We start from the raw sequence: 48,523 nt of genomic DNA on the forward strand, positions 1-48,523 counted from the left end.
GTCCATGTGGGTGGGGATTGCTGCATCCCATGATGGTCCCCTTGTTCTCAAAGATCTGTACGTGGCCTATATCCGTGCGCGCGCCCAGTTCCGTGTATTCCTTCTGCCACAGGGAGACCACTTTTTCTATGGCCGTAACTTCCATCAGCGGAAGGGTCAGCGAGTGATCCGGCGAGAAACAGACCACCTTGCATATGCCGGTCTCGCTCTTTCCCAATAAAAGCCCTTGGTTATATACCTCCTTGGGCGTATCTGGCAGCAATGCCGAAAAATCATTGGCAAAACTGAACACGTCCTTATAATCGGGATTGGTCTGCCCACTGGCCCTATGGTTTCCCGGGCACAGATAACATTCTTTGTCGTACGATGGTTTGTCCAAGGCAGGCAACTTCTCCTGTTTGCCCTGCCAGGGCCGTTTGGTACGGTGGGGCGACACCAGTACCCACTCCCCGGTAAGGATGTTGTATCTACGGTGCGGTACTTGGTTCAATCGGTCTTCAGCCATGTCCATTGATTATTGCGGTCCCTTCACTGGGAACGGTCTGGAACGGGGACAGTCCAATGGAAAACTTCTTTTTGTAGGCCTCGCTTGCCGCATCCACAAAACTGTCGACGGCATCCCTGTGGACGATGTTCAGTGTGCACCCCCCGAAACCGCCACCGACCATCCGGGCGCCGAGCACTTCTTCCCAATCCCTTGAGAAATCCACCAAAAAATCAAGCTCGGGACAACTGATCTCGTACTTTTCCCTCTGTCCCCGGTGCGACTCGTACAAAAGCTTCCCCAAACTGGTCAGATCATTGTTCTTCAGGCACTCCACCGCCTCCAGGACCCTTTGGTTCTCCTCAAGCACATAACTGCACCTCCTGTAGCGCAGCTCGCCAAGATCTTCCCTGCACCCGTTGACCATGTCCAAGGTTATCTCCCTGAACGAATTGGGGACGCCATGGCGCTCGGCCACGATCTTGAGGCCCGAAGAGCTCTCCTGCTTCCTGTCATTGTAAGCGCTGGTGGAAAGATTGTGTTTTACGTTGGTGTTGAGCATCAAGATCACATAGGGGGCCATATGGGTGGGAATGTACTCGAAATCGAGCGATCGGCAATCCAGTAACATGGAATGGTCCTTTCGTCCCATAACGGAGGAAAACTGGTCCATGATCCCACATTGGGTGCCCACAAAGTTATGTTCCGCCCTTTGCCCCAGTTTGATCATCTGCCAGCGGTCCAGTCCCAGACCGAAAAGCTCGTTCAGGCCAAAGGCCAGACCACATTCCAGGGCCGCTGAGGAGCTTACCCCGGATCCCACGGGTATGTCCGTCTCCATCTCACAGTCAAACCCCCTTAGGCCCGCTGTGAGCAACTGAATCTCATCCAGAACGCCCAGTACATAATTGTGCCAACCCTCGGTGCCCCTGTCCATTTTTGAAAGGTCCACCACCAGGACACTGTCAAAGCCCTTGCTCTTAACGGTGCACCTGGTCCTGCTGCCATTGGCCCTAAATCTCATGAAAATACGTTTGTCAATGGCCGCCGGTAGAACGAAACCGTCATTGTAGTCCGTGTGCTCCCCGATCAAATTCACCCTCCCGGGGGAGGAAACCTCCAGGTCATATGTGACTTCTGCCTTTTTCAAGCTCTCTTTTATTCTATCTTCCATTAAGTTGGTATTCTTTATCATTTAAATCAAAATCTTAACCATCATCCAATACTACATTAATGAAATATTGCTAAAATCCCTACCATCCTTAAACATAAGCTGTGCAGTATCTTCTTTTCATTTTTTTATTTGATTATAACTTGTTAACAATGGGCTTGTTCCAACCTGTAAGGAAAAGCATAGCTTTTTACTCCTTCGATGGCACCTCCCGTGTTCTTTATGGATAAAAAACCAACTGTATATCCATTACAAGTAAAATTAGCGTCGTGGTCAGTTATACCAAGTGACAAGCTACACAGGTACGCATTCACATACTTTTGCATATGTCGATTTACTTAATATCCCAACCAATTCTTTTTATTCAAATTAACATCAAAATCAGTTTTTTTCTCCAAACAGAAATTTCTTTTACAAAGATGGTTCACGTCTGGAAGGTGTTCTTCCAAATATTCAGCTAAATATGATACTTTTTTGACATTTTTCACTTTATTATTTATTAATCAGTTAATATTGTTCATATTTCTTGAGTTTTTAGTAGAATCACAGCCTTAGAAATGAAACTTCATTACTTAGACAGGAGCAATACCTCAGATAATTCGTTCAGTGTTAAGCACCATGTTTTCCCTTATTTTTTGAGGATATGGCATTATCACCCTGAATTGGAGCTATCCTTAATTGTAAAGAGCAAAGGGACTCGATTTGTTGGTGATAGCATTGAACGATTTCAAGAAGGGGATGTTATACTCATCGGGGAGAAACTTCCACATATGTGGTTAAACGACGACAAGTATTTTTCAAATTCCAAGAATCTTCAGGCTGAGGCCATAGCGATTCATTTTAGAAAGGACTTCATGGGCAAGGATTTTTGTGATTCTAAAGAACTTAGACACATTAAGGCACTTATTGAAAAATCCAGATATGGTTTGAAATTCAATGCTCCTGAAAAGGAGTTGATCGCAAAAATTGAATCGCTTGTTGCCTTAAATGGCTTTGAAAAACTAATGTCGTTCCTGAATATCCTAAATGATTTGACCAACCACAAGGACATCACTCAACTGTCAAGCAAAGGGTATCTCAACATATTTAGGGAAGGGAACAATAAAAAAATGAGCAAAACCCATGAATATATCTTTAAAAACTTTAATAAAGGTAACATTAGTTTGGAAGAAGTTGCATCCATTGCACATATGAGTGCATCTGCCTTTAGCCGTTCGTTTAAAAGGGTCAATGGAAAAACTTTTAACGAATATGTCAATGAGGTGAGAATCGGATATGCATGTAAATTGTTGAACGAATATAATTACAATATATCGAGGGTCTCCTATGAATCTGGATATAACAATATCTCCAATTTCAACAGACAATTTAAAAAAATTACCGGAAGGACTCCTTCAGATTATATAAAACAATACAAAAAATTAATCCTGAACGAAGCAGAATAGGAAAATGTTATGTACCCAACTTCAAATTGGAGTGCTCCGGAATTAACAAACCTTGTTGACAATATGCAAAAGAAATAGATGCTGCACAAGGAATAGTAATACAAACAGTATGTTTTATTTGAGTTAGTTTAGTTTAGTTTTTTTTGATTGGTGCCGGAACGAATATCCTTTGTTCCGGCGCCTAAAAAAGAAAAGTGAACCACATTGCTAATGAATTGAAGGGCTTTCAAATATTCGAATGGGGGGTACTCGAATATTATGATGTATGTCCTGAGCAGACCCTAAAGAATACTAAGGTCAGGCTAGATATATCGCTTATATGCAAAAAGAGAATCTAACAACAATCGATAATGACCAAACCCAATGATAGAATTTGAAAATGTTGACTTTTAAGAGATGATTTGGAGGAACAAACAGATGCAAACACTTATTAAGCAAGGGATATGAAATACATTATTTGTGAGAAGCCCGGAAAGTTAAAGCTTTTGGAAAAAAAGGAACCGTTGAGGAAAAAAGGTGAGGTTCTGCTAAAAATAAAAAAAGTAGGGGTTTGCGGAACAGATTTGCACGCATATTCTGGGAATCAGGCTTTTTTTACATACCCCAGAATCTTGGGGCATGAACTGGCCGGTGAAGTGGAACAAATTGATGACCATAGCGACATCAAAGTGGGTGATTCTGTAGTGGTAATGCCCTATGTTAGCTGCGGAAAATGTATCGCCTGTAGAAAAGGAAAAACAAATTGCTGTTCCAGAATCAAAGTTTTGGGAGTTCACACGGATGGGGGCATGCAAGAAAAGATAACGGTGCCCGAAGAACTTCTCTTACCAGCCAACGGACTTAGCATTGAAGAAATGTCCATAGTAGAGCCCTTGGCCATAGGAGCACATGCCATCAGACGGGCAGGGCTTGGTCAAAACGATGTGGTGGTGGTCATGGGATGCGGTCCCATTGGGATAGCAATCGTTAAAATGGCACAAATAAGAGGTGCCAAGGTAATCTCAATGGATGTTGACAAGCGTAGACTTGACTATGCCAAAAATAAGTTAGGGGTTGACTTTACCATTCTAGCCACCGAAGATGTACAGGAAAAAGTTGCAAAAACCACCCATGGGGATATGGCCAGCGTCGTCTTTGATGCCACGGGAAACAAAACGGCCATTGAAGCAGGGGTCAATTACATGGCCCATGGCGGAAAATACATCCTTGTGGGATTATCAAAGGGTGAACTTGTATTTTCACACCCAAAAATACATGCAAAGGAAACAACATTGATGTGTAGCAGGAATGCAACTTTGGAGGACTTTGAGTATGTTTTGGGGATCCTGAAACAGAAGAAGTTTCCCACCGATTCATTCATTACCCACAATGTCGGTTTTAAAGAAATGATAGCGCATTTTGACAAGTGGTTGGATTCAGATTATGGCGTTATGAAAGCAACCATTGATTTTTAAAAAATGAGTTCCGGCTTCGTGCAAAATTGTTTTGTGGTGCAAGGCTAAAATAGATGGATTAATATAATATATATGCCACGGTACATTAAAGTAGACCAAAAAGATAACATTGTTGTTGCCCTAACGGATTTGGAAGAGGGGCTGTCCATTGAAATGGACAGTACCAATATCCACATACAGGAACATATTAAGGCAAAGCACAAGTTTGCCCTGAAGGATTTTGATTCGGGAGATGAGATCATTATGTATGGGGTTTTGGTAGGAAACGCCACTGGACCCATAAAAAAAGGCTGTGGAATTACCGTGGATAACGTAAAACATGCTTCGGCCGCCTATGGGAGTTCAAAGGAAAAATACCACTGGACGCCCCCTGATATCTCAAAATACAAAGACAAAACCTTTATGGGGTACCATCGTAAAGATGGTAGTGTTGGCACTTCAAACAATTGGTTGGTTATCCCCTTGGTATTTTGCGAAAACAGAAACATTGACATTCTTGAAGGACTACTGGTCAAGAGCTTGGGTTACGGTGCCAAGAAAGACTTTGCGGTTGATGTGAACTCTTTGATCAACAAATATAGATCAGGTGCCTCAGATGAGGAAATATACGACACCCCCATTATTTCTTCCTATGAAGAAATGACTGAAAATAGGGTTTTCCAAAATATTGATGGCATCAAATTCCTAAGACACGATGGGGGGTGCGGAGGTACTCGCCAAGATTCCGAAATGCTCTGCAGATTATTGGCTGGCTATATTGTACATGCCAATGTCGCTGGGGCCACTATACTGAGTTTGGGCTGTCAACATGCTCAAATAAGTATATTAAAAGAGGCCATACAAGAAAAGGATCCCAAATTTTCAAAGCCATTGTATTTTATTGAGCAACAGAAAAGTGGAAGCCAACAAAAGTTGATTGAAGAAGCGATAAAACACACTTTCGTAGGTTTGGCCCAAGCCAACCAAGCCACAAGAAAACCAGCTCCCTTAAACAAATTGGTCCTAGGGCTTGAATGTGGCGGATCCGATGGATTTTCGGGCATTTCAGCAAATCCTTCCTTAGGATACGCTTCCGACCTTTTAGTGGCTTTGGGGGGCACCACGGTGCTTGCGGAATTTCCCGAATTGAATGGAGTTGAACAAGAACTCATCAATAGAAGTAAAACAGGTGCATTAGGCAGAAAATTTTCCCAATTGATGGATGCTTATTCCCAAAAAGCCACAGCGGTTGGATCGGGTTTTGAGAGCAACCCCTCCCCGGGAAATATTAAGGACGGCCTTATAACAGATGCCATAAAATCTGCTGGTGCGGCAAAAAAAGGAGGCAGTTCTCCCATAACGGATGTCTTGGATTATGGTGAAAAGGTCACCCGTCCCGGGCTGAATTTGTTATGTACCCCGGGCAATGATGTGGAAAGCACAACTGGGTTGGCAGGCTCCGGTTGCAATGTCATTGTATTTACGACCGGTTTGGGAACTCCGACCGGAAATCCTGTTGCACCGGTCATCAAAGTTTCCAGCAACACAACTCTTTTTGAAAGGATGAACGATATCATCGATGTCAATGCAGGAACCGTTATCAATGGTGGGGACAGTATTGAAAGTATGGGTGAAAAACTATTGGATCATATTATTGAAGTGGCCAGTGGTACAATTACCGTAAAGGCAGAATTAAAGGGACAACATGATTTTATTCCCTGGAAAAGAGGGGTTTCATTATGATCGACACATTATCCATGGAGCGCTTGAACAGAACAACAGCAAATAGTCCCGTGCACCACCCCGAACGGGTGCTACAATTTGGTGCAGGCAATTTTTTGCGCGCCTTCTCCAACTGGATGATCGATATTTTGAACAGGAAAACGGATTTTGATGGCAATGTCATCGTTGTAAAGCCCACACAAGGTGGGGACTACACTGCATTAAGGATCCAAGATGGCTTGTTCCATGCCGTCATCGATGGCATTGAGGATGGACATATGGTTTCAGAGATCTCATTGATTACATGTATAAGTAAAATAATACACGCTTATGATCAATGGGAAACTTTTTTGGCCACTGCAGAACAACCCGAAATCCGTTTCATCATCTCCAATACCACAGAGGCGGGAATTGCATATTCCGATAAGGACAGTTTTTTGGACAATCCACCCAGTGAATTTCCAGCTAAATTGACCCGGTGGCTCTACCACCGTTTTCTACATTTTGAAGGAGATGGCGACAAGGGCTGTATCCTATTGCCCTGTGAACTAATTGAAAATAATGGAAACGTATTGCTCCAGAATATTTTAAAATATGTCACCCTTTGGAATCTTGGTGCTGATTTTCAAACTTGGTTGGACACAAACAATTTCTTTTGCAACACCTTGGTAGACCGCATCGTATCAGGATACCCCCAGGACAGGGCACAAGATATCCTGACAAGAACGGGATTTCAAGATTCATTACTGGTGGCAGGTGAATTATACCATAGTTGGATAATCGAAGCCCCTCCCATTGTAAAAAAAGAACTGCCCATTTCTAAAACAGACCTTAACGTCCAATTCGTTGAGAATCTTACTCCTTTTAGAAAATTAAAGGTGCACATACTAAACGGTGCACATACGGCAATGGTTCCTGTAGGTTATATAGCAGGACTGTACACGGTAAAGGATTGTATGGACGATAAAATGGTGTTCAATTTTATACGTGGTCTCCTATTGGAAGAAATTGGACCCACATTGGAGGATTTTTCAAAAGATCAAGTGGAAAACTATATCGACACTGTTTTGGATCGGTTCAAAAATCCGACATTGAAACATTTTCTTTTGAGCATTTCGTTGAACAGTATTTCCAAATTCAAAACAAGGTTGTTGCCCGTGTTTGAAGCATATTGCACCCAACAAGGAACTTTTCCGAAACATATTGCATTTTCCTTGGCTTGCCTGATCCGGTTTTATAAGGGTGAATTTGGTGGGAAAGAAATTGCACTGAATGATGATAAGGATACCCTCTTATTTTTCAAGAATGAATGGAATACCGTGACCTATGGAAATGGCACACTCCCTGAAATGGTGCATACCATACTCTCAAATCGAAATATTTTCAATAAAGATTTGACCCGATACAATGGCTTGGCCGATTATGTGGCCCATGTGATTTTTAATATTGAGCAAAACGGGGTGAAAAACAGTCTTCAAAAGCTATAATATATGACCATCGACTCACATCAACACTTTTGGTACTATGATTCCACTAAACATGACTGGATTGATGACAATATGGCCATGATCCGTCGTGATTTTCTACCGGATGATTTAAAAAAAGTGTACCAAGAAAATGGTATTCATGGTTGCTTGGCCATCCAAGCTGACCAAACCCTGTCCGAAACCAATTTCTTATTGGATTTGGCCAAAGCGCATGATTTCATCAAAGGTGTTGTGGGTTGGGTTGACCTCAGAGGCCCATCGGTGGAAAAAGAATTGGAAAAATACCACGAAGACCCCTATTTAAAAGGATGGCGGCACGTGGTCCAAGGGGAAGCCGATCACAATTTCTTGCTTCGTCCCAATTTTGGGAGGGGCATCTCGTTTTTGGAAAAATATGGATACACCTATGACATCCTAGTGTTTCCTTACCAACTGGGAGCCGTACTGGAATTTGTAAAAAAATTCCCAAACCAAAAATTTGTGATTGACCACTTGGCCAAACCCTACATAAAGGATGGCCACTTCGAGGGATGGTCGGTTTTGATGCGGGAAATAGCAAAGCATGAAAACGTGTATTGCAAAATGTCCGGTATGGTTACGGAAGCCGATTATGTGAAGTGGACCGCTGAACAAATCAATCCCTATTTGGAGCATGTGCTGGAAGCATTTGGAAGCAATAGGATCATGTACGGCTCCGACTGGCCTGTATGTTTGGTGGCGGGAACATACCAACAAGTCAAGCAATTGGTGACGGATGCCATTGCGGATTTGACTACATCAGAACAAGAAAATATTATGGGCAACAATGCCCTTGCATTTTATAATTTATAGATCATGGATTTAAATCTAAAGGACAAAATTGTAGTGGTTACAGGTGCGGCGGGAATCCGGGGCAGCATTGGACAAACCATTGTGGACACCTTGGCCAATGAAGGGGCCGTACCTGTTATTGTTTGCCGCAACGCCCGCGGCTATGAATATGAAAAAGAACTTCAGGACAAGGGGATTGACTCCCTTTTTATTAAGACCGATCTCACAGAAATGTCCCAGATTGAGACAGCAGTAAAAAAAATAGGGGATAAATATGGACGTATCGATGCATTGATCAACAATGTGGGGGTAAATGATGGAGTAGGATTGGATGCACCAATCGAAGACTTCATGCACTCATTGAAGTTAAACCTGGTCAGCTTTTATGCCATGACCAAATACAGCTTGCCCTACATCAAAAAAGCAAAGGGAAATATTTTGAACATTGGGTCAAAAGTGGCGCTGACCGGACAAGGGAAAACCTCAGGATATGCCGCTGCCAAGGGAGGTGTTCTAGGCTTGACCAGGGAATGGGCCGTGGACCTGATCATGGAAGGCATACGGTGCAACGCCATCATTATTGCTGAAAGTTGGACCCCGGCGTATGACAATTGGATAAAAGCATTGGACAATGGGGAGGAAAAATTAAAATCCATTGTAAAAAAAATTCCCTTGGAAAACAGGATGACGACCCCCCACGAAATAGCGGATACCTGCCTCTTTGTCATTTCTGAAAAATCTTCACACACTACAGGACAGTTTATTACTGTAGATGGTGGCTACATACACTTGGATCGTGCACTTCTCACTGAAATTTAACCTTATTAGACCTATGACATGAATTCCAAAAGCACACCAATAGTAGCAAAAGCAATTGTGGTACCCTTTATTCTCATTACCTCACTTTTTGCGTTATGGGGATTTGCCAATGATATTACCAACCCCATGGTATCTGCCTTCAAAAAGGTGCTGGAACTGGATAATTTTCAAGCATCACTGGTACAGTTGGCTTTTTATGGCGGTTATTTCACCATGGCCTTGCCAGCGGCCATTTTTATAAACCGGTACTCCTACAAAAAAGGAATTCTATTGGGGCTCGCTTTATATGCAACGGGGGCCCTACTCTTTTATCCGGCCGCGGCCTTCGAAGCTTTTGGGTTCTTTTTGGCCGCCCTTTACATTTTGACCTTCGGACTCGCATTTTTGGAGACCACGGCAAATCCCTACATCCTTTCCATGGGAGGCGAAAAGACGGCCACGCAACGTCTAAATCTGGCACAGGCCTTTAACCCAATTGGGGCATTGGGAGGGTTAATCGTTGCACAGAATTTTATTTTGGGAACCTTGCAATCCGATGATTTGGACGAATCGGGAGCTTCCATATACGAAACACTGAATGAAGGCGCCAAGGCTGTAATAAGAACTGCGGACCTTCAAGTCATTAGAAACCCGTACGTACTGCTTGGTTTGGTGGTCATTGTCTTCTTTATTCTGATTTTTAGCCTTAAAATGCCTCAAAACAAAACAGAAGGCAGAGTATCGATCAATGGCTCCATAAAAAGGCTCTTTCGTTCCAAAAAATTTATAGGAGGGGTCATTGCCCAGGCATTTTATGTGGGCGCCCAAATTATGTGTTGGACCTACTTGTACCAATATGCGGAGTCCATTGGTATAGATAACCAATCCGCGGTCAACTATGGAATTGGTGCCTTGGTGGTCTTTCTCATAGGCCGCTGGATAGGTACCGTACTGCTCAAATATATAAACAGTGGAAAGTTAATGCTTTACTTTTCAATGGGTGCCCTGCTATGCACATTGACCACCATCTTTGTTCCCGGCCATGTAGGGCTGTTCGCGTTGGTGGGCATCTCTTTCTTTATGTCGATAATGTTTCCTACAATATATGGAATGGCACTTGAAGGCCAAGGTGAGGACGCAAAATTTGGATCGGCATTTTTAGTCATGGCCATTGTTGGTGGCGCTTTGATGCCAACACTGCAAGGTTTGATATTGGACATGGGTGGCAAAGGCTATACGGACATAAAGATTTTTGGAGTGCCTGAGGTAAATTTCTCATTTATGCTCCCAGCTCTATGCTTTATGGTAACAGGTTACTATGGTATACGATTCTATAAAGACGGTCCAAAATAAAGATAGGGATTCTGATCCTTTATGTGCTGTCATATACCAGGATTGAAACGTTCATAAGCCAAGTCTTGCACTGATGCCAAGGCATACCCCTATATACAGTTTAATGGGTTAATTATCAAACTGATATTGTTCATAATGGCTCTCAGTTTAATAAGGTTTTTTTTAAAATTAGGAACCCCGTATTAGCTAATTTAAGGTATATTAAGATTTTCTTTCCATACTTTGCCCTTCTATGTATGTTGTCAAAATCTTAACGTTTCGCCAATCGTTTATTTAGAGAGATGGCCTTTTGCCTGAAATTTGGCTGAGTAAACCTCTTTTCCATCCACATTGTAATGGGTAAATTCAATTTCGGGCCGACTGGACTGTCTGGTTATTTTCACTCCTAAGAAACCACCATTCACCCTCAAAAAACGGTGCTGTGGTCTCACATCATCCTGATCCCAGCCTTGAGAATGTGAGTTACTTACCGGACCAGAGCCAAATTCATTGACCTGTGTTGCAGAATCAACTGAATGATACTGCCAGTGACGATCTCCATTGATGATATAGACATTGTCTATTTGTGAGAGCATTCCCCGCATCCAATCCCCTTCGGTTTTAAAACTCTTATTGGCATGGTTGTCCTTTTTCCTATCGCTATCTGGTCCAACGATGGGTGTAGCAGAAAATAAGATTTTAAATGTAGCATCCGACTCCTTTAGCGTCTGCTCTAACCACAATCTCTGTGGTGTACCCAGAATCGTTTTTTCCGGGCCATCGTCCATGTTGTTCTCACATCTGAATTCCCGTCCCTCCACCAACCAGATTTGCAGGTCTTTTCCCCATTGAAATGTTCGGTAAGGTTCACCTCTCAACGGGGCATTTTCCTTCCATATTTTTAAACCATCACTCCAACTTAATTTACCATAAGCTTTATTCTTATCGCTGATATCGTCTTGCAAAAGATCATGGTCATCCTTAATCATGTACATGGGTGCTTTAAGATGAAAATCAACCAATGAGGGCCATGAGTCCATGGCATGCCACTTGTGACGAGCTTTTGGAATATCCTTTGCCATGGGCCCCTTTCGATCGTAGTACACATAATCTCCTGTCTGAACAAAAAAATCGGGATTCATTCTATTCATGGCATCATAAACTTTGAATCCACGCAGACTATCATCATAGCTCCAGAAAAATTGACAGGTAGAAGTAGTGAAGTGAATAGATTTTTCAGCTGTTTTTATGGGAGCCGTTCTGAAATACCCATCGACTTTGTGTCCAGACCCTTTTGATTCAACGGTTACCTCATATTGGGTATCTGGTTTTAATGAACTGAATTCATGGCTTGCCGTAAAATCATCCTCCTCTGTTACTTTTATCCATGGTGATACCTTGCTTTCGTATCCATTGGTTAAAGTGAATCTAACTTCTCCTTCTGCGCCAAAAACCCCTCCATCTACCGAATCAAGAGCCATTTCTTCATTAAAATCAATCGGGTAACTCGGATGGGTATCGGTCTTTTTATGTATAATGGGATTAGGTGTAGCTTGACCATATAGTCTGGTCCAGATAAGTGCAGTAGAATCTGATACTTCCATCGCCTTGAACCCAGAGGTGAAGAATTCCTTTTTATTAGGCATTTTTGGTCCACACGCAACCAAGAAAACTATGGCAAGAAAACTTATAAACTTCATATTTTAATTTCTCAAAGGTTAATGGTATTAATTCTTAATTCTCTTCCACCCAGTCATCTGTTCTAAAAGAGGGTGCCGGTATACCATAGCAATTATATAGGTCGCCAACCACAAAATCTTTAAAGCCATACCTAACCGCTACAGGATTTTTCACCACTGGACTAAAAACAATCAATGCCTTTTGTCCCGGGTTATATTTGACTGTTGCCGGGTAGAACTTTTTATCGGCCCCTGCTATTTCAAATAGATTATAACCCTTCCCATAATTAGTAAGCCCACCATTATCATTGATGAAGGTCAGCTTGACTTTAGACCCCTCAATCGTCATCTCCTCAGGTTCTGGTCCACGACTGACAATACCTTCGACCCCATATGTTTCCTTCAATGCAAAATAGGCCAGTCTACTTCCAGCCTGAACCTTGTTCAATGGATGAATATCATTTTCCTCCCCGGTATCCAATAGTGATACCATTCCTGAATTTGGGATTCTTTTTGAGGCCTTGTACTGCGCTTCTCTTATATAGGCTGAGTTGAGGTCAGGCTCTATTTCATCATGATAATTATAAGGTGCCAACTGGCAATAGTAAAAAGGAAACTCCCCTATTCCCCATAACGCTCTCCACCTTTCCAACATGAGCACCATCAGATCATCATAGATTTCCGGCTCCCTACGATTGCGTTCGCCCTGGTACCATATAACACCCTGGATTCCATAATTCAACATAGGGTTAATCATTGCATTAAATAGGCAGGATGTAGTGTTGTTGTAGAACCCGTCTTGCTTATCCTTCTTATCATCCAACATGGTCGGATCAAAAGACTCTAACCCTTCTTCATCAATCCATGCTTGGATGCGGGTACCACCCCAATTGGAGGAAATAAGCCCAATGGGAACCCCAAGAGTTTCGTACAAAAGTTTGCCGAAATAGTATCCGGTCGCACTGAAGTTGGAAACAGAAACGGCATTCGCCACTTCCCATTTGCCATCTAAATCATATTTGGGACTCAGGCTCTTCCCTTGTTTTACATGGAACAAGCGAATGGATGGATTATTTGATTTTAGCAAAATATCATTTAATCCTTGAGGGAGCCTATTACCCATTTTTTTGATTGTCCATTCCATATTTGACTGGCCCGAGCAGACCCATACTTCTCCTATTAAAACGTTGTCCAATGTCAACTCCTGTCCATCTGAAATTTTGACCGTATAAGGCCCACCAGCATCGGGCGTTGCCACTTTGATTTTCCAGTTTCCTGTTTTGTCAGATTTCGTTTTATAGGATTGACTATTCCATGAAGTAATTACGATTATCTCGCTTTTTGCTTCCGTTTTGCCCCAAATAGCCACATCGCTATTGCGTTGCAAGACCATATTGCAACCAAAAATCGCAGGGAGTGTTACCTCAGCGCGTAAGGGAACGAGCATTGCTAAGCCCAGGCTCGTAAGCATAAATTTCTTCCAATCTACCATATGTTTGCTATTTATTTTGTCTCTTTATTAGATGTATAGGTTTATTCATATCAGATTATTAATTAGCCTGTTCCAGTATAAGACTTGTCTTCGCCTGTAGACCGGTTGAACTAGAACCAACCAATACTTCAAACTCTCCTGGTTCTATCGCCCAATTCATGTTTTTATCCAAAAGCTTCATATCTTCCGGTTTTAGGTTAAACCGGATTGTTTTAATCTCTCCCCCGATCCAGCGTAATGCATTCAAAGCGACTTAGCTGTAATTGGTAAACATTAACACTACTGACTAAATCATTAAAGTAGAGTTGTACAACTGCATCTCTTTTCACCTTGCCAGCGTTTATCGCTTCTATTGACACTTGGACCTGTTGCTGTGTTCTACCGGTTTCAGGAAAAATATTGAGATTCTGGTATTCGAATTGTGTATAACTAAGTCCGTAACCAAATGGATAAAGTTCTCCTACAACAGAGGTCTTTCCTGTTCCATTCGGTTCGGAAGATGGTTGACCTAACTGTGAACTTGGTTTGTACGAGAAATTCAATTCCAACAGACCCACTGAGCGAGGAAAAGTGATGGGTAGTTTGCCTCCTGGGTTGTAATCTCCAAGGATTGTTTTTGAAATGGCATTTGACCCTTCTACATTTGGAGACCATGCTTCCAGAATTGCCTGTATGTATTGGTTCTCCCAATTGATAATGGTCTTTTGTTGATTGGAATTAGAATGATTGGTTTGCCTATCCCTTTTTAAAACTTGAAGTAATTGAAACTGACTGCCCAGAAGTCCCAAATTTGTTCTGGACCGGCTTTCTCCGCAGTGTTGCCCATCTTCTCCCATCACAGTGCTGATCAGCTCGGATTTTTTGGCTTTGGTACAAGCTACATCAATCCCGTTCTTTTCATCCCTGGTCAGTGGAAACAGGATAATTTTACCTTCAGGCCAGACTTCATCGACCACTTCACAACCGAATGAGAAGTCAACCTTTGCAGGAATACTAACATAGTTCTGGATTCCTTCCAACACACTTCGAATCCTCGTATTCTGAGGGTCATAGTGACTGCTGTATACTGCCTTATCCACCGCAAGAGGTCCTGTTACAAGAATATTTTTCAGTTTATTTTCAAAAAACATTTCATCTATCAGAAATCCTTGGATGTGGTTCCAGTTTAAAAGCCGGATTATCGGTACGAGCTGACTCTATCAACTTCATAAGCTGTCTGGCTTTTTTAGGGTTTGATTCAGCAATATTGTTCTTCTCCCCAATATCCTTATTTAGGTTGTACAGCTCAATTGGCTTATCATAGAACTTCACAGCCTTCCATTGACCTTTTCTCACTGCCTGAATGGGCCCCTCATGCACATTAATTTCCCAATACAAGTAGTCGTGCTTTGGCTGCTTCCCACCAAGCAATGTTGGTAAATAAGAGATTCCATCGGTCTGTATCGAAGGTTCTACTCCCGCTAGCTCACAGGCCGTGGGAAAAAAGTCCCAAAAGGCCGAAATATGGTCGCTGGTGGATCCGGATTTGATATGTTTTGGCCAATAGGCAATGAAAGGAATCCGAACACCCCCCTCATACAGGTCCCTTTTTTTACCCCTTAGGGGTCCGTTGCTATCAAAAAAACCTTTATCAAATTCTGGTCCGTTATCGCTAGTGAAAATAACAAGCGTATTGTCAGCTATCCCAAGTTTATTCAACCTATCAAGCAATCTACCAATATCTCGATCCATACGGCTGATCATCCCTGCATAGGTTACATTGCTAGACCCATCATCTCCACCAGACTCTCCATTCAGCCAGCCGAGGTTCTTATAGGGCACTTTCGAATCTTCGGGCACGGACAGCTCGAGGTGGGGAATGGTGTACGCCAGGTAAAGAAAAAAGGGCGTTTCTGCATTTTGCTGAATGAATTGCAGTGCTTTTGATGTAAAACTGTCATGAGAAAACTGGCCTTCGGTATTGTACCCGTCATTGCCTTTGGGGTGAAAAGGATCATTATTTTCCCAAAGGATATCCGGGTAATAGTGATGGGCCTCTTTATGTTTTCTATAGCCATAGAAATAATCAAAACCCTGATTGAGCGGCATACTTTCCAGGTCTGCCTCGGCCATTCCCCATTTCCCTATGATGCCTGTGGTATATCCCGCCCGTTTGAGTTCTTTAGCTACCGTAACCTGACTTCTGGGCATATCCACTGGGTTCCCTGTAAATGTCCAAAGAGGGTTTCCTCGTACTGGCGAATGACCAGTGTGCAAACCTGTAAGCAAACTGGCCCTGCTGGGCCCACAAACCGTGGAGCCGGCATAATGTTGGGTAAACTTCATCCCCTCAGATGCCATTTTATCAATCTCAGGAGTGAGAATTTTTTGCTGACCGTAGCAACCTAGATCACCATACCCCAGATCATCTACCAGGATGTAGATGATGTTGGTTTTTTGCTGTGCCTGAATAGAAAATAGCTGGCAAAAAAGAAGCGTTAAAGTACATATTCTTAATTTCATTGTTCTTGTTTATTGATTAAAGTCAATGTTTGTTTTAAGTCTTATTTTGAATTACTATAATCCGGGTTTAGTTTGACAGGAACTGGTGCATTTGTTTCGCTTCTCCAATTCTCTAATATCTTTAAAAGTTCATCTACTTTGGAAGGTTCAACATCTGCCAAATTGGTTTTCTCCCCAATGTCATTCTTCAGATTGTATAGCTCAATGTCATTGTTTTCAAAATACTGGATCAATTTCCAGTCTCCCAACCGGATTGCAGACCCTGGCCTTGTCCTGAATATTGAATCCTGTGTCTCTTTGTTACCATCTTGCAGATAAATGGGAAAGTGCCAAAAAAGTGGTCTCTCGGGCATATCATTGCCAGCTGATAAGATGGAAGCAAAACTATTCCCGTCCAGAATTTTGTTCGCAGGTTTTTTAATCCCGGTCACTTCAAGTATGGTTGGATAAAAATCAAGGTTTGTGACAGGAACATCTATTTTAATCCCATCATCAATTTTGCCCTTCCAGTAGGCAAACATGGGTTCCCTGATACCCCCTTCGTAATAAGATCCTTTGCCTGCCCGCAACGGCCATTGCTTTGTAATGCTGTAAACGCCTCCATTATCCGATGTAAAGACGATGAACGTGTTTTCCAACTTACCGGTTGCTTCCAATAAGTCCACAAGCCTTCCCACTTGCTTGTCCAAATTTTCGATCATAGTGGCATATTTGATATTATCCTGACCATTCCACGATGCCTTTCTTTCGTATTTCGGAAGTAGTTCTTTTACAGGTTGGATGGGGCCATGTACAGCATAAGGTGAATAATACAGGAAAAAGGATTGGTCCGTAGTCTCCACAAACTCCAGTGCTTTATCCATCACCAATCTGGTAAGATTATAATCCTCTGATGGGGGATTGAGCTCTACATTCTTGTATGGAGGAAAGTAATTACCTGGTTTCCCCGCATGGGAACCCCCTATGTTCAAATCAAACCCTTGGGTGGTGGGGTCATTACCGAGATGCCATTTCCCGGCATGGCAGGTTGCATAGCCTCCATCTCTTAAAACCTCGGCAAGGGTGTACTGTTCTTTTGCTAATGTGATGTTGGTCTCCGTGGGGATAAGCTTGCGGTCTTTACTTCTTCCCCTGAATGAACTCCTGACTGTATATATGCCGTGCCTTGGGGACCACTGTCCGCTCATTAGGCATGCCCTGCTTGGAGCACAATTGGAAGCAGCGGCATAGGCATTTGTGAAAATAGCTCCTTCACTTGCCAGTCTGTCTAAATTGGGCGTTTCATAGAATTCCGACCCCATGAAACCGACATCTCTCCAACCCATATCGTCAATGTTTATAATGATGATGTTGGGCTTCTGATCAAATCTTGAAGACTGACAGGATTGAAAGGACAGAAGCAATGCAAAAATCCCGGCTATGGAACGCCTTTTTTTTATTTTATATATTTTGATCATTGTTCGTAAAAACATCATATGTTTGGTTATCGATTTTTGGTTCCGTATATTGAAAATTTGATTCATAAAACAAATCATTCGAATGATCGTGTATCAAAGTCACTTTTATTTACCCATTTAGCTTCCATGCATTCTCCACCCATGTATCTATTGTAGAAATCAACATGGGAACGGCTAGTATAACTATAGTTGTCAAATATTTCGCCATTACCAAGTATTCTAGGATCTTGCTGTAGTTTGAGTTGCTCGATCATGGTGGACTTCATTGACGCCAAAGTCTCACTAAGCTCCGGGTTGTCAATCAGATTATCCGTGCACTCCGCATCTTCCTTAATGTTGTACAGTTCCTCCTTGAACCTTTTGCCAAAAGACATCTTCCAAAATTCCTTCTCTTCTGGCCAGCTATTCAAAATTACGGTCTTGGTCGGGCTGCCATCACAATTGAGGTATCCGGTGAACGGGTCTCCCGAAGGCCATCTATCATTCTTATAATTCATCAGGTAGAGATAATCCCCTTTTACAATCCCCCGGATTGGGTAACCTACGTCATCGGGTCGTCCAACGTCATGACGCTCTTTGCCAATCAACATATGCGCTCTTTTTTGTCTTGCTTCCTTATCTTCAAAAACATTTACAAGCGACGCTCCCTCCATCTCGCTCATTCCACTCTTATCAAAATCAACTCCCGAAACATCCATAAATGTGGGAGCAAAGTCTGTAAAACTTACATATTCATCAATAACACGTCCTGGATTCACTATTCCTTTTCCCCACATGATGGCCAAAGGCAAATGGTTGGAGAGTTCATATGCTTGTCCCTTGATTCTTGGAAATGCCATGCCATTGTCTGCCGTGACAATGACTATCGTATTATCTAGTTCGCCTCTATCTTCAAGGTCTTCCAACATCCGCCCCAGATGCATATCGAAATATTCTATTTCATAAGCATAATCCAGAATATCATGCCTAATAGAATCATTTTCCGGGTAAAAAGAAAACAACTTTTCAATCTCGTCAATTTCTTTTTTTCCTTTTTTAGCTCCAGACATAAACTCGAATCTTCGATGCGGCTCTCTGGAACCATACCAAAAGATGAATGGATTATCTTTTGGTTTGTCATCGAGAAATTGACTGAAATTTGCTGCATAATCTGCCGTTGATATACCAGTTGTTGGTGGAGTTAGTTTAATGTCACTATATTTTTTGCCGGTTAAAGATCTCCGATTTCCCTCTTCATCCAAGGCTATTCCAGGTGCCCACCCTTTTTCAGTATATCCAGCATGGTAACCATTTTCACCCAGTGTTTCAATAATTGATTTGAATTTTAAAGGGAAATAGCACGCGTGGTTGGCTGCCTCCTCAAGTTGCCAGCTATTTCTTCCTGTAAGAATACATGCCCTTGATGGGGCGCACTTGGCATTTGGCGTATAAGCATTGTTAAATAACAGTCCATTCGTTGCTACTGAATCAAAAGCCGGCGTTTTGATCCAAGAAGTCCCATAGGCACCCATATGTGGAAATGAAGCATCGTCTGCTATACAGAAAAGTATATTCGGCCGAATCTTTTTGGTTTCACCTTTTGGTGACTGACAGGAACAAAGCACTATCAAAAGCAGAAGGCATGATAGAGCATTATAGATATTCTTAATTAATCTCACTTGGATAAAATTTTAAAATTCGGCATATGTGTTATAGATATTTATTAAATCTATGGGGCTCTTTTCTTTACTAAAAATGCCCATCCGATCGATTTGTTTTTCTCATTTAATAGCAACTTCTCATTCCTTAATTCTCCTCCTCCCAATTATCTGTTCTAAATGAGGGTGCCGGTATGCCATAGCTATTGAAAAGATCACCAACCACAAAATCTTTAAAACCGTACCGAACAGCTACAGGTTTGTCTACTTTTGGACTAGAAAGAATTAATACTCTTTGTTTGGAGATATATTCAGCAGTGGCTGGGTAAAACTTTTTATCAGCTCCTGCTATTTCAAATAGTTTATAGCCTTTACCATAATTGGTAAGTCCTCCATCATCGTTTATGAATGTCAGCTTAACCTCAGACCCATTTATGGTCATATCTTCAGGTTCGGGGCCCCGACAGACAATTCCCTCTACTCCATAGGTCTCCTTCAGGGCAAAATATGCTAGTCTTTTACCAGCTTCAATTTTATTTAAAGGGTGAATGTCATTTTCCTCGCCAGTATCCAAAAGCGAGACCATTCCTGAATTTGGGATTTTTTTGGATGCCAGATATTGCCCTTCTCTTATAAAAGCTGAATTGAGATCAGGCTCTAATTTATCGTGATAATCATAGGGCGCCAACTGGCAATAATAAAAAGGAAACTCCCCTATTCCCCAAAGTGTTCTCCACCTTTCAAGCATGAGCACCATCAGGTCATCATAGATTTCGGGCTCCCTTCTATTACTTTCGCCCTGATACCATATGACACCATGAATTTCATATCCCAACATGGGATTAATCATTGCATTGAACAGAGAGGTTGATGTATTGTGCTTTAGCTCCTTTTTCTTATCCTCAAGAATCGTCGGGTCAAAAGACTTTAACCCCTCTTCATCGATCCATGCCTGGATACGGGTACCGCCCCAATTGGAGGAGATAAGTCCAATGGGAACTCCAAGGGTTTCATACAGTAGATTGCCGAAATAGTATCCGGTCGCACTGAAGTTCGAAACAGAAACAGCATTCGCTTCTTCCCATTTGCCGTCAAAATCTTGCTTAGGGGTCAAGCCCCTCTCATTTTTTATGTTGAAGAGACGAATGGATGTGTTTTTTGATTTAAGCAAAATATCATTTAATCCTTGAGGAAGTTTACTGCCCAACTGCTGAATTCTCCACTCCATGTTGGACTGACCCGAACACACCCAAACTTCTCCAATTAGGACATTCTCCAAAACCAAATCTTGTCCATCCGAGATCTTAATACTGTAAGGGCCACCAGCATCAGGGGTAGCTACCTTTATCTTCCAGTTGCCTTCTTTATCCGATTTGGTTTCATAGAATTGATCATTCCATGAAGTGGTAACGGTAACCGTAATTTTTGTATCGGTTTTGCCCCAAATAGCCACTTCACGATTGCGCTGTAACACCATATTGCTGTTAAAAATGGCAGGGAGTGTCACTTGTGCATGCGCGTGAAGCAATGCCAGTAAGAATAGATTTAGTAGTATAATTATTTTCTTCAAGTTTTTCATTCTATACTGTTTTGTCTATAATTAATTATTCTAAAATAAAACTCCCCTGTGCTCTAATGTCTTGAGAACTTGAACCGATAAGGACCTCAAACTTGCCTGGCTCCACCTTCCAGTTCATGTTTTTATCTAGCAGTTGTAGGTCTTCAGGTTTAAGCTTGAAGTTAACCTTCTTAGTTTCTCCAGGTTCAAGCGTTATTCGCTCAAAACCTCTTAGTTGCATTTCATACACTATCACACTGCTCACCAGATCTTTGAAGTAGAGTTGTACAACTTCGTCACCTTTCACTTTGCCGATATTCGTCACCTCAACTGACACCTGGATTTGGTGCTGAGTCTTGCCTTTTTCAGGGGTGATCTTTAGATTTTTGTATTCGAATTGTGTATAGCTAAGTCCGTATCCAAATGGGTAAAGCTCTCCTACTACAGAGGTCTTGCCCGTTCCATTCGGCCCGGATGATGGCTGACCAACTTGTGAACTGGGTTTGTACGGAAAATTCAACTCTAGTTGACCAACCGCTCGAGGAAATGTAATGGGCAGTTTCCCCCCAGGATTGTAATCCCCAAAGATAGTCTCCGCAATGGCATTTGGTCCTTCTACGTTTGGGAACCATGCTTCCAGTATTGCAGGGATATACTGGTTTTCCCAATTGATGGTTAGTGGTCTGCCGTTGATTAGAATTAAGATGATTGGTTTGCCTGTTTCTTTCAAAGCTTGAAGCAATTGAAATTGTCTACCCGGAAGTCCCAAATCTGTTCTTGACCGGCTTTCTCCACAACGCTTCTCATCTTCTCCCATCACTGCGATAATCACATCTGATTTTCTAGCTTTGGTAAGTGCCTCATCGATCATCTGCTGCTCCTGATCTGAGAGGGAGATTGGGATAATCTCACTCTCCGGCCAAGCTTCATCTACAACTTCACAGCCTAGTGAGAATTCCACTTTTGCTTTGCTTCCAACATAGTTTTGTATGCCCTCCAGCACACTTTTCACCTCCATGTTTTGAGGACCATATCTGCTTATATAGACTGATTTGTCAACCGCCAATGGCCCGGTCACAAGGATCTTGTCGAGTTTTTCAAGGTTTAGTGGCAATGTGTTTTCTTCATTTTTCAGTAACACCAATGATTCCCTGGCCATTTCCAATACGAAGTCTTTGGTGTCCTTCGCCACAATCTTGTCCGCCGCTTTGGTATCCTTTACATAGGGTTGGTCAAATAGGCCCAATTCGAATTTTACCCGCAGAACGTCTTTAACATTCCGATCAAGTGTAGCCATGGAGAGTTCTCCATCGTTGACCAGTTCCCTTAATGGAATAATGTAATCTTGAGGAGGAGTGAAATGGGTCCTCACGTTCAAACCTGCTTCAGCAACCTGCCGGACCCCTTCCTTATAATCACTTGCTACATGGTGCTTTCTGTGTATAAACTCTACGGCTTCACTGTCTGAAACCACATAACCTCTAAATCCATACTGTTGACGGAGAAGCTCGGTGAGGAAGTAGTAACTTCCGCTCACCGGAATCCCATCGTAGTCATTGTAACTGCTCATGACTCCTTTTGGATGTGCTTCGCCAATTACGCGTTTGTAAGGATATAAATGCATCTGATGTAGTTCTCTAGGAGCCACATGAGGGTCGGTCCGTACCCGGCCATCCCTCCCTCCTTTCGGCACACTATAAACCGCATAGTGCTTCAAGGTAGACGCAACGCCTTGCGATTGGATTCCTTTTACCATTTGGATGCCCAGCTCCGAAACATGATAGGGGTCTTCCCCATAGCACTCCACCACCCTGCCCCAGCGCGGGTCGCGGGCCAGATCAAGGATGGGCGCATAAATGTTAGTGTAGCCGAGCGCTTTTCCCTCTTTGCCCACAATTTCCCCCGCTTGTCTTATCAGGTTCTTGTTCCAGGTACTTCCAATAGCAATTGGGGAAGGAAGTGGGGTCGCTCTCTCATGGTTGAGCCCGTGGATCCCTTCGTTGGTAAAGTCCACCGGAATACCCAATCTCGTCTCTTCCACAAACCACTTTTGGATAGTGTTGATGGCATCCGCATGCTTGCTGTACGGATAGGAATACTGTGTGGGTTTCAATCCATTGAGCTGCTCATCGATATTGGCGATACCATCTTTCCAAACCTCATTTTTCCAGTCAGGCGTTGGAAGTTCATCCTTCAACACCCGCTTGTACCCATAAAGTGTAGCACACTGAGCAGTCTTCTCATCCACAGTCATTTGGCTAAGTAAATCCTCAATTCTGTCATCAATTACTGCTTCCGGGTCTTCAAAGATGTCTTTTACCCCATTTTTGTTAAAATCTATCCATCCCTTTTGGTAGATGGATTTTTTTTGTGCCAAGGCCATGTCGGCTAGTCCTACTATAGTCAAAAAGCAAAATGAATATTTCCATACTTTTTGAAAGGGTGATATATTCTTAATTAACATTGAATCCTGATTTCGTGCGTTTTAAATTCTTATTCTAATTCCTTCAATAAATAATCGGAGATTTGATTCGCCATAAGTCGATATCCTTCCTCATTCCAATGAAATCTATCCAAGCGAGCCAGAATGAGCCGGTTCACTAGCATTGTGTAGAGGTCATTTATAACAACTTCATTTCTTTTCATCACCTCGGCTGCAAGGGCATTTCGTGCAATGATAGTTGGATTGATCTCATCATTCAGCACTGGACTGCCATGCTCGGTAACTGGAGTGGTATTGGCCCATATTAATTTGGCTTGTGGCGCATATTCTTTGAGTGTCTGAACGTACTTTTCAAGTAATGGTACGTACTGCCCCTCTGGGATTCTACCCACCTGCCACCCATGCAAACCGATATTAAAGTGTATGACGTCGTATTTCCTTTTAGACACGTATTCCCGTAATTCCTCAAGCAGGCCATCACTGTTCAAGTGTTTCCCCGTTATCCAAAAATCCACTTTGGCTTTATTCTTAAGATTATCTGTTACAAGTCTTCCGTATCCTTTTAAAATAGAATCTCCTATGAGTAAAATGTTCATAGAGTCGTTTTCATTTACATCCGTCGCGGGTTTGAAGCCCCACGATCCGCCATCTGCGTGAAGGCCTTCCTTTTTATCTTTATCTGCATCAGATTGTTTTTTTTTCAGCTGTGCATTTACGCACACTATTGAAAGGATGAAAGTCAAGAGAATGAATATCTTTTTCATAGTTTTTGTTTGTTTATAAGCTTCTTAAGTAAATCGCATTGCCCCCACCTGGAGCCAACCTCACGTCCAGAATATCTTTCGGTTCGACCTCCATTTCTTCAATTTTGTAGGATTCTTTGTTGTTCAAAAAATGTGCGTCCATTCCATCACTGTAAATTGTGGCTTTGTACGTTTTGCCTTCCGGTAAGAAGTCCAAATTAATTTTTAAATTTCGCCCTTCCCTGTTGGTAAGCGAGCCTACAAACCAATCCTCTCCAGCACGCCTAGTAACCGTGATATACGAATCAATACCTCCCTGAAGAACCTTGAAACTATCAAATTGTGAGGGCATCTTTCGTATGCAATCAAACAGATCATCCTTCTTCAAATATTCCTCAGGGGCATCAGGCAGTACCATCCAGCCAGTATTAGCTACAATCAATTTGGCTACTTCAGCAGTGACTGTTCCAGGTATTTCTTCGAAAACGCGCTCTCGTGAGTGCGCATGATTGAGGTCAAACCAGCCGTTGGTGTAGTCCAGGGGACCTGCTATCATATTGATAAAGGCTGATGATACCGCTGTTTCCGGGAAATAGGAGCGCTTTGCATCAGCCTGGGCATGACAAAACTCCCTGGTGACCAAATTGGGGTAGGTTCGCTCATCTCCACTCGGAGGAACGGGGTTGTCATGAAAATCAACCATGAGTTTGTATTTCGCACAAATCTCAATTACTTCAGTTGTGTGCCTTACTTTTTCTTCCCAGGTCCCTTTCATAAATCCATACTTCACTCCAACGGCTCCCCAATCTACAAACTGCTTCAACACTCTATCTAACCCGAATTTCTTCGCTCCAACATCGTTGAGATAAAGTATTATACCAACGTCATGATCTTTTGCATAGGCCATGCACTCCTCTATATCAAACCCCCTCCGGCTTGCCGCCGTCGGGTCAGAATCCGCACTGAACTCCGGGCCGTACCAGTCTGCATCGATCAGCAGATATTGGATGTTGTTGTCAGCTGCAAAATCAATAAAGCGCTTATGTGTTTTGGTATCGAGTAGATATTCATAACCATCTGCAGCTTTGTACCCCCAAACTCTCCAGTCCCACATAGACTTGCCAGGCTTGATCCAGGAAGTATCTTCAATCTTGCAGGGTTCATTGAGATTTTGCAAGAGGTTGGAGTTAACCAGATCACCCGGTTGGTCGCCAACAATGAAAGTTCTCCATGAAGTAGTAATTGGTCCGTGATCAGTAGTCTCGCTTACATTAAATGAAAGATTTTTTCCTTCTGATTTCAGAGTAGCCGGGGCATACCTTAAAATGGCTGCTTCATGAATCCCAAGGTAAAGGTCATGCTTGGTTTTTACCACCATCGGTATCTTAACTTCCGTAAGGGAGGTATCATTGCTATGCAAAGGTCCCAGATTGGCATTTTCTCGATTATAGGCCCAAAAGGTGAAGTCATCAGAAAAACGCAACTTTGTTCGCTCGCACAAAATCTGTATTTCATTTTCACCGCCATCATGAAGTACGTATCGATAGGCAAAACCATCATTGTAGCACCGAAAGATGATGTCATAGGAACCTGTGCCGGTTTCCGAATCCTGTAAGTGAAATGTATACTCATTGTATTGGTTCAAAACCTCTGTATTCTTACCAATCACAGGATACCATGTTTCTTCGAATGAGGATTTATCGACAGACTTTAGAGACACATCATTTGTTAACATTGAATTAGTCACCAATCCCAAAGAATCAACATGAAGAACGACCCGCCCCCTGAATGTGTAATCAAAGGAAATCCCATTCTCTGTTTTAATCATGGTTATCCGGTGATTCTCGTCTGGACTGGTTAGGTATTGTTCTGTGGGAAATCCAAATGAATAAAATAAACATAGTATACATGGAACTAAGACTGAACAAAAAATGATTTTTTTCATACGTGTTTCTTTCAATTAGTCTTTATTGAATAGGAAATTCCTTTGTTAGCTTTAAAAACAATACACTCTCCATTGCTTTTGTCTAACTTAAAATCAACCTGTTTTCCTGATTGATCTGATATAATTTTCACTGACTGCCCTGGCCATGGGTTCATTAGTTGGCAGACGTTGTCTCTTCTCGAATGGATTTTAAGATAGGTTGTCTTTCCCTCTATCATCTCAGCAGAAACTTCGAACCCTCCTCTGGCCAGCATTTGGTTGAACCCAATGGTCGTGTTTATTGGTACACAAGGGAACAGATGGATCCGTCCACTTCTGGAGTTTATCAGCCTTTCCGGCTCAAAAAAGAAAGCATCCCATCTGGTATCGGGATTATCCAATGGCACTGTAATATCTTCATCAATGGTTGGCGGCCAACCTTTACGACCGAATTTGGACATGTGATAGGTAAAAACTCCCGCCCACCAGATATGAAGTAAATCGGGATCTTCTCCCAGCAAGTGGAATACCTGTCGATTTACCCTATGACCCCAGACATCCCGAGCCGTATTCAAGGCTATTTCCTTATCTTTTGGATCTGAGTCCAGATTGATAAAATCGGCTACCGCTGTTGGAAAAGCGACTGTGGCATTGTTATAAGGCACTCCTAGAGAACTTATGCCCTCTGCATCAGCAAACACAGAACCGCTCGGACCTTCGACAAGGTGGTAGTCAACCATTTGAGCCGCCACATTTCTCCACTGCTTTGCCAATTCTAAATCTTGCTTAAGGTATTCTGCAGCCTCTGCCGCCTTTAGCAATATCCATTTGAACATCGCTACACCTGCTACATTGTCTTTGTTGTACTTGTATTGATAGGTAAATCCAAAATGCTCTCCGCTCTGCGATGGAATCACATGATACTTCCCGTCTTCACCCATTGTGACATATTGGGAAACAAATATTGCATGTTCCCTCAGAGGTGGGTAGAGGTATTCCGTTAAAATTTCTTCATTTCCTCCATAGTCCCAAGCATCCCAGGCACATTTTAATACCTGGCCCGGTACCTCCGTGCAAAAGTCCAAAACCGTGTTTGTACGCATGACTTCATCAGGTTTTATCGGACCCTGAAATCCATGGGGTGGCCCAAATGCCCCCTCTAAACCAAATACCTCCCGGGCATATCTTTTAGTGGCTTCCAACCAAAACTTTGGGAGCTTGATTTGGTAGTCCATCATATCAAGCCTGTTCATCACTGCGTAATGTGTAAAATAAGTTTCATTGTAGCAGGGAAGTGTATGCCAAGACTTTGTAAAATCCTCATCCAATGGCCCATACCAAGCATCTGCCTCGTACATTTCGGGGTCAGGCGCACTTTCACGTGAGTGCATCCCTACCCAACTATAAAAGAGGTTGGGGATTCTCTTTTCAGCTCTTTCTGCTGTGCCGTCAAATATCCTCCCCTGTTCTCTTTTAGAGTAAAAATCTTTGTACCAGTCAGCATTTTCAGCAATCAAACCGTCCATGTTTTTGGCTGCCGCTTTCCGAAGGCTCTCACGGGCAATTTTTAGAACATCCTCTCCGTCATTGGAAGTGACCACAGTAAGCAGTAAGGTAAAATCGGTCTCCCCCTTCCCAGGTAGGGTCACTTCTGTCGCATACCCGGGAGTATTGTCATAAATTTCATTCATCATTCCCAGATCGGCTGTCTTACCTTTCCTAATGTCAATGGTGTAAGGAGAACCGGTTACAAGTCCCATCAGCACATATTCAAAACCTTGAGGAAACGTCCGCTCGGCAGGCATTCTCTGGGTAATCCAGAAAAAACGGTCGTCATGCCCGGTTTTAGGTGGTTCTATCGCTTCACCAAATTCCGGATGGGCGGCATAGTCCCAACCTTCAAATTGTTCATAAACCACTGTTTTTCTGCCATCCACTTCCCTGAGAACTGCCTTGCAATTAGCTTTGGTAATATCCTGATGACGGAACAGCCTCAAAGAAGCAGGGTTAGTCAAACCTTTGGCCTTCACATTTACGGCCACTATGTTTTCAGGCATCATTGTCAAATACTTGAAAACCGCGCTGGCACCAGATTTCCCTTTGACCTCCACACTAACAGTACCATCGTCACATTTCAATGTTCCCATCAATGCATCCTCTGATATTTTCAAATCATCGAGGTTAAAAATAGCCTGACCGACCGGCTTTTGGATCGGGAAATCATACGCTTTCCAACCATAGCTCATGTGCAATTGTCCGTCTGGTGTTTTAATCCACCCTCCATCGCGTGGACTGACACCATTGTCCAACCCTTTGGTCTTTTCTTTGTTGTATGTATTATTCGGATCAAAAAGCGCTTCTTTTATCTCATCCAGAGTAAGGATAGGGGTATTGGCAAAACGTCTGTCCCAGACATCGGTTTTCATTAAGGACAAAACCTGCTTGTTGTCATCGCTCCACAAAGCTACTTTCAGTTGTTTGTTGTTCATCTGAAAGCCTTTGTCATGTCGTTCTGTAAATGCTTGTGGGGTCCAGATAACATTTCCGCTGCTGTTTTTTACGGACTTTGAAACAGGTAAGGTCACTTTTGTCTTTTGAGCAGCTTCCCAATATGAGGGTTCCTTGTCCCACAAATGTTCAATCTTATTCTTCTGTGCGCAACCAGTTAGAACAAATCCTAGCAGGACCCAAATACTTATTATAATTCTCATGTCAAAAAAGCTTCATTTATTTTTTCATTGATTAAACATGATTGATTTCGTCTCTTTGGCCGAAAGTGTTATTGTTTGTTCTTTTGTCCCGGCAATTACCGTAACAGAACCTCCTATTGGAGTATATATTTTGGCATTTACCAATTCACCATTCGTCCATTTGATGTCCACCTCAAAATTTCCCCTGGCCATAAGACCTTTTACTTCTCCGTCTTTCCAGGATTGTGGCAAGGCAGGAAGTAAATAAATCCTACCTGGCTCATGTGACTGGATGAGCATCTCGGCCACTCCAGCCGTACCTCCTAAATTTCCGTCAATTTGAAATATCCTTGGAGGATGTAAATCAAAAAGATTGGATTCCAGTTGATCACCAATAAGCGCATTCAAATGCTCAAGACATTTGTCTCCATTTTTAAGTCTTGCATAAAAATTGACAATCCATGCTCGACTCCATCCCGTCTGTCCCCCACCTTGTGAAAGCCGTCGCTCAATGGTCTTCTCGGCCGCAGCAAATAGCTCTGGTGTCCCCATAGAAATCTGGGAGGATGGATACAGTCCATATAAATGGGAAATATGCCTATGTCCAAGCTCTACCTCTTCATAGTCTTCATACCACTCCTGAATAGTCCCATTCGAACCAATTTTAGTATCAGGCAACTTGGTTAGTGCCTTTGTAATGGATGACGTAAGCTGGCTTGAGCCCAAGGTTTCTTCAGCCTCCAAGCATGCTCGAAAAACATCGCGAATAATCTGAATATCCATGGTCGCGGCAGTAGTATTTAGCTGTTTTTTACCTGTTTTGGGATCGATATAGGTGTTTTCAGGAGAATACGATGGTGCAGTAACCAGTTCACCCTTTTCATTCTCTTTTAGAAAATCCAAAATGAACTGTGTCGCACCCTTGATCATTGGGTAAGCTTTTTCTTCCAGATAATGTTGATCTTTTGTAAATTGATAGTGCCTCCAGATCGTAAGAGACATCCATGCTCCTGCAAGTGGGTAGCTATAGCCGTTGACTACCTGAGAAGCTTCGGTCGATCCACTTGGTGTAACCCGACCAAATGGATTGGTGGAATGGTGTACCATCCAACCATCGGAACCAATGTACTTTTTTGCAGTCTCCTTGCCTCTCTCAATCAATCCTTCCATATAATTGGTCAGTGGCACCATCGATTCGGACAAATTGCAAGTTTCCACTGGCCAGTAGTTCATTTGCAGGTTGATATTCAAGTGAAAATCAGACTCCCATGGTGCCCACATGTCCTGATTCCAGATTCCCTGCAGATTGGCTGGCAATACAGCTTGCTGCATGCCACTGGACATCATCAGATACCTACCATACTGAAAAAACAGGTTTATGAGTCCAGTATCTTCATTTCCCTCTTTAAGTCTGGTTATTCGCTCGTCGGTGGTCAGGCTATCCAGCGAAGCTCCTTTAATTTCCAACTGAACCCGATTGAATATTCCGCTATGTCTGGCAATGTGATTACTTTTAAGCTTATCGAAAGGTACTTCCTGTACTTTCTTAAGCTTGCGAAGTGAAATTTCCTTTGCGTCGATGCTCCTGTCATAATTCATCTTTTCAAGATTGTAATCGGTAGCAGCACTCAGAATCAATGTGAATTCGGTGGCTTCATCAATGATCAACACATTTTTATCCATAGAAACTTTGCCGTCATGGTTGGAAAAATTAAGATGACTGTTAAACTTCATGTGGTAGCCTCCCTGCCCGGATCCACCTTTGTTGTCATCATACCCCTCAGGATCATCAAAAATTTGACCGTTAATTTCCAAGATATTACTGTTCAAATGATTGAGGGTAATGTCCTTATCCCGATTGAAGCGAACCCTACATGAAATCTTTTGTTTGTCCATACTTTCAAAGCGGTACACAATCACATCATACTCAGAGGAAATGAACGACTCCCTTAGGAATCGCTTACCATCAATCGTGTATTCGGTAGAATTAATACCTTTCTCAATATCCAAAGATCGTTTGTACGTCTCAGGCCCCAAGTCATGATCAAATTGAAGAAATAGGTCACCAAGTGGCTCATATGACCGAATCGAAGTTGGTGAAATCGCCAAATTCTTCATCGCATAGGTATAGGCTTTTTCATATTGACCTTCCAGGTTCAATTGCTGAAATCTAGTGTAATGCTTCTCCACTTCTTCAGGGTATGGGTTCTCTGGTATCCCTGCCCACAGGCTTTCCTCATTCAACTGAAGATGATCCTCATTTACTCCACCAAACACCATTGCCCCAAGCCGGCCATTGCCCAACGGTAAGGCTGCAAACCAATCAGAGGCGGGTTCATCGTACCAAAGCGTATTTTTAGGCTTGCTTTCAAAAGATGGATTGTTGCATGATGCAACAACCACCATTATTGCCGCCAAAAGAATCAATGAGATTCTAAAATCATTTTTTCCTAGCTTTTTCATTGTGCTCGTTTAATAACAACTAATTTTTCATAAATCCATCTGAGACGAACTGAAGGACATAAGGCAAACTATTTCGCCAATAAGACCAATTGTGACCACCATCTCTTACTCGAAATTCATGCGGTATGTGTTTGTCCTTCATGAGTTCGTGAAGGCTCATATTTCCGAAGATGAAAGAATCGCCATCTCCACAATCAATGTACCATCTGACAGTTTTGAGCTCGTCAGTCGGAGTGGATGACATCAGAAAAAAACCAAAATTCTCCTTAGTAAATTCATTGATCCTTTTATCACCGGCTTTAGACTCGGTGACTCTTTCAAAAAAAGAATCCCATGTTTTTTGACCAAGTTTGGTCAATCTCTCTTCCGTCCAAATTGCAGCACTCAAAGGGGCAGCTGAAGAAAATAGATCTGGGTATTTGGCAGCAAACATGATGGTGCCATGACCACCCATACTTAAACCGGAAATGGCCCTATGTTCCCTGGCCGTCCTACACTTATATTTTCCTTCAATAAATGGAATAAACTCCTGCACGAAGAAATCCTCATATCGGAATTCCAATACCTCTGAGTTCAAATACCAGCTTTTCTGGGCATCCGGCATTACAATAATCATGGGTACTGCCGAGCCACTTTCTATTGCCTGATCTGCAATCTCCTGAACATTCCCTCGCTGAATCCATCTGGTCTCATCATCACCAAACCCATGTAGGAGGTACAAGACTGGGTATTTTCGTGTTGAAACCTCATAACCCGGAGGCAAATACACACTGTAACGGATTTCTTGATCCAATACTATGCTCTTCATTGTTTCACTTTCCATTATGACACTATACTGTGCAAAGGAGGCCAGGCTTGATAACCACAGGAAGGCAGCCAATGGTACGTTCATTCTATATTTATACAGGTTTGTTTTCACTTTCTGTAGCTTCTCCATATTATCATTTGTAATCCTTCTCCGATAAACTATGGAGTACAGATTGTTGCCAATCAACTAACTGCCTCTCCAACTTTTCTGCTTTTTCTGGATGAAACGAAATCATGTTCAATCTTTCTCCCGGATCAGTGGAAATGTTGTAGAGTTCCTTCACTTCTCCTTCCTCCAAATCCCTTACTATCAGTTTATAATCTCCATCAATGATAGATCGATCACCATGGTAGTGCTCTTCCTTAATTTCATCATAATGAAAGTTTTGAAATACCCGGATATATGAATCTCCCCAGAGCTTTACCAATGGAGTCGTTCCTGTTTGTAGCGTTTCACCAATGTAAGGCTTCCCTTTATCAATTGTTGATCTATCATACATCCAAAAACAAATTGGCTCTTCACGATTATTCATATTTCCACTTAGCAGTGGAACCAAACTAATCCCATCGAGTGGTCGATTTGGTAATGGAACTCCGGCCAACTCACAAAGCGTAGGTAGGATATCAGAGGTCACTGAATTGACATTGGAAATATTCTTTTCTTTGATGGCAGATGGCCACTCTATAATTCCAGGCACTTTAGTACCACCATCGTAAATCGTTCCCTTTAAAGCATGAAGTTTAGAGTATTGAATACCGCTCGGAGGAATTCCATTATCACCACAATACCAGATTAAGGTGTTGTCTTTTAACTCTTTGGACGATAGATAATCTCTCAATTGACCGATGGCCCGGTCCATTGCAGTAATCTCAGCAAATCGTTCTTGCAAAACAGAGTCTTGAGGTCGTGTGACCCTCCGGCCAGTCTTCATCGATGTTAAATCGAAAGTCTTGGAACTTAGGCTGTCTGGAAGATTATCGTAAAGTGCCAAGTCTTCTGGAAGTCCTTCATACGGCTCGTGTGGGGAAGCCATCCATACTACTGCAAAGAATGGAGCTCCCTCAGCCTTATCAATAAATGATATGGTTTCATCTACAATCACTTTGGAGCCTTCACCTTCAAATTTTTCTGGCTCACCCCCATTTCTGGAGAGCACCGGATTTAGCTCGAAAAAATTGTCATGTGACACCCATGTATCGAATCCCATGGCACCCGGATTGGTAGGAGATTCGGATTTTACGGGACCCAAATGCCATTTACCAAAATGACCGGTTGTGTAGCCTGCTTGTTTCAGCAAACTCGCTATCGAGATCTCCTCTGGGCGAATTGAAAACCCAGCATTGAAAGTTCCATACCTGTTTGGATGCCTTCCTGTGATTACACTCCCCCTCGTAGGTGAGCATGAAGGGTGAGCAGCGTAAAACCTATCTAACACTAATCCATTCTCAGCCATCTCATCAAGGACGGGTGTTTTGATAAAAGGATGGCCATTATATCCGGTTTCTTCATAGCCATGATCATCTCCCATTATTAGGATAATGTTGGGGAGCTTTTTGGTTTTATCACCATGATCATCCTGGCATGATGCGAATAGCAAAATGCCTACAACGAGCATACCTATTAATTTGAAACGACTCATCTTATCTTCTTTATCAATTGTTATATTATCCACACGCTACAACCCAGTATCAGCTTCCCAATTATCCGTTCTGAAAGAAGAGGCTGGTATTCCATAACGGTCGAATAGATCTCCGTCAACAAAATTTTTGAATCCATATCTGGCAGCTATGGGTTTTAATACATCTTCAGAAGTAACAATAACCGTATTTCTGTGAATAACAGCTTGAGCAGGATAGAACTTCTTATCCTCACCAGCCAATTCAAAAAGCTTTAGTTCTTTTCCAAAAGAAGTCAGTTTTTTGTCGAACGTCAGTTCTACTGATGAACTATCAATCTTCATCTCGACAAACTGTGGACCTTCTGCATGTATCCCAGAAACCCCATAGGTATTTTTCAAAGCCAAATAGGCAAGTCTCTCTCCTGCTATTCTTTTTTTTGATGGGTGAATAAAATTTTCATCTCCTGCATCTAATAAACATGCCATTCCTGAATTTGGAATTTCTTTGGAAGCCATCAGTTGTGCCTCCCTGAGCAAAGCAGTATTTACCTCGTTTGTATATTTGTACGGAGCAATCTGACAATAGTAAAACGGAAACTCTCCTATCCCCCATTTCGCCCTCCAACCCTTGACCATTTCGACCATCATGTCTTTGTATATCCCTGGATTGTATCGGTTAGACTCTCCTTGGTACCAGACTACTCCTCGAATATTGAAGCCCAGCATTGGATGAATCATACCGTTAAAGAGTGTGGCCGCTGAATTTTTGTGATCCTCAGGATCAAATTTATTGAGCGATCCTTCATCCATCCAGAATTGTATTCTTGTCGCTCCCCAGTCTGAAGCTATCAGACCAACAGGCACATCTATAATATCCTGAACTAGATTACCAAAAAAGTAACCAGTTGCACTAAAATCTGGGGCCGTCGCTCTACTACACGATTCCCACTCACCGCTAAAATCAATTTTAGGTTCAGAGCTTTTTTCATTTTTCACTTTAAAGAACCTAATATTCGGATTTTCCGATCTCAAGATTGCTTCATTCGCACCTATGACAGGATCATTTCCAGCCCCCTTCAGCGGTCTCTCCATATTGGACTGTCCAGAGCAGACCCAAACTTCTCCAATCATTACATTTTCAAGGCTTACTGTTTCATCACCATTCGAAATATCTACCTGATAAGGACCTCCGGCATTTTTGGTTTTAACCTTGAGTTTCCAGCTACCTTCTTTGTCTGTTTTGGTGGTATAAGTGCTTCCATTCCACGAAGTGGTTACCACTATTTGGCTCTTTGCAGGTCCTGACCCCCAAATAGAAACATCATTGTTTCGTTGGAGTACCATATTGCTCCCGAATATCGACGGTAACTCAATCTGTGCATTAACTTTAAGGATACTAAATAGACATGTAAAACCAAAAAATAGTGCTGTTGTAGTTCTGTTTCTCATAGATTATTTGTGTTCGTTAATTAATATACTTTGAATGGCATCGGCATATCTTCTCCCTAGTTCTCGCTGGGCAGCAGAATTAAAATGCAGGTTATCTCCTTTGTGGTCCAAACCTTTTGAAGAAATCAAATAGCAATACTCTTCTTCCTTTGCCAGGTCGGCTAAAATGAGATTGATCTTACTAAAGTATTCGGCCTTTTCCTTTGGCTGTGCAAAGTGGCCCAATTCCCCCATCATGATGGGCAATTCAGCATTACCTATCTCAGACCTAAATACATCAAACAATGCAAGCAAGGAATCTTGATATACGGGAAAATCATTGGGTTTGGCATTGCTCTCACCCTGATGCCATAAGATTCCTTTAATTTCCCCTTTCGCTTTGGCCAACTCAACCTTCTCTTTGAAGTTGCTCAAAAGCTTAACTCCACGATGCTCTTTGTCATTTAGCCATTGAAAGACAGAACTACCTCCCACCGCACACGGCACCATAGCAATAGTGACGTTTCTTGGAGTATCTTTCAAGAGTGTTTGAGCGAAACTCATTCCACAATCCAGACCACCTTTTTCATAAAAGTGTAGCGGTTCACGTGCAGGAATCCAATTATTCAAGCTATCTATTGTTATAACCTTTTTGTTAGTTAAAGAATCCTGGGCTTCCAATGAGCCCCTACCTGCCATATTCGATTGTCCTGCCATGATAAAAACCCATGTATTGCGCTTCGAATTGTTAAAGTGGTTGGACGAGCACGAAATCATTACAACCAGAAAACACATAAAGGCAAGTCTCCTCAAAAAATCAATCATCGTGAAATTTTAAATTTATCAGACTCAACTCCTTCTTTTGGGGCCGCTTTGTAAAAATCATTTCCCAAATACATCAGATCAAAATGATCGGATTGTAATTCGCCGGTTGACGAATACAACACAATGTCTCCTGACTCATGCATTGTTAATGTCAACTCATTATCTGTTGTTTCTTGGATCTCAAATGTAGATGGTGATAAATACTTATCAGTTCTCCCTATAACTGCCCAACCTTCTATGATAGGAATCAACAAAAACAGCTTATGACCAAACCCGTCGATCTCAAATTGAAGCCCTTCTTCGCTCAGAACTTGTCCCTGCTGACTGTTCCAGTCATAAATGACCAATCCTTCTTCGGGCTGCTCCCAGAGTCCGGCAAAAGGTTGAATCATGGCCCCTGCCTGTTTATAATCTGATTTGTCAATTTTTCCCATCAAAGGCTCTGAAGCTGTGACGCTGAGATTGTACGCAGCAATAGCACAGGATGCATTTTTAAGGGGGGCTATTGTTTTATAGGCTTCCTGATTTTCGTACAAGGCATCATTGAAAATGGAACTGGTCATTGGAACTCCCGGGGCTAATGGCCTAATAAGTTTTCCATCATCATAGCTTAGCGGTTCAATTACCGAAGAATTAAATTCTGCAGGATCATCTGAAAGGTAAATAGGCCCACCGGACAGTGCTTTGGTCACGGCCATCGTTTCACCCACTTCTGTATCTGAGGAATGAAACATATCATGATCAGGCCATAGGGTTTGCCCCAACCATAACACATTGAAAACCGACTGTAGGATTTGCGATTTTGAAGTGGCCAGATCGTGCTTGATGTAGTCCGGACTGGTGCGCATGGTTGCACTACTTTTTGCATTCAGCATATCTATCGTATTCTGCGCACTGCAATTCATCAAGCCAAAACCCTGCTCCAAACAAGCCTCCTCCAAAGACAGTACATTTTGCATTTGGGCCATGGCCGGATTTGCTGATCCGTAGTACTCGATGGTAGACCTTGAAACATTGTCGGTTTTCATGAAATCAAAGTTTTGATCCTTAAGTGTAGAGATCATATAATCATAAAAGGCCTGACTGGATTCCATGTCGTCCTTGGGTAGCAATCCATCTTCTCGTTTAGGGTTTGGCATAAGGAAAGTGGACAATCCTGGCATGGTATGATCAACATGAACCCCATTCCAATGTGACAGGAAACCGTGCCAGATTCCCATCCATTTGATCCCATCGTCTGATTTTCTGGAGGTAATCGGATCCCATCCATTTGGAAATTTTTCAGAATTGGGCTCATAAGAAATAAGCTTGTTTTTCTTATCATTTTGATGACCATCGTCAATCAAAAACCATCTAACCGGAACTCCTGATTTTTCAATATTGTCTATTGCGTTGACAAGAATCTCCTCATTGATTGTCTTTTTGTATTGCTCCCAAGTACACCAACCCAAATACTTCAAAGGCTCGGAATATTCTTTTGTATCTCGCAACGATGCACTGGCAAATTTGCTTTTATGCTCTAATACAAGCTCCCAGGTTTTGAATAGCGATTCGTACATGCTCTCAGATTCATACCATGCCAGTAATGGAACATTTGAATCTTGAGGAACAGACTGTGTGCCCAGTGTTCCATAATCGAGCACTAGCCTACCATCTTCAGTGATTTCCAACCAGCTAATACTCACGTCTCCAGCTAGCGGTAGTAGCGTTAAATAGTTACCATTGGTCAACTGAAAAAGCATTGTCAGTGCCCTTCTGTTGGGTTGTGGGATTCTGGGAGGAACCGGATCTTTAGGCTCAAAAATGGATTTCAATTCCTTGCCTCCAACCCATGGGAACATTCTGTTGCTTGCGCCAATCCAACGAAATTGGTTAGAGTCAGCCGCTACATGAACAAACTTTTCAAACTCTGGCAGTATTATTTCACGAAGGGATTCATCACTCGGATCAGGAGTGCTCAACACAAGCACATTTTCTAGTTTATCAGTTGTTAGGTCTATCTTATCACCTAGGGGGTCACTCTCAATATTGGAGCAAGCGAATAACATGCTCAATGAGATAAATAAGATGATATGGTATTTAAATGTAAATCGCATATGTTGTTCTTAAAATTGAATTCATAGCTGGATCATAATAGGCCATCCCGTAAACTGCTCAGCATCTTCATTAGTCACGTCTTCAAACCTTGGCCAGCATTCGAACGTAACTGCTCGTTTGGTCTTATTGAATTTTATGAGACCATATCCTTCTCCGTTTGAGCTGGTCTCCGGATTAGCATAAGCATGCATAGTAATTTTATTGTTAAACCCGTCCAGATACTGACCTGTCCAGGGAAGTACCTCATTCGAATTCTTCCCTCCTTTTTCGTCCTCAGGCCACCACCATCGACTGTATATATCATTGATGATAGCTGGCACCACGAAAGCCCAAGGGCCATCGTCAAACTCATCGATACCATGCTGAACGACTGTAGCCAGATGCTGGTCACCAGCAATATGAACAGCTCCTGCTTTTTTGATTGCTTTTAATGCTCGATTCCTTCCTTTTTGGGGCCAACCATTTGAATCCATATCCGCATGCAGCCTATTTTCTGGGTTGCCGTGCACATGTGCGCCTCCACAAAAACCTGTCTGCGATAACACTACTTTTATAGAATTCGGATTTGTATCAGCCCAATCATTTAGAAACTTTTCCTGACGATCTCCAAGCAATTCCAACCCTTCCAAATCAACAGACGATGGATCATAATTAGGATCTTTGATATGATCCGGCCGTGAACCACTTTGTGGAACCTTACCACTGGGTCCTGACTTAAATTTACGATCCTCTATTATTGCAAAATCTAACCCTCCGAACAAAAAACTGGTGTAGTAGACCCCAATTCCCTGTTCCACAGGAGTTGAATCATAGGGGTCAGGTAAATGTGAAGTCTGACATCTTTCTACCATTTTCACATATTCTGGATGATAAAAATATCCCCCGTCATCACCCTGTTTTCTTAATGCTTTTTTTCCTCCTTCACCCCACAGATTGGGTTGTCCAATATCATGATCATCAGGTATAGTGATGCATGGACGATTTCTAAACACCTCTCTGAATTGCATTCCGAACTTAAGCCATGCGGCAGTATGCTCTTTATGATCATACGACTGATCCCCAGCAAAAAATACCATATCAGGATCCTGATGATTAATGTTTCTCACATAGTTTTCTCTGTCTCCTCTATCCTTTCGGCTGTTGCATGACATAGCGGCAATAGATATTACGTCCTTTTCTGTGGGATCTTTTCTAATCAACCCTTCAAACCTTGCTTCTTTTCCATGGAGCAATCTATACTTTACATCCACAGACTGATCCCAGTTTTCAACTCTGAACAAGGCAGACCAGCCTAACTCCGTGACATTTTGCTTTTGAATTTCCGTCCATTGGTTCTCCTTTAGAATTTCAAGGCGTACCTCTCTCGTCTCCTCTGGATAAAGTGGATATAACTGGGCACTCAGCTTTAACGTCGCATCAGAAACTGTGTAGATACCAAAGGCAATCACATCTTTCCTTTCTACCTTGAGGTTAATGATTGGATTATCAGGACGGTTCCACCAATCATTGACTGCCAGCGTGTCCAATTCAGTAAATGGAGCCTTGACATATGAAGGCTGTTGACATCCAAAAGTTAGAAGGATGAAGACAGCAAAGAGAATACTTATTGTTTTTATTTTCATGTTACTTATTAAGTGATTGTTTGTATGATACATCCTCTAGCTTTACGACAATTGGATTTGGCCATTTGCGATCGTTGTAAATCCTATGGGAACGCATCACAGATATTTCCAGGCCGGTAGCAGTATTTTTAATCGTTGGCTCAGGATCAGTGTCAGGATTATATTCCAGCACTAGGCTGTTCTGCCCAAGCACAGATATTTTGGTATTCTTTCCTGCTTGCAGCGATTTGATTGTGCGAACCTTGCGCTCTCCGAATGGCCATGACTCTTCAATCAGAAAGGCATAGATCGTATTCTGGCCTTTCTCCTTTAGAAACCAGATGTTATCCTCTCTGACAATATCCAAAGGCTCTGTATTAACAAAGGCTTCCTGATTGATAAACATCCAAAGAGACAGTTCATTCAATCCTGCAGCTTGCTCTTGCGGAAACCGGCCTTTCTCATCCGGACCGAAGTTGAGTAGGAAATTTCCTCCTTTGGCTCTTATATCAATCAGTTTTCTGATACAGTCATTGGCTGTCTTGTAATTTTCATTGGATGGCCTGTATTGCCACTGATCTCCAAAGGTATAATTAGCTTCCCAAGGTGCTGGCAATGGCTGATCAGGAGTAAACTGCTCAGGTGTTTCCATTGCTCCCCTTGTGACTATCACATTAGGGTCAACTTTCCAGCAAACTTTAGCTAATTCGGTCTTGGCGTATTGCTCTCTACCATCCAGGAAAATGATATCAATCTTACCGTAGTTGGTCATCAGCTCTCGCATCTGTTCCTTCACATACTTATTCAATGCTTTATTACCTGAGGCGAGTGCTTCCGGTCGATCTCTAGAAATCAGTGTGTCTTGATCATACAAGAAATAGAAATCATCAGGGGAATAATAGAAACCAATAGCCAATCCCTCTGCTCGAAAAGCATCAACCACTTGTCTGGTAATATCCTTTCCATATGGAGTGTTAATGATATCAAAATCAGTGGTTTTGGTATCGAACATGCAAAATCCATTGTGATGTTTGGTGGTGAAAACCACATACTTCATCCCTGCTAGCTTAGCGGCTTTTGCCCATTCAGAGGCATCAAACTGATCTGGATTGAAGGTCTTAGGAAGCTGATTTACATATCTATCCAGATAGTCATCTGAGGCACCAACCATGCTATGACTGATAACCATCCCTAGTTGAACATCCATGCTCCAATGGATGAACATTCCGAAACCCAACTCAGTGAACCAGGCTTCCCGTTCAGGTTTATTTAGATTCAGAGGTTTGTCCTGAGCCAAACTTTGTAATCCAACAATAAGCAGAGCTATTGGTATAAACTTTTGGATGTTGAACTTAGCTTTTCTCATGAGAATGGGATTAATAATTATTCCGTGCATTTTCACTACTGTTTATTCATCTTCCCAACCATCTGTTCGAAATGACGATGCTGGTATACCATATCTATTAAATATGTCACCTACCACAAAATCTTTGAATGCATATCGCACCGCAATAGGTTTGCTGACATTAGGGCATGACAACTCCATAATCTTTGTCTTCTTATTGTATTTGGCAGAAGCAGGATAAAATCGCTTATCCTCACCCGCCAATTCAAACAGATTAAAACCATTACCATAATTGGTAAGGCCTCCATCATCATATTTAAATGTCAGATTTACCTCAGAGCCATTAATGGTGATTTTGTCGAGTTCCGGCCCTTTGCAGACTATCCCTTTAACTCCGTAAGTTTCTTTTAAAGCGAAATAAGCAAGTCGCTGACCGGCTATTTCTTTATTGTTGGGATGAACATTCTTTTCTTCACCTGAATCCATCAATGAAACCATTCCAGAATTTGGTATTCGTTTCGATGCTTCATATTGAGCCTCTCGCAAAAAAGCTGAATTAATTGCTGGCCTGTTATAATCAAAGGGAGCCAACTGACAATAGTAGAACGGGAATTCACCTATACCCCATCGTTCTCTCCAGCGACTAACCATAATCTCCATCAGATCATCATAAATTTTGGCCTCTCTTGTATTACTCTCCCCCTGGTACCAAATCACTCCACGAATTTTGAAGTCCAACATTGGATTGATCATGGCATTAAACAATACACAGGATCTATTTTGGTTGTCCCCTTTGGAACGATCATCTAAAATTGAGGGATCAAATGATCTTAGACCCTGTTCATCGATCCACGCCTGGATTCTTGTCCCACCCCAGTTAGAAGAAATCAAGCCAATTGGCACATTCAAGGACTCGAATAACATCTTGCCAAAATAATAACCAACAGCACTAAAGTTTCCAGATGACTCAGGCCCACACTCTTTCCAAAGTCCAGTAAAATCACTTTGAGCAACATAGCTCATATTGTGTTCGATATTTAGCAATCTGATGGACGGGTTGCTGGACTCAAGCACTAAATTATTAGGACTTGGAAATGTTGGTGTTCCTGTTTTGATTAGCTCCCACTCCATATTGGATTGGCCGGAACATATCCAAACTTCTCCTATCAGCACATTTTCAAGAATCACTGTTTCATCGCCATCCGCAATATTCACTTGATAGGGACCCCCAGCCTCTGGAGTTTTAACTTTCAGTTTCCAGTTGCCTTCTTTATCAGTTTTGGTTTCATAGGCTTTTCCATTCCAAGAAGTTGTAACTGTTATTTCATTCTTTGCAGAACCCTTACCCCAAATAGAAACATCAGTGTTTCGTTGAAGGACCATATTGCTTCCAAATATTGATGGAAGATCTACTTGCGCCTGAACCTGATGGTCATTGAAACATAAAACGAGGCAAAAAAACAGTACTCTAAGTATTCTATTTCTCATTTGAATAAATGATTTTTTCCTTTTGACTTTATTTCAACCCAGTTAAATCTGAATCTATTTTGAATTTGCCTTCTCCTTTGTCGATTACCGCCTTGAAGTCATCAGATATTTCGATATTGTTGACAGTTTTGAGAATAATTTCCTTACCAGGAACTCTATTCTCAAGGAAATTCATCTCACCTTGTTTATTGAGAGTATTTCCATAGAAATTGACAAAAGTCTTTCCGTAATCAGGAACGTAACCCTTCTTGCCATGAAAAAGTATACCCGAATTTCTCAGACTGCAATTGGTGATGGTGAAAACATCCACCGGAGTATTTACTTTTATGAAGGGCAAGTCACCATCATGTAATACCTTCACATTATCGAACAAAAGTTGTTCTTGTTGAGGAATATCAGCTCCAGGATAATAGGATCTACTCCAGCTGCTATTGTCAAAATGGATTGAAAAAGATGACCTGGGTTTTTCCAGGAAAATATCTCGATATACTACGTTTCTAACTCCTGCCGTATACTGCACATCATCTTGCATCATAACCCATTTGATTCCATCCAGCACCACAGTTCCTTCTTCATGTGTTGGTCTGGTTTTGGTTGTCCAAGTTCCCTTGATTGGCTTTCCATTATCTCCCAAACCATCGACCCTATAGATTCGACCATTGGAGACCACCGCATCGGCATTTTGTAGCTCCAAGCCTTCTTTCCAATCCACCCAGCCTCCGGCTAAAATCCGACAGAAGTAGCCAACTATAGGCTGTCCCCCTAACGACAGGTCATTGCAATTTTCGATTACCCCATTCTCAATCCAACCTACTTCCGGATTAGAATTGGCATAATCATGGGCATTGAGTGCAAGTGCATCATCCAAAGTTTGGAAGGTCGCATTTGAAATTCTAAATCTATTACCTCTCCCCAAATGGATACCGTCCTTATCACCCACAAGTATCGTATCATCAATGAGCAAATCCTCAAACGTGCATACATGAATGCTAAATTGAACTCCCTCGATATCATAGCACCTGAAACCTTCTATCCGTAAATCCTTTACATAGAAAAAGGCCAGCTGACCTCTTAACCCAAAGACCTCATTGTAGCGCTTAACTACACCATTCACACTAACATGAAGTCCTTTGACTGAAATATGCTCGTCCCATGTTCGGGTCAGTGCACCTTTGTTCAGCAACACATGGGAAAAAGCCCCTTCTTCATCCACTTTCTGAAGAATTACACCTTTTGCAAATTCTATGGAGGTATTGCTTCCTATGTAAGAGGTACCGGCCACCTTGTAGGTGCCCGGTTTGCTCACAATAACATTGCCGCCTTGATCCAAGGCTGCTTGAAGCGACTTTACATTCTCTATTCCTGTGGCTTCCGGTGAAAAACCATAATCAGCAGCATTGGTAAAATCATCTCGTTGAGAGTAACTTTTTAAAAATGAAAATAACATGAGTGTTAGAACTACCGTTCTTATGAAAGTTTTTGACATTTTATGGTATTTTAAAAAAAATCTAGTCTGTTCGATTTACACAACCAAACCCCAAGTCTGCCGGGAAGAGTCCTTGAACAAAGATTTGGAATCGCGAAAGTCATCTATTATGGCCACTGTAAGGATACCGTGGCAAATTGCCACGGTATCAAGTTTAAAATGAACTGTTACCTAGTATCCAGGATTTTGCTCCAAAACAGCTCCTGTATTCAAGTCAATTTCACGTTGTGGAATTGGCCATAAGTTATTATGAGCTGCTATAGTAGGACCAGCCCATATATTCAAGTCACGTGTTCTCTCGTATTGTAGCCCAAGGCGATGTAGGGTTAACGTTCTGAACTCTTCCATAGCTAACTCTCTTGCACGTTCATCCAATATATAATTGATATTAACATCTGCTGCTGCCACTGGTGTCGCATTGGCTCTATTGCGAACCATGTTAATATCTGCCGCTGCACTCGACTGATCTCCATTTCCAAGATGTGCCTCAGCTCTTAACAAATAAGTCTCGGCCAATCTCATCAAATACTGGTCTCTCCAAATCCTACCAGTATTAATTATTTCTCCGGGATGGTTATTTGGAGTGGTATTCTTCATGAAATAGGGAAACCAGAACCTCTCCGCCTGGGTCTCGACAGTTGCCAGATCAACTACCTGACCAAAAAAATCAGAATCAGGATTATTGTACACAAAATCTCCACGCTCGTATCGGTGAATATTGTTAGAAGAGTTTCTCATATCAGTATCATATACGCCGTCCTGATCGATATCCCAAATATCATAAGCGACATAGTCAGTCAGTGTACACCACCCTACAGGTCTTCCATATTGGTCACTTAGCGTAAAACCGTTGGCTCCATTCGGATCTTTAAGCGAATGGTATCTTGAACCCCAGGCCCTCTCCAGTGTAAAGCCCCTGGCTCCAGTTTCGCCTCCACCACCGGGCGTCTGAAATTCAGCCTGTAGTGCCCATATGGTTTCCATATTTCCGCTAGTTCTATTTTGATTGCCTATTCGGAACAGATCCCAATAAACATCTCCGGTTTCACTTGCCCTGGTTCCGAACCTTGAGGTCATCAATGCGTAATTCGGATTATCTATTATCTCCGATGCGGCATCAATCGCATTTTGCCATTGCTCAGTGGCAACATATGCTTCTGTCAACAAATGATAGGCCGCTGCTCGAGGTATTCTACCCGGAAGGATCTCTGTCACCTCTGGTAAATCTTCAATTGCAGCTAACAAATCCTCCTCTATAAAAGCATAGACTTCTGCCTTGGATGCACGCAAAAGGTTATTAGTTACCACCCCAATTTCGTTACGAACAATAGGTACACCACCATACAGTTGTACTAAAATTCGATAGGCGTAAGCTCGAAAGAACTTAGCTTCTGCCACTAATACATCTTTTTGAGTGTCAGCTTCCCATTGGATATCCGGATTCTCGGATCGTTCAATGACAACATTTGCGTTTTTAACAATTTCATACATTTGTTCCCAAATAGAAGTTGCCAAGTTGTCATCCGGCCCAAGAGCTTCATAATTCATTCGAGGACCACTTACAAAGTTTTCTCCAAAACCAGCAAAATCAGAACCTAAACCAAGTAAAACATGAGGCCCAGTTCCATCAGACCTTGTATATATATCCCTCACATTTTTATGAAGGTTTACTATTGCAAACTCAAAACCGGCAGGTTCCAAAAAGGCATTATCTGACGTGAAAAAGTCTCTAGGTGTTTCTTCCAGAAACTCATCGCTACAACCTGCCACTGTTAAGACAAATAGAGCAGTCATTATTAAATTTATATGATATCTTTTCATTTTATTTTTCTTTAATCAAACACAATTATTATAAACCAATCTCAACACCTAAAATATAAGACCTTATAATAGGAGTACCACTCAATGTGGTACCCAATTCGGGATCATAACCTGTCCAATTGGTCCACGTAGCTAAGTTTTTTCCACTTGCATAAACACGGAGCTTTTCAATTTTCAAATTATTCACGAATGAATAGTTTGAAAAATCATAAGATATCGTTACATCCTGAAGCCTAACAAAGCTTCTGTCCTGAAGAAAAAGATGCTGGTTTCTTGGTCTATAGTCTATCCTTGGAAATTCATTAGTTGGATTATCGGGAGTCCAGTATGGAATGTTTACCATGTTGGCCCTACCTGGAAAAAATGTATTCGGATTCAACGCCCTATTATCAGCCATGTACCACCCGTTACCACCCTGAACGGAGTTGATGAATGCCGTTAGGGTAAAATCTTTGTACTTTAAAGAATTGGTAATGCCAAATCGGTAATTTGGAAGTTCGTTTCCAACAATCACCCGGTCATCCGCACTTATCTCGCCGTCTTCATTCGCGTCGATGATTCTAAAGTCACCTTCGCGATAACGATTTGGAATATCAGTGTCACCTATCTGGTAAACACCATCTAATTGTAGATCAAAAATGGCATCAATAGACTCTCCAATGAACCATCCCTCATTTATGTCATCATCTTCTATCCCATCACCATCAACATCCTCTCCGTAGAGGGACACAATCTCGTTTCTATTAAGTGAAAAGGTAAATCCAGTCTCCCAGATAAAATCTTCTTTCTCAATATTTACGGAGTTTAGATAAAGCTCTACCCCTTTATTTTGGATTTCACCAAGGTTCGTAAGTGTACTAGTAAAACCTGTATAAGCCGATAATGATCTATTTACAATGAGGTTATCCGTTGTAGAAACATAAAAATCCAAATCTCCGGAAAACCTTCCTTTGAAAAGATTGAAATTGACTCCTAAATTGGTTGATCTTGTGGTTTCCCATTCCAGATTTGGATTGGCTATGGTTGATACAAACTGACCACTAAACGTTCCACTCCCATCACCGAAAACGTATTGTGAGTTGGCGACTTGAGCTAAGCTACCATAAGATCCCAATCCCTGGTTACCATTTTCACCGTATGATAGTCTCAGCTTAAGAAATGATAGCCAATCGAGATCACTCATAAAAGACTCTTCTGAAATTACCCAGCCCAAGGATGCTGAAAAGAAATTTGCGAATTTTTTGTTGACCGCAAAACCAGAGAAACCATCTCTCCTGAAAGTTCCTGTAAACAAATACTTATTGTCATAAGCGTAGTTAACCCTAGTCATAAACCCTTCATTTGATTGATCGTTTGCTCCTGAAGCTGCTGTTTGAACCTCACCTAATTCAACCGCATTGAAGCCCAATATCTTAGCATCAAATCCAATTGATTCAACTTCAGTTTCTTCATACTCTTGAAAATCTCGAGTGTATACCATTGTTGCACCTACTCTGTGCACTTTATTGATTGTGGTGGAATAATCTAGAATATTATTTATTAACCAGCTATCTGTTAAGCTATTGAATTTGGTGGCAATACCATTATTTTCCAACCCAGCTCGATCTCTTGATTGAAATCTGGATTCTCGATCAAAGAGCAGGTTTCTGGAATAGTTGAATTTATAAGTGAGCCCATCTATTGGAAGATTAAGGCCGACGTTAAACACGGCAAACAAATTATCGCTTTTATCCACGTCATCATTCAACAAAGGCAAAAAAGGGTTTGCCAACAATTGATCTGTCTGAGGAAATGTCTCATATTCATCAGGATTATCGACCTGGAAAATCGTGGCATATGGGCTGGAAAGCACACTATTCCCGAAAGCTACTGTTTGACCAGAAAAGTCACTGTGCGTGTATGCAGAATTGATACCTATAGTTAACCAATCGGTTATGTCATTGGAAAGATTCACTCTGACGGTTGTTCTTTGGAAGTCGTCTCCTTTTCTCACACCCTCTTGATTAGTGAAGGTCCCTGACATATAGTAATTCGTCTTTCCTGTAGTTCCGGATATTCCCAACTCATAATTCTGGATAGCAGCAGTACTTAAAAGCTGATCATACCAATCTACTTCCCTTCCATTGTTGAAATTATCAATTTCGTTATCTTGAAGAAAATCAGCTACATTCGATTCATCAATGCTTTGTCCTGTAGCTTGTCCCCAATCAATGACTTTTTGAGTATACTGTGTGCCATTCATTAGGTCAAGCAGGTTTCCGGCCTCTTGTACTCCACCATATGTATTGAAAGTGATATTGGGTTTTCCGGCCTCACCTTTCCCAATTTTGGTAGTGATAAGCACTACCCCATTAGCAGCTCTAGACCCATAAACGGCAGCTGCACTGGCATCCTTTAAAAAATCCACTTTATCAATATCAGCAGCACTAAAATCATTCAATGATCCCGGATAAATAATTCCATCAACTACCAAAAGAGGATCATTGCTTGCGGAGAGTGAATTTTGCCCACGGATGGATAAAGAAGGTGCCTGACCCGCGGCACTTACCGCGCCAATGTTTATTCCAGGCACCCTTCCTTGAATGGCCTGGAGCACGTTGGTGTTTGGAGCAATGTTCGCATCCTCCAAGTTTATTGAGGCCACCGCTCCGGTTAAATCCCTTTTTGTGGAAGTTCCATAACCTACAACGACAACTTCATCAAGCTGGGATGAACTTTCCTTAAGTCTTACGGTAA

33 protein-coding genes are annotated in these 48,523 nt (G+C 42.0%); 7 read left to right on the forward strand and 26 right to left on the reverse strand.

Annotated features, from left to right (window positions below; genetic code table 11):
* A partial coding sequence (galT, locus tag ACFOWS_RS17885; RefSeq protein ID WP_379767625.1) for a galactose-1-phosphate uridylyltransferase occupies positions 1-505 on the reverse strand: 505 nt, incomplete at its 3' end.
* Positions 498-1,658, reverse strand: coding sequence for a galactokinase (gene galK, locus ACFOWS_RS17890; RefSeq protein ID WP_379767627.1), 1,161 nt, complete (start codon positions 1,656-1,658; stop codon positions 498-500). The genes galK and galT, both read right to left, overlap by 8 nt.
* A gap of 554 nt (positions 1,659-2,212) precedes the next feature.
* On the opposite strand from galK, the gene ACFOWS_RS17895 reads away from it, so the two are divergent.
* The 7 genes from ACFOWS_RS17895 (at position 2,213) to fucP (ending at position 10,703) form a co-directional block, all read left to right on the forward strand.
* Complete coding sequence (locus ACFOWS_RS17895) at positions 2,213-3,100, forward strand: AraC family transcriptional regulator (RefSeq protein WP_379767629.1); 888 nt, start codon at positions 2,213-2,215, stop codon at positions 3,098-3,100.
* A gap of 443 nt (positions 3,101-3,543) precedes the next feature.
* Positions 3,544-4,554 carry a zinc-binding alcohol dehydrogenase family protein gene (locus ACFOWS_RS17900; protein ID WP_379767632.1) on the forward strand — a complete coding sequence of 337 codons (1,011 nt, stop codon included), beginning with the start codon at positions 3,544-3,546 and terminating at the stop codon, positions 4,552-4,554.
* Between the two features lie 72 nt (positions 4,555-4,626).
* Positions 4,627-6,276 (forward strand): UxaA family hydrolase, encoded by a 1,650-nt coding sequence (locus tag ACFOWS_RS17905; RefSeq protein WP_379767635.1) that lies wholly within the window; start codon positions 4,627-4,629, stop codon positions 6,274-6,276.
* The gene (locus ACFOWS_RS17910; protein ID WP_379767638.1) at positions 6,273-7,742 is read left to right on the forward strand and encodes a tagaturonate reductase; all 1,470 of its coding nucleotides are present in this window, start codon (positions 6,273-6,275) and stop codon (positions 7,740-7,742) included. Before ACFOWS_RS17905 ends, ACFOWS_RS17910 begins: the two co-directional genes overlap by 4 nt.
* 3 nt (positions 7,743-7,745) lie before the next feature.
* Complete coding sequence (locus ACFOWS_RS17915; RefSeq protein ID WP_379767641.1) at positions 7,746-8,573, forward strand: amidohydrolase family protein; 828 nt, start codon at positions 7,746-7,748, stop codon at positions 8,571-8,573.
* 3 nt (positions 8,574-8,576) lie between these two features.
* Positions 8,577-9,371 carry an SDR family oxidoreductase gene (locus tag ACFOWS_RS17920; protein ID WP_379767644.1) on the forward strand — a complete coding sequence of 265 codons (795 nt, stop codon included), beginning with the start codon at positions 8,577-8,579 and terminating at the stop codon, positions 9,369-9,371.
* An 18-nt stretch (positions 9,372-9,389) separates the two neighbouring features.
* Positions 9,390-10,703 (forward strand): L-fucose:H+ symporter permease, encoded by a 1,314-nt coding sequence (fucP, locus tag ACFOWS_RS17925; RefSeq protein WP_379767647.1) that lies wholly within the window; start codon positions 9,390-9,392, stop codon positions 10,701-10,703.
* Between the two features lie 269 nt (positions 10,704-10,972).
* Here fucP and ACFOWS_RS17930 read toward each other — a convergent pair whose 3' ends face one another.
* The 24 genes from ACFOWS_RS17930 to ACFOWS_RS18045 all read right to left on the reverse strand — a co-directional run.
* Positions 10,973-12,328: an alkaline phosphatase D family protein gene (locus ACFOWS_RS17930; RefSeq protein WP_379767650.1), complete on the reverse strand. Its 1,356-nt coding sequence runs from the start codon at positions 12,326-12,328 to the stop codon at positions 10,973-10,975.
* 88 nt (positions 12,329-12,416) lie between these two features.
* A complete protein-coding gene (locus ACFOWS_RS17935) occupies positions 12,417-13,853 on the reverse strand; it encodes a sialate O-acetylesterase (protein ID WP_379767653.1) in 1,437 nt (478 codons plus the stop codon).
* Between the two features lie 58 nt (positions 13,854-13,911).
* Positions 13,912-14,034 carry a hypothetical protein gene (locus tag ACFOWS_RS17940; protein WP_379767656.1) on the reverse strand — a complete coding sequence of 41 codons (123 nt, stop codon included), beginning with the start codon at positions 14,032-14,034 and terminating at the stop codon, positions 13,912-13,914.
* A gap of 31 nt (positions 14,035-14,065) precedes the next feature.
* Positions 14,066-14,983 (reverse strand): glycoside hydrolase family 3 C-terminal domain-containing protein, encoded by a 918-nt coding sequence (locus ACFOWS_RS17945; RefSeq protein WP_379767659.1) that lies wholly within the window; start codon positions 14,981-14,983, stop codon positions 14,066-14,068.
* A gap of 1 nt (position 14,984) precedes the next feature.
* Complete coding sequence (locus ACFOWS_RS17950) at positions 14,985-16,355, reverse strand: arylsulfatase (protein ID WP_379767662.1); 1,371 nt, start codon at positions 16,353-16,355, stop codon at positions 14,985-14,987.
* Between the two features lie 41 nt (positions 16,356-16,396).
* A complete protein-coding gene (locus ACFOWS_RS17955) occupies positions 16,397-17,812 on the reverse strand; it encodes a sulfatase (protein ID WP_379767665.1) in 1,416 nt (471 codons plus the stop codon).
* 74 nt (positions 17,813-17,886) lie between these two features.
* On the reverse strand, positions 17,887-19,470 hold the full coding sequence (locus ACFOWS_RS17960; protein WP_379767668.1) for a sulfatase family protein: 1,584 nt from the start codon (positions 19,468-19,470) through the stop codon (positions 17,887-17,889).
* Positions 19,471-19,597: 127 nt separating this feature from the next.
* On the reverse strand, positions 19,598-21,028 hold the full coding sequence (locus tag ACFOWS_RS17965; protein WP_379767671.1) for a sialate O-acetylesterase: 1,431 nt from the start codon (positions 21,026-21,028) through the stop codon (positions 19,598-19,600).
* A gap of 25 nt (positions 21,029-21,053) precedes the next feature.
* The gene (locus ACFOWS_RS17970) at positions 21,054-23,471 is read right to left on the reverse strand and encodes a glycoside hydrolase family 3 N-terminal domain-containing protein (protein WP_379767674.1); all 2,418 of its coding nucleotides are present in this window, start codon (positions 23,469-23,471) and stop codon (positions 21,054-21,056) included.
* A gap of 29 nt (positions 23,472-23,500) precedes the next feature.
* Complete coding sequence (locus tag ACFOWS_RS17975; RefSeq protein ID WP_379767678.1) at positions 23,501-24,214, reverse strand: SGNH/GDSL hydrolase family protein; 714 nt, start codon at positions 24,212-24,214, stop codon at positions 23,501-23,503.
* Between the two features lie 13 nt (positions 24,215-24,227).
* Entirely contained in the window at positions 24,228-26,138 is a 1,911-nt protein-coding gene (locus tag ACFOWS_RS17980; protein ID WP_379767681.1) for a glycoside hydrolase family 97 protein, read from the reverse strand.
* 11 nt (positions 26,139-26,149) lie between these two features.
* Positions 26,150-28,828, reverse strand: a complete 2,679-nt coding sequence (locus ACFOWS_RS17985; protein WP_379767685.1) for a glycosyl hydrolase family 95 catalytic domain-containing protein — start codon at positions 28,826-28,828, stop codon at positions 26,150-26,152.
* Positions 28,829-28,852: 24 nt separating this feature from the next.
* A complete protein-coding gene (locus ACFOWS_RS17990; protein ID WP_379767688.1) occupies positions 28,853-31,270 on the reverse strand; it encodes a glycoside hydrolase family 95 protein in 2,418 nt (805 codons plus the stop codon).
* A 19-nt stretch (positions 31,271-31,289) separates the two neighbouring features.
* The gene (locus ACFOWS_RS17995) at positions 31,290-32,207 is read right to left on the reverse strand and encodes an alpha/beta hydrolase (RefSeq protein WP_379767691.1); all 918 of its coding nucleotides are present in this window, start codon (positions 32,205-32,207) and stop codon (positions 31,290-31,292) included.
* A 4-nt stretch (positions 32,208-32,211) separates the two neighbouring features.
* Positions 32,212-33,717, reverse strand: coding sequence for a sulfatase family protein (locus ACFOWS_RS18000; RefSeq protein ID WP_379767694.1), 1,506 nt, complete (start codon positions 33,715-33,717; stop codon positions 32,212-32,214).
* Positions 33,718-33,753: 36 nt separating this feature from the next.
* Complete coding sequence (locus tag ACFOWS_RS18005; RefSeq protein ID WP_379767697.1) at positions 33,754-34,977, reverse strand: sialate O-acetylesterase; 1,224 nt, start codon at positions 34,975-34,977, stop codon at positions 33,754-33,756.
* 171 nt (positions 34,978-35,148) lie between these two features.
* Positions 35,149-35,949: a sialate O-acetylesterase gene (locus ACFOWS_RS18010; protein ID WP_379767700.1), complete on the reverse strand. Its 801-nt coding sequence runs from the start codon at positions 35,947-35,949 to the stop codon at positions 35,149-35,151.
* Positions 35,946-38,045, reverse strand: coding sequence for a Sip1-related alpha-galactosidase (locus ACFOWS_RS18015; RefSeq protein WP_379767703.1), 2,100 nt, complete (start codon positions 38,043-38,045; stop codon positions 35,946-35,948). The genes ACFOWS_RS18010 and ACFOWS_RS18015 overlap by 4 nt, the downstream gene beginning before the upstream one ends.
* Before the next feature lie 21 nt (positions 38,046-38,066).
* Positions 38,067-39,668 carry an alkaline phosphatase D family protein gene (locus ACFOWS_RS18020; protein ID WP_379767706.1) on the reverse strand — a complete coding sequence of 534 codons (1,602 nt, stop codon included), beginning with the start codon at positions 39,666-39,668 and terminating at the stop codon, positions 38,067-38,069.
* Between the two features lies 1 nt (position 39,669).
* Complete coding sequence (locus ACFOWS_RS18025; RefSeq protein WP_379767709.1) at positions 39,670-41,013, reverse strand: alpha-L-fucosidase; 1,344 nt, start codon at positions 41,011-41,013, stop codon at positions 39,670-39,672.
* A 42-nt stretch (positions 41,014-41,055) separates the two neighbouring features.
* Complete coding sequence (locus ACFOWS_RS18030) at positions 41,056-42,480, reverse strand: sialate O-acetylesterase (protein WP_379767713.1); 1,425 nt, start codon at positions 42,478-42,480, stop codon at positions 41,056-41,058.
* Between the two features lie 28 nt (positions 42,481-42,508).
* Entirely contained in the window at positions 42,509-43,966 is a 1,458-nt protein-coding gene (locus ACFOWS_RS18035) for a hypothetical protein (RefSeq protein ID WP_379767716.1), read from the reverse strand.
* Between the two features lie 171 nt (positions 43,967-44,137).
* Positions 44,138-45,787 carry a RagB/SusD family nutrient uptake outer membrane protein gene (locus tag ACFOWS_RS18040; RefSeq protein ID WP_379767719.1) on the reverse strand — a complete coding sequence of 550 codons (1,650 nt, stop codon included), beginning with the start codon at positions 45,785-45,787 and terminating at the stop codon, positions 44,138-44,140.
* A gap of 28 nt (positions 45,788-45,815) precedes the next feature.
* A partial coding sequence (locus tag ACFOWS_RS18045) for a SusC/RagA family TonB-linked outer membrane protein (protein ID WP_379767722.1) occupies positions 45,816-48,523 on the reverse strand: 2,708 nt, incomplete at its 5' end.

The sequence above is a fragment of the Flagellimonas marina genome (genome assembly GCF_042651185.1).
Lineage (GTDB): Bacteria > Bacteroidota > Bacteroidia > Flavobacteriales > Flavobacteriaceae > Flagellimonas > Flagellimonas marina.

Coding starts and splice junctions, on each gene's coding strand:
- galK (WP_379767627.1), bottom strand. CDS start 1,658: ATGGAAGATAGAATAAAAGAGAGCTTGAAAAAGGCAGAAGTCACATAT.
- ACFOWS_RS17895 (WP_379767629.1), top strand. CDS start 2,213: ATGAAACTTCATTACTTAGACAGGAGCAATACCTCAGATAATTCGTTC.
- ACFOWS_RS17900 (WP_379767632.1), top strand. CDS start 3,544: ATGAAATACATTATTTGTGAGAAGCCCGGAAAGTTAAAGCTTTTGGAA.
- ACFOWS_RS17905 (WP_379767635.1), top strand. CDS start 4,627: ATGCCACGGTACATTAAAGTAGACCAAAAAGATAACATTGTTGTTGCC.
- ACFOWS_RS17910 (WP_379767638.1), top strand. CDS start 6,273: ATGATCGACACATTATCCATGGAGCGCTTGAACAGAACAACAGCAAAT.
- ACFOWS_RS17915 (WP_379767641.1), top strand. CDS start 7,746: ATGACCATCGACTCACATCAACACTTTTGGTACTATGATTCCACTAAA.
- ACFOWS_RS17920 (WP_379767644.1), top strand. CDS start 8,577: ATGGATTTAAATCTAAAGGACAAAATTGTAGTGGTTACAGGTGCGGCG.
- fucP (WP_379767647.1), top strand. CDS start 9,390: ATGAATTCCAAAAGCACACCAATAGTAGCAAAAGCAATTGTGGTACCC.
- ACFOWS_RS17930 (WP_379767650.1), bottom strand. CDS start 12,328: ATGCCTAATAAAAAGGAATTCTTCACCTCTGGGTTCAAGGCGATGGAA.
- ACFOWS_RS17935 (WP_379767653.1), bottom strand. CDS start 13,853: ATGGTAGATTGGAAGAAATTTATGCTTACGAGCCTGGGCTTAGCAATG.
- ACFOWS_RS17940 (WP_379767656.1), bottom strand. CDS start 14,034: ATGAAGCTTTTGGATAAAAACATGAATTGGGCGATAGAACCAGGAGAG.
- ACFOWS_RS17945 (WP_379767659.1), bottom strand. CDS start 14,983: ATGTTTTTTGAAAATAAACTGAAAAATATTCTTGTAACAGGACCTCTT.
- ACFOWS_RS17950 (WP_379767662.1), bottom strand. CDS start 16,355: ATGAAATTAAGAATATGTACTTTAACGCTTCTTTTTTGCCAGCTATTT.
- ACFOWS_RS17955 (WP_379767665.1), bottom strand. CDS start 17,812: ATGATCAAAATATATAAAATAAAAAAAAGGCGTTCCATAGCCGGGATT.
- ACFOWS_RS17965 (WP_379767671.1), bottom strand. CDS start 21,028: ATGAAAAACTTGAAGAAAATAATTATACTACTAAATCTATTCTTACTG.
- ACFOWS_RS17970 (WP_379767674.1), bottom strand. CDS start 23,471: ATGTTAATTAAGAATATATCACCCTTTCAAAAAGTATGGAAATATTCA.
- ACFOWS_RS17975 (WP_379767678.1), bottom strand. CDS start 24,214: ATGAAAAAGATATTCATTCTCTTGACTTTCATCCTTTCAATAGTGTGC.
- ACFOWS_RS17980 (WP_379767681.1), bottom strand. CDS start 26,138: ATGAAAAAAATCATTTTTTGTTCAGTCTTAGTTCCATGTATACTATGT.
- ACFOWS_RS17985 (WP_379767685.1), bottom strand. CDS start 28,828: ATGAGAATTATAATAAGTATTTGGGTCCTGCTAGGATTTGTTCTAACT.
- ACFOWS_RS17990 (WP_379767688.1), bottom strand. CDS start 31,270: ATGAAAAAGCTAGGAAAAAATGATTTTAGAATCTCATTGATTCTTTTG.
- ACFOWS_RS17995 (WP_379767691.1), bottom strand. CDS start 32,207: ATGGAGAAGCTACAGAAAGTGAAAACAAACCTGTATAAATATAGAATG.
- ACFOWS_RS18000 (WP_379767694.1), bottom strand. CDS start 33,717: ATGAGTCGTTTCAAATTAATAGGTATGCTCGTTGTAGGCATTTTGCTA.
- ACFOWS_RS18010 (WP_379767700.1), bottom strand. CDS start 35,949: ATGATTGATTTTTTGAGGAGACTTGCCTTTATGTGTTTTCTGGTTGTA.
- ACFOWS_RS18015 (WP_379767703.1), bottom strand. CDS start 38,045: ATGCGATTTACATTTAAATACCATATCATCTTATTTATCTCATTGAGC.
- ACFOWS_RS18020 (WP_379767706.1), bottom strand. CDS start 39,668: ATGAAAATAAAAACAATAAGTATTCTCTTTGCTGTCTTCATCCTTCTA.
- ACFOWS_RS18025 (WP_379767709.1), bottom strand. CDS start 41,013: ATGAGAAAAGCTAAGTTCAACATCCAAAAGTTTATACCAATAGCTCTG.
- ACFOWS_RS18030 (WP_379767713.1), bottom strand. CDS start 42,480: ATGAGAAATAGAATACTTAGAGTACTGTTTTTTTGCCTCGTTTTATGT.
- ACFOWS_RS18035 (WP_379767716.1), bottom strand. CDS start 43,966: ATGTCAAAAACTTTCATAAGAACGGTAGTTCTAACACTCATGTTATTT.
- ACFOWS_RS18040 (WP_379767719.1), bottom strand. CDS start 45,787: ATGAAAAGATATCATATAAATTTAATAATGACTGCTCTATTTGTCTTA.